Origin of the sequence: Pseudomonas sp. NPDC090755 (assembly GCF_044769005.1) — a bacterium.
GTDB lineage: Bacteria > Pseudomonadota > Gammaproteobacteria > Pseudomonadales > Pseudomonadaceae > Aquipseudomonas.
The window spans coordinates 57,360-114,200 of sequence record NZ_JBIVXC010000004.1; the positions used below are offsets into that span (position 1 = coordinate 57,360).

At 64.0% G+C, this 56,841-nt stretch carries 51 protein-coding genes (1 of these 51 cut by a window edge); 13 read left to right on the forward strand and 38 right to left on the reverse strand.

The window, feature by feature from the left end:
* Window positions 1–117: 117 nt before the first annotated feature.
* The 5 genes from ACIQUS_RS08655 to ACIQUS_RS08675 are packed head-to-tail and all read left to right on the forward strand — an operon-like array spanning window position 118 to window position 5,377.
* Complete coding sequence (locus tag ACIQUS_RS08655; RefSeq protein ID WP_403045517.1) at window positions 118–1,263, forward strand: AI-2E family transporter; 1,146 nt, start codon at window positions 118–120, stop codon at window positions 1,261–1,263.
* A 14-nt stretch (window positions 1,264–1,277) separates the two neighbouring features.
* Complete coding sequence (locus ACIQUS_RS08660; RefSeq protein ID WP_403045520.1) at window positions 1,278–2,786, forward strand: efflux transporter outer membrane subunit; 1,509 nt, start codon at window positions 1,278–1,280, stop codon at window positions 2,784–2,786.
* A gap of 17 nt (window positions 2,787–2,803) precedes the next feature.
* Entirely contained in the window at window positions 2,804–3,901 is a 1,098-nt protein-coding gene (locus ACIQUS_RS08665) for an HlyD family secretion protein (protein WP_403046108.1), read from the forward strand.
* Window positions 3,891–4,943: a DUF2955 domain-containing protein gene (locus ACIQUS_RS08670; protein WP_403045522.1), complete on the forward strand. Its 1,053-nt coding sequence runs from the start codon at window positions 3,891–3,893 to the stop codon at window positions 4,941–4,943. The genes ACIQUS_RS08665 and ACIQUS_RS08670 overlap by 11 nt, the downstream gene beginning before the upstream one ends.
* The gene (locus ACIQUS_RS08675) at window positions 4,937–5,377 is read left to right on the forward strand and encodes a potassium channel family protein (protein ID WP_403045525.1); all 441 of its coding nucleotides are present in this window, start codon (window positions 4,937–4,939) and stop codon (window positions 5,375–5,377) included. The genes ACIQUS_RS08670 and ACIQUS_RS08675 overlap by 7 nt, the downstream gene beginning before the upstream one ends.
* Window positions 5,378–5,416: 39 nt before the next feature.
* Here ACIQUS_RS08675 and ACIQUS_RS08680 read toward each other — a convergent pair whose 3' ends face one another.
* Window positions 5,417–6,208 (reverse strand): cysteine hydrolase, encoded by a 792-nt coding sequence (locus ACIQUS_RS08680; RefSeq protein ID WP_403045527.1) that lies wholly within the window; start codon window positions 6,206–6,208, stop codon window positions 5,417–5,419.
* A 150-nt stretch (window positions 6,209–6,358) separates the two neighbouring features.
* On the opposite strand from ACIQUS_RS08680, the gene ACIQUS_RS08685 reads away from it, so the two are divergent.
* Window positions 6,359–7,315 carry a GlxA family transcriptional regulator gene (locus ACIQUS_RS08685; protein ID WP_403045530.1) on the forward strand — a complete coding sequence of 319 codons (957 nt, stop codon included), beginning with the start codon at window positions 6,359–6,361 and terminating at the stop codon, window positions 7,313–7,315.
* 7 nt (window positions 7,316–7,322) lie between these two features.
* Here ACIQUS_RS08685 and ACIQUS_RS08690 read toward each other — a convergent pair whose 3' ends face one another.
* From ACIQUS_RS08690 to ACIQUS_RS08725, 8 genes are all read right to left on the reverse strand, one after another.
* Entirely contained in the window at window positions 7,323–7,904 is a 582-nt protein-coding gene (locus ACIQUS_RS08690) for a flavin reductase family protein (RefSeq protein ID WP_403045532.1), read from the reverse strand.
* Between the two features lie 255 nt (window positions 7,905–8,159).
* The gene (locus ACIQUS_RS08695) at window positions 8,160–9,806 is read right to left on the reverse strand and encodes a fatty acid--CoA ligase (protein ID WP_403045535.1); all 1,647 of its coding nucleotides are present in this window, start codon (window positions 9,804–9,806) and stop codon (window positions 8,160–8,162) included.
* A gap of 11 nt (window positions 9,807–9,817) precedes the next feature.
* Window positions 9,818–11,590, reverse strand: a complete 1,773-nt coding sequence (locus tag ACIQUS_RS08700; protein ID WP_403045537.1) for an acyl-CoA dehydrogenase C-terminal domain-containing protein — start codon at window positions 11,588–11,590, stop codon at window positions 9,818–9,820.
* Complete coding sequence (locus tag ACIQUS_RS08705; RefSeq protein WP_403045539.1) at window positions 11,583–14,078, reverse strand: RND family transporter; 2,496 nt, start codon at window positions 14,076–14,078, stop codon at window positions 11,583–11,585. The genes ACIQUS_RS08700 and ACIQUS_RS08705 overlap by 8 nt, the downstream gene beginning before the upstream one ends.
* A gap of 28 nt (window positions 14,079–14,106) precedes the next feature.
* Complete coding sequence (locus tag ACIQUS_RS08710; protein WP_403045542.1) at window positions 14,107–15,174, reverse strand: WD40/YVTN/BNR-like repeat-containing protein; 1,068 nt, start codon at window positions 15,172–15,174, stop codon at window positions 14,107–14,109.
* Between the two features lie 67 nt (window positions 15,175–15,241).
* On the reverse strand, window positions 15,242–16,600 hold the full coding sequence (locus ACIQUS_RS08715; protein WP_403045544.1) for a DUF1329 domain-containing protein: 1,359 nt from the start codon (window positions 16,598–16,600) through the stop codon (window positions 15,242–15,244).
* Window positions 16,601–16,639: 39 nt separating this feature from the next.
* Entirely contained in the window at window positions 16,640–18,595 is a 1,956-nt protein-coding gene (locus tag ACIQUS_RS08720) for a DUF1302 domain-containing protein (protein ID WP_403045547.1), read from the reverse strand.
* 85 nt (window positions 18,596–18,680) lie between these two features.
* A complete protein-coding gene (locus ACIQUS_RS08725) occupies window positions 18,681–19,247 on the reverse strand; it encodes an RBBP9/YdeN family alpha/beta hydrolase (protein ID WP_403045549.1) in 567 nt (188 codons plus the stop codon).
* A 276-nt stretch (window positions 19,248–19,523) separates the two neighbouring features.
* Between ACIQUS_RS08725 and ACIQUS_RS08730 the strand changes: the two genes are divergently transcribed.
* Window positions 19,524–20,534: an AraC family transcriptional regulator gene (locus tag ACIQUS_RS08730; RefSeq protein ID WP_403045551.1), complete on the forward strand. Its 1,011-nt coding sequence runs from the start codon at window positions 19,524–19,526 to the stop codon at window positions 20,532–20,534.
* 183 nt (window positions 20,535–20,717) lie between these two features.
* On the opposite strand, the gene ACIQUS_RS08735 is transcribed toward ACIQUS_RS08730, so the two are convergent.
* From ACIQUS_RS08735 to ACIQUS_RS08770, 8 genes are all read right to left on the reverse strand, one after another.
* Window positions 20,718–21,725 carry a YeiH family protein gene (locus tag ACIQUS_RS08735; RefSeq protein WP_403045554.1) on the reverse strand — a complete coding sequence of 336 codons (1,008 nt, stop codon included), beginning with the start codon at window positions 21,723–21,725 and terminating at the stop codon, window positions 20,718–20,720.
* Complete coding sequence (locus ACIQUS_RS08740) at window positions 21,722–22,048, reverse strand: Rieske (2Fe-2S) protein (protein ID WP_403045557.1); 327 nt, start codon at window positions 22,046–22,048, stop codon at window positions 21,722–21,724. Before ACIQUS_RS08740 ends, ACIQUS_RS08735 begins: the two co-directional genes overlap by 4 nt.
* Window positions 22,045–22,698, reverse strand: coding sequence for a DsbA family oxidoreductase (locus ACIQUS_RS08745; RefSeq protein ID WP_403045559.1), 654 nt, complete (start codon window positions 22,696–22,698; stop codon window positions 22,045–22,047). Before ACIQUS_RS08745 ends, ACIQUS_RS08740 begins: the two co-directional genes overlap by 4 nt.
* A gap of 5 nt (window positions 22,699–22,703) precedes the next feature.
* Window positions 22,704–24,011, reverse strand: coding sequence for an MFS transporter (locus ACIQUS_RS08750; protein WP_403045562.1), 1,308 nt, complete (start codon window positions 24,009–24,011; stop codon window positions 22,704–22,706).
* Window positions 24,012–24,118: 107 nt separating this feature from the next.
* The gene (locus tag ACIQUS_RS08755; protein WP_403045564.1) at window positions 24,119–25,171 is read right to left on the reverse strand and encodes a 3-keto-5-aminohexanoate cleavage protein; all 1,053 of its coding nucleotides are present in this window, start codon (window positions 25,169–25,171) and stop codon (window positions 24,119–24,121) included.
* Window positions 25,172–25,241: 70 nt separating this feature from the next.
* The gene (locus ACIQUS_RS08760; RefSeq protein WP_403045567.1) at window positions 25,242–26,090 is read right to left on the reverse strand and encodes a TauD/TfdA dioxygenase family protein; all 849 of its coding nucleotides are present in this window, start codon (window positions 26,088–26,090) and stop codon (window positions 25,242–25,244) included.
* A gap of 13 nt (window positions 26,091–26,103) precedes the next feature.
* A complete protein-coding gene (locus tag ACIQUS_RS08765; RefSeq protein WP_403045569.1) occupies window positions 26,104–27,084 on the reverse strand; it encodes a quinone oxidoreductase family protein in 981 nt (326 codons plus the stop codon).
* Window positions 27,085–27,308: 224 nt separating this feature from the next.
* Window positions 27,309–28,139 carry an oxidoreductase gene (locus ACIQUS_RS08770; RefSeq protein ID WP_403045572.1) on the reverse strand — a complete coding sequence of 277 codons (831 nt, stop codon included), beginning with the start codon at window positions 28,137–28,139 and terminating at the stop codon, window positions 27,309–27,311.
* Window positions 28,140–28,267: 128 nt separating this feature from the next.
* On the opposite strand from ACIQUS_RS08770, the gene ACIQUS_RS08775 reads away from it, so the two are divergent.
* On the forward strand, window positions 28,268–29,209 hold the full coding sequence (locus ACIQUS_RS08775; protein WP_403045575.1) for a LysR family transcriptional regulator: 942 nt from the start codon (window positions 28,268–28,270) through the stop codon (window positions 29,207–29,209).
* Here the strand turns inward: ACIQUS_RS08775 and ACIQUS_RS08780 are convergent.
* Together ACIQUS_RS08780 and ACIQUS_RS08785 are read right to left on the reverse strand one after the other, a co-directional pair.
* A complete protein-coding gene (locus tag ACIQUS_RS08780; protein WP_403045578.1) occupies window positions 29,169–31,070 on the reverse strand; it encodes a potassium transporter Kup in 1,902 nt (633 codons plus the stop codon). The genes ACIQUS_RS08775 and ACIQUS_RS08780 overlap by 41 nt on opposite strands.
* 281 nt (window positions 31,071–31,351) lie before the next feature.
* The gene (locus ACIQUS_RS08785; RefSeq protein ID WP_403045581.1) at window positions 31,352–32,230 is read right to left on the reverse strand and encodes a Dyp-type peroxidase; all 879 of its coding nucleotides are present in this window, start codon (window positions 32,228–32,230) and stop codon (window positions 31,352–31,354) included.
* Between the two features lie 175 nt (window positions 32,231–32,405).
* On the opposite strand from ACIQUS_RS08785, the gene ACIQUS_RS08790 reads away from it, so the two are divergent.
* Window positions 32,406–32,978: an HD domain-containing protein gene (locus ACIQUS_RS08790; protein WP_403045583.1), complete on the forward strand. Its 573-nt coding sequence runs from the start codon at window positions 32,406–32,408 to the stop codon at window positions 32,976–32,978.
* A gap of 2 nt (window positions 32,979–32,980) precedes the next feature.
* On the opposite strand, the gene ACIQUS_RS08795 is transcribed toward ACIQUS_RS08790, so the two are convergent.
* Window positions 32,981–33,982 carry an AraC family transcriptional regulator gene (locus ACIQUS_RS08795; protein ID WP_403045585.1) on the reverse strand — a complete coding sequence of 334 codons (1,002 nt, stop codon included), beginning with the start codon at window positions 33,980–33,982 and terminating at the stop codon, window positions 32,981–32,983.
* 140 nt (window positions 33,983–34,122) lie between these two features.
* On the opposite strand from ACIQUS_RS08795, the gene ACIQUS_RS08800 reads away from it, so the two are divergent.
* Complete coding sequence (locus ACIQUS_RS08800; RefSeq protein WP_403045588.1) at window positions 34,123–35,025, forward strand: bile acid:sodium symporter family protein; 903 nt, start codon at window positions 34,123–34,125, stop codon at window positions 35,023–35,025.
* 57 nt (window positions 35,026–35,082) lie between these two features.
* Here the strand turns inward: ACIQUS_RS08800 and ACIQUS_RS08805 are convergent, their stop codons facing one another.
* The 6 genes from ACIQUS_RS08805 to ACIQUS_RS08830 form a co-directional block, all read right to left on the reverse strand.
* Window positions 35,083–36,492, reverse strand: a complete 1,410-nt coding sequence (locus ACIQUS_RS08805; RefSeq protein ID WP_403045591.1) for a purine-cytosine permease family protein — start codon at window positions 36,490–36,492, stop codon at window positions 35,083–35,085.
* A gap of 268 nt (window positions 36,493–36,760) precedes the next feature.
* The gene (locus tag ACIQUS_RS08810; protein WP_403045594.1) at window positions 36,761–37,675 is read right to left on the reverse strand and encodes a pyridoxal-phosphate dependent enzyme; all 915 of its coding nucleotides are present in this window, start codon (window positions 37,673–37,675) and stop codon (window positions 36,761–36,763) included.
* Between the two features lie 126 nt (window positions 37,676–37,801).
* Entirely contained in the window at window positions 37,802–38,308 is a 507-nt protein-coding gene (locus tag ACIQUS_RS08815) for a sterol desaturase family protein (RefSeq protein ID WP_403045597.1), read from the reverse strand.
* Between the two features lie 54 nt (window positions 38,309–38,362).
* Window positions 38,363–39,304, reverse strand: a complete 942-nt coding sequence (locus tag ACIQUS_RS08820) for an efflux RND transporter periplasmic adaptor subunit (RefSeq protein WP_403045600.1) — start codon at window positions 39,302–39,304, stop codon at window positions 38,363–38,365.
* Window positions 39,305–39,308: 4 nt separating this feature from the next.
* Window positions 39,309–39,509, reverse strand: a complete 201-nt coding sequence (locus ACIQUS_RS08825) for a DUF1656 domain-containing protein (RefSeq protein ID WP_403045602.1) — start codon at window positions 39,507–39,509, stop codon at window positions 39,309–39,311.
* On the reverse strand, window positions 39,499–41,646 hold the full coding sequence (locus ACIQUS_RS08830; RefSeq protein ID WP_403045605.1) for an FUSC family protein: 2,148 nt from the start codon (window positions 41,644–41,646) through the stop codon (window positions 39,499–39,501). Before ACIQUS_RS08830 ends, ACIQUS_RS08825 begins: the two co-directional genes overlap by 11 nt.
* Window positions 41,647–42,052: 406 nt before the next feature.
* On the opposite strand from ACIQUS_RS08830, the gene ACIQUS_RS08835 reads away from it, so the two are divergent.
* Entirely contained in the window at window positions 42,053–42,760 is a 708-nt protein-coding gene (locus tag ACIQUS_RS08835) for an MgtC/SapB family protein (RefSeq protein ID WP_403045607.1), read from the forward strand.
* Here ACIQUS_RS08835 and ACIQUS_RS08840 read toward each other — a convergent pair.
* Window positions 42,757–42,972, reverse strand: coding sequence for a hypothetical protein (locus ACIQUS_RS08840; RefSeq protein WP_403045609.1), 216 nt, complete (start codon window positions 42,970–42,972; stop codon window positions 42,757–42,759). The genes ACIQUS_RS08835 and ACIQUS_RS08840 overlap by 4 nt on opposite strands.
* A 191-nt stretch (window positions 42,973–43,163) precedes the next feature.
* On the opposite strand from ACIQUS_RS08840, the gene ACIQUS_RS08845 reads away from it, so the two are divergent.
* Window positions 43,164–44,075 (forward strand): LysR family transcriptional regulator, encoded by a 912-nt coding sequence (locus ACIQUS_RS08845; protein WP_403045612.1) that lies wholly within the window; start codon window positions 43,164–43,166, stop codon window positions 44,073–44,075.
* A gap of 98 nt (window positions 44,076–44,173) precedes the next feature.
* On the opposite strand, the gene ACIQUS_RS08850 is transcribed toward ACIQUS_RS08845, so the two are convergent.
* The 8 genes from ACIQUS_RS08850 to ACIQUS_RS08885 all read right to left on the reverse strand — a co-directional run bounded on the left by ACIQUS_RS08850 (window position 44,174) and on the right by ACIQUS_RS08885 (window position 53,253).
* The gene (locus tag ACIQUS_RS08850; RefSeq protein WP_403045615.1) at window positions 44,174–45,214 is read right to left on the reverse strand and encodes an ABC transporter substrate-binding protein; all 1,041 of its coding nucleotides are present in this window, start codon (window positions 45,212–45,214) and stop codon (window positions 44,174–44,176) included.
* Window positions 45,215–45,267: 53 nt separating this feature from the next.
* Window positions 45,268–46,650: an aspartate aminotransferase family protein gene (locus tag ACIQUS_RS08855; RefSeq protein WP_403045618.1), complete on the reverse strand. Its 1,383-nt coding sequence runs from the start codon at window positions 46,648–46,650 to the stop codon at window positions 45,268–45,270.
* Entirely contained in the window at window positions 46,647–48,086 is a 1,440-nt protein-coding gene (locus tag ACIQUS_RS08860; RefSeq protein WP_403045620.1) for an APC family permease, read from the reverse strand. Before ACIQUS_RS08860 ends, ACIQUS_RS08855 begins: the two co-directional genes overlap by 4 nt.
* An 80-nt stretch (window positions 48,087–48,166) precedes the next feature.
* Window positions 48,167–49,660: an aldehyde dehydrogenase gene (locus ACIQUS_RS08865; RefSeq protein ID WP_403045622.1), complete on the reverse strand. Its 1,494-nt coding sequence runs from the start codon at window positions 49,658–49,660 to the stop codon at window positions 48,167–48,169.
* Window positions 49,661–49,679: 19 nt separating this feature from the next.
* Complete coding sequence (argE, locus tag ACIQUS_RS08870; protein WP_403045624.1) at window positions 49,680–50,840, reverse strand: acetylornithine deacetylase; 1,161 nt, start codon at window positions 50,838–50,840, stop codon at window positions 49,680–49,682.
* Window positions 50,833–51,507 carry a DUF1028 domain-containing protein gene (locus ACIQUS_RS08875; RefSeq protein ID WP_403045627.1) on the reverse strand — a complete coding sequence of 225 codons (675 nt, stop codon included), beginning with the start codon at window positions 51,505–51,507 and terminating at the stop codon, window positions 50,833–50,835. Before ACIQUS_RS08875 ends, argE begins: the two co-directional genes overlap by 8 nt.
* 10 nt (window positions 51,508–51,517) lie before the next feature.
* Window positions 51,518–51,928: a RidA family protein gene (locus ACIQUS_RS08880; protein ID WP_403045630.1), complete on the reverse strand. Its 411-nt coding sequence runs from the start codon at window positions 51,926–51,928 to the stop codon at window positions 51,518–51,520.
* The gene (locus ACIQUS_RS08885; RefSeq protein ID WP_403045632.1) at window positions 51,928–53,253 is read right to left on the reverse strand and encodes a flavin-containing monooxygenase; all 1,326 of its coding nucleotides are present in this window, start codon (window positions 53,251–53,253) and stop codon (window positions 51,928–51,930) included. The genes ACIQUS_RS08880 and ACIQUS_RS08885 overlap by 1 nt, the downstream gene beginning before the upstream one ends.
* A gap of 216 nt (window positions 53,254–53,469) precedes the next feature.
* On the opposite strand from ACIQUS_RS08885, the gene ACIQUS_RS08890 reads away from it, so the two are divergent.
* Window positions 53,470–53,991 carry a GNAT family N-acetyltransferase gene (locus tag ACIQUS_RS08890; RefSeq protein WP_403045634.1) on the forward strand — a complete coding sequence of 174 codons (522 nt, stop codon included), beginning with the start codon at window positions 53,470–53,472 and terminating at the stop codon, window positions 53,989–53,991.
* On the opposite strand, the gene ACIQUS_RS08895 is transcribed toward ACIQUS_RS08890, so the two are convergent.
* From ACIQUS_RS08895 to ACIQUS_RS08905, 3 genes are all read right to left on the reverse strand, one after another.
* On the reverse strand, window positions 53,976–54,947 hold the full coding sequence (locus ACIQUS_RS08895; RefSeq protein WP_403045636.1) for a DNA-binding protein: 972 nt from the start codon (window positions 54,945–54,947) through the stop codon (window positions 53,976–53,978). The genes ACIQUS_RS08890 and ACIQUS_RS08895 overlap by 16 nt on opposite strands.
* 329 nt (window positions 54,948–55,276) lie before the next feature.
* On the reverse strand, window positions 55,277–56,734 hold the full coding sequence (locus ACIQUS_RS08900; RefSeq protein ID WP_403045639.1) for a hypothetical protein: 1,458 nt from the start codon (window positions 56,732–56,734) through the stop codon (window positions 55,277–55,279).
* A gap of 52 nt (window positions 56,735–56,786) precedes the next feature.
* Window positions 56,787–56,841, reverse strand: the 3' end of a protein-coding gene (locus ACIQUS_RS08905; protein WP_403045641.1) for an HAD family hydrolase. 611 nt of this gene lie beyond the right edge of the window; only the last 55 of its 666 coding nucleotides appear in the window; its start codon lies off the right edge, out of view; it ends in the stop codon at window positions 56,787–56,789.

Consider the following 56,841-nt stretch of genomic DNA (forward strand, 5'->3'; position numbering starts at 1 on the left):
CCTGCCCGGCGCAGTTGTTCATAACTTCATTGCGTCAGCTTGGAACTTCCGGCAAATCAACGTCTATGCTGCCTAAGCGTATCCCGATCCTGGTGATGAATCGCGAGGTGCTAGAAAATGCTGCGCACGAACATTTCCGCAAGGGCGCTGTCCGGTGGGTTGCTCGATGTTTTGATTCGCGCCGGGCTGATTACGGTGCTGGTGCTGTTCTGCTTCCAGATCTTTCATCCCTTCCTCAACCTGATGCTCTGGGCAGTGATCCTGGCCATTACCCTGTACCCGCTGCACAACATGCTCAAGGGCAAGTTGGGTAACAAGGACGGTCGCACCGCTACCTTGATCGTGGTCGTCGCCCTCGCCTTGCTGATGGTACCGATTTACCTGCTGGGCACGTCGATCAGTGATTCGATCGAAGGCACCCTGGCCATGCTCAAGTCCGACAGCCTGACCATTCCGCTGCCGAGCGAAAAAATCGCCACCCTGCCCCTCATTGGCAAACCGCTCTACGCCTACTGGATGCAGTCGGCGACCGACATGAGCAGCGTGCTGATGAAGTTGATGCCTTACATCAAGACGGTCGGCTTGACCCTGCTGGGCAAGATGGCCGGTGTTGGCGTGGGCTTTCTGTTGTTCATCGGTGCGCTGATCATTGCCGGTGTACTCATGGCCTACGGCGAAAACGGCGAACGCAGCGCCATCGCCATCACTAGCCGCCTTTCCGGCCCCGAGCGCGGTCCGCGCATTACCGAACTGTGCACCTCAACCATCCGCGCGGTCGCCCAGGGCGTGGTGGGTATCGCCTTTATCCAGATGCTGCTGGTGGGGGTCGGCTTCGTGGTCATGGGGGTCCCCGGTGCCGGGATTCTGGCCATGGTCGCGTTGTTGATGGGGATCATGCAGTTGCCGGTGATTCTCGTGAGCTTGCCGGTAATCGCCTATGTCTTTGCCACTGAAGGCACCTCGCTTGCCACCATCGTGTTCGCCATCTACAGCCTGGTTGCCGGCATGGCCGACAATATCCTCAAGCCATTGATGCTGGGCCGCGGCGTCGATGTGCCTATGCCGGTGATCCTGATTGGCGCCTTGGGCGGTATGGTCAGCGGCGGTTTCATCGGCCTGTTCATCGGGCCGGTGGCACTGGCGGTCGGCTATAAACTGTTCTGGCAGTGGGTCGAGGACAAACCGCAGATCGACGTACTGGAAGAACAACCGCACGATGAGCAACCGCGACTGGATTCAGCGAACGACCAGCCACCGGTTTGAGGAGCGTGCGCTCGATGTCGTGTCCTGCTCGGATGAGCCGGCTGCTGCTGTATGGCGCCCTGGGCCTGGGCGGCTGTGTGCGCCTGGGGCCGGACTTCCAGTCACCGACCCAGGCCTGGGTCGAGCACTGGAACACTCAGTCCCTGGCGCTTGCCAGCCAGCAACGTACGCAACCCGATAGCCGGCAGTGGTGGCACGTCTTTACCGACCCGGTGCTCGATCATTTGATCGCCGAGGCAGATGCCCACAACGCCGACCTGGAAATCGCCGGCCTGCGGGTGATGGAGGCCCGCGCACAATTGGGCATTGCGTTAAGTAACCGCTACCCGCAATTCCAGCAGATCAGCGCCGACAGCTTCTACCTCAAGCGTCGCCAATGGGGCGGTGACAATCCGCAGGACAGCCATCTGTGGCAACACAGTGCAGGTTTCGACATCGGTTGGGAGCTGGATTTCTGGGGTCGGTTCAGCCGCGCCATCGAGTCTGCCGATGCGGCCTGGTTCGCAGCCCGAAGCAACTATGAAAACGTCCTGGTGCTGCTTCACGCCCAGGTGGCGCAAACCTATTACGCGCTGCGTACCGCCGAGGCGCGCCTGCTCATCGCCAGGAACAACGCCAAACTACAGAAACGCAGCTTTGAGATCACCGAACGGCTGTTCTTAAGCGGTAATAGTGCCGAACTCGATCTGCAACAGGCCAAGACCCAGTACCTGGGAACCCTGAGCAGTATCCCGGATCTCGAGGCGCAGGTCGCAAGCACACGCAATGCGTTGTCCACCTTGATCGGTCGCCCACCCGGCGCGATACCGGAACTCGATACCAACACCGGTAAAGTGCCCTTGGTGGACCGCGCCGTGCTGCAGGGCGTACCGGCAGACCTGCTGTTGCGCCGCCCGGATGTGCGTAGTGCAGAAGCGCAGGTCGCGGCCCAGTCGGCGCTGATCGGGGTCGCCGAGGCCGACCTCTACCCCTCCATCAGCCTGTTGGGCAGCATTGTCTGGTCCGCGAGCTCCCTGGACGGCACGTCCAACACCCTGGATCTGGTTGGTGGGCCGAGCCTGCGCTGGGACGTGTTCGACCATGGCCGAATCACCAACAATGTGCGCATCCAGGATGCCCGCCTGCAGCAATTGATCGTCGTCTACCAGGACAGCGTTCGCCAGGCGGCGCGTGAGGCCGACGATGCCGCGACCGGTCTGGTCAAGGCCCTGGAGCGCGACCGTATCCTCAGCGAAGCGTCGATTGCAGCCGAGCGCTCGGTATCCCTGGCCAATGCCCAGTACCGTGAAGGCTATTCGGATTTCCAGCGGGTACTCGATGCCCAGGCTGCCCTGTTCGCCCAGCAGGATAATTACCTGGTCAACCGCAACACGGCCGTCAACAGCCTGATCGCGCTGTACAAGGCCCTCGGTGGCGGTTGGTACAGCAGCCGTCCGCTGCTCGATCCGGCCACCCGCCAACAGATGCAGCAACGCACCGACTGGGGCGACCTGCTCGATGAAGCGAAGGAAGGTGTCAATTGAGTGACCGCCAACAAGAGATGGAAACAACCGTGCCGCCGCCTGCGGCCGATCCTGCAAAAAAAGCGGTGAACTGGGTGGCCGTGCTGATCCTCCTGAGCCTGGTCTGGTACCTGCTGGCCGACCGCTTTACCCCCTACACGCAACAGGCACGGGTGCAGACCTTTGTCGTTCCGGTGGCGGCGGAGGTCGCAGGCAGGGTCACCAAAGTCAATGTGCGCAACAACCAGGACGTCAAGGCCGGCGAAGTGCTGTTCGAGGTGAACCCGCAGCAATACCAGATCGCTGTCGACCGCGCGCGTGCCGACTTGCAGACCACCCGCAAGCAGATCGGCGCCAACACCGCTGGCATCGACTCCAAGCTCGCGTCCCTGAAAGCGGCCCAGGCCAACGAAGTCATGTCCCGCCAGGACCTCCAGCGCCTTGAGCGCCTGTACAGGGAAGACCCCGGGACCATCTCCCTGCGTCGGCTGGAAGTGTCCCGCTCCACCCTCGATGCAGCCGTCGCCCAGGTCGCCGCGGCGCGGGCAGAAGTCGTACGCGCCCGTGAAACCCAAGGTGGCAGCGATGAGGCAAATGCCCAGTTGCTCAGCGCCATCGCCAATCTGGCCAAGGCCGAACTGGACCTGGCCAACAGCAGCGTGCGTGCCCGCTCGGCCGGCCTGGTCACCGACCTGCGCACCGATGTCGGCCAGTTCGCCGCAGTCGGTTCGCCATTGATGACCTTGATCGCCATCCACGATGTGTGGGTCACGGCCGACATGACGGAGAACAACCTGGGCAAGGTCAAGCCCGGGACCCCGGTTCGCATCGTGCTCGATGCCCTTCCTGGCACGGTACTCGAAGGTCGTGTGCGCAGTATCGGCTATGGCGTCAGCACCGGCCAGAGCACCCCAGCCGGGACCTTGCCCACGGTGCAGAACAGCCGTGACTGGCTGCGCCCGGCCCAGCGCTTTCCAGTGATCATCGAGTTTGCGCCCGGTCAGTTGACCGACATCAGTGCCATCCGTGTCGGAGGCCAGGCCGAGGTCATGGCGTTCCCCAGCGAAGGCAACCCGCTGAACCTGCTCGGCCGGCTGTTCCTGCGCGTGATGAGCTGGATGTCGTATGCCTACTGAGCAGCAAGTCCGTGCCAGGCGAGCCCTGCGCCTGGCCACTGGCACTGCGCTGTGCCTGGCCGCAAGCTTCGGCCTGGCCCTGCCGATTCCCTTCATCGCTCCGATGCTGGCGTTGACGATGCTGGCGGCGATGAATCGACCACTGCCGTTCAAGGCCAGCCTGGGCCTGGCCGTGGTGCTGATGGTGACCACCGCCAGCGGCTTGCTGCTGATACCGCTGTTGCACCACTACGCGGCAACCGGCGTGACCGTGGTCGGTCTGTGCCTGTTTCTGGTTTTCCGTTATGGCATGAGTGGCGGCAACGCGCTGTTCGCCACGTTCATGGTGGTTGGCTTGACGATGATCAGCGCGGCCGGCGCTACCGAATTCGACCTGGCACTGCAGGTGATCGTATCGCTGGTCAAGGGCTTGCTCCTGGCCGTCACGGTGGTTTCGATCAGCCACTGGCTGTTCCCTGACCCGGTCGGCACCCAGCCGCCCGCCCCCCCACCTGCCCTGTCGGCCGATGAAATCAGCTGGCTGGCATTGCGCGCAGCGCTGGTGGTGATGCCCGCCTTCCTGTTGGCGCTGATCGATCCGGCCAGCTACATGCCGATCATCATGAAGTCGGTCAACCTCGGCCAGCAAAGCACCGCCACCAGTGCACGCACTGCCGGGCGGGAATTGCTCGGCTCGACCCTGCTCGGCGGCCTGCTGGCGATTCTCTTCTGGTTCGCCCTGGGCCTGTTTGTCAACCTGTGGATGTTCTTCCTGTGGATGCTGCTGTTCGGGCTGCTGCTGGCCCGCAAGCTCTACGGGCTGAGCCCTGGCAACTATAAGCCGGGCTTCTGGCTCAACAGCCTGACGACCATGATCATTCTGCTCGGCCAGTCGGTGCAGGACAGCGCCGCCGGCAAGGATGTCTACACCGCCTTCGCCATCCGCATGGGGCTGTTCATTCTGGTGACCCTGTATGCCTGTGCGATGGTTTATCTGCTCGATAAGCGCCGGCAACGCCGAAACGCGTCCAACCCAACCGCTGAGGAGGGTCATCCATGCTGATCAATTTTCTGGTAGGCCTGCCGGTGATCGTGCTGTGTGTCATGTTGCAGGCGTTGTTTCTGGCCCTGTGTACGCGTCGCTATGTGGCGCTGCGACGCAAGGCGAGCGCGAGCCCCTGGCGCGATGACGTGCGCTTGCTGTCGATGGTCATGGTGGTGATGCTCATCGGCAACTATGTGCAAATGGCCCTGTGGGCCCTGCTTTTCCTGCTGCTGGGAGAGTTCGAGGACTTCACCGCCTCGCTGTATTTCTCGGGAGTGACCTTCGCCACCCTGGGCTACGGTGATGTGGTCCTGAGCGACAAATGGCGCCTGCTCAGCCCCCTGGAGGCGGCCAATGGCATTCTCATGTTCGGCGTTTCCACTGCAATCATGACCGCTGCCGTCATGGACATCATCAAACAGCACGCGCCCGGCGAGCATCTAAAACGATAACGGCAGCAGCCCTGTTCTTTTGTGTGCAGTACGCAAGGTTCAACGACCTTCGAGCTTGCTCACTACCTGCTCGGTGGTCATCAGCCCGTTGGCAATGTACCGAAAGTCGACCAATGCACTCGCGTAGCCATCGCCGTCAGGCAGTTTGGGCCCGGCAACGGCATCACGCACGACCACCACTTCGAAGCCGCGCTCCAGGAACTCGCGCAGATGCGACTCTACGCACAGGTTCGAGGCCATGCCGGCCAGGATGATCTTGTCGACCCGCTGCTTGCGCAGTTGCAGCATGATGTCGTTGCTCTGTGGGCCGTAGAGTTTGTGCGGCGATGCCACGAGGGTCTTGCCGTCTTCGATGTACGCCTTGAACTGCGGCATGAAGTCGGCGCCCGAGTTACGGAACCCGTCCAGCGTCAAGGCACCCTTTCGATCAAACAGGCCGAGCTTGTGCTGGACCGTCTCGGCCGGCGCCTCGTACTGCCATTTGTGGTCGTGGGGATAATAGTAGTGCGGTGAGATCGCCACCGTCGTGCCGGACTGTTTGAACGCCGCGAACAGCCGCTGCAGATTGTCGACCAGGTGGTGCTCGGTGACGCTTTCCCCGAACACGGGCCACCCTGCCCCTTCAGGGCTCATGAAGTCGATCTGCGGATCGATCACCACCAGCGCGGTTCGGCTTGAGTCCCATTGAAAGGTCGAGGCTGGCAGCGCGGGCTTGATCGGATCGGCGTAGGGGTTTTCGGCGGCGAAGCCGATAACGGGCGCTATCAGGAGGCTTGCCAGCAAGGTGGTGCGGGCCATCAGGCGCTGGCGGGTGGTGGTGTTACGGCTCATTTGCAGGTCCTCTGGGGTGGGAGTGCCCTCAAGGTACGGTACCCGGCCACGGGCAAAAGGACGTTTGTCCCTGGATTTCGGCCATTCGTTGACCTTCCGGCTGGCAGCTGCGATTAATGAGGTTTCTGCCGGCTCCTCGGGGTTGACGCCATGTCCCGTCACGTTTGCTTTCTGGTCTACTCGGACTTCGTCCTGCTGGACCTCAGTGGCCCGCTCGAAGCCTTCTCCAACGCCAATCGTGCGCACGCCGCGAGTTACCGCTTTACCGTCGCCTCGCTATCCGGTGGCCTGGTTCGCACCTCGAGCGGGCTGTCGATAGCGACCGAGGCACTGCCGGTAGCCGCGCCGATCGACACGCTCATTATCGTCGGCTCCCCCGCAGTGCCGGCGGGTGACTGGTTGCCGCCAATGGCTGACATCATCCAGCGCATGGCCTTGCATGCACGCCGCACGGCCAGTGTCTGCACCGGTGCCTTCGTGCTGGCAGAGACCGGTCTGCTCGATGGTCGCGTCGCCACCACGCACTGGAACTACGCGCCACACTTGCAGGCGCGCTACCCTGCCCTGCGCGTGGACGGCGACAGGATCTGGACCGAGGATGGCGCGGTGTGGACGTCGGCGGGCATGTCGGCGGGCATCGACATGGCCCTGGCCATGATCGAGCGAGACCTGGGCAAGGAGGTGGTGCGTTCCGTTGCGCGCATGCTGGTTGTCTACTATCGCCGGCCCGGAGGTCAGTACCAGTTCTCCTCCTTGCTGGAACTGGATCCGGGCTCGGACCGCATCCGTACGGTGCTGAGCCATGCGCGCGATCACCTGCGTGATGACTTGTCCGTCGAGCGTCTGGCAGACGTCGCACACATGAGCGTACGCCAGTTTTCCCGTGTCTTCGCGGCATCGGTCGGGGTGACGCCGGCCAAGGCGATCGAACGCCTGCGCATCGAGGCCGCCAGGCCAATGGTCGAAGATGGGCATCACCCCTTTGAACGGGTCGCCAGGCACTGCGGATTTGGCGACGCCGATCACATGCTGCGTAGTTTTGTGCGCGTCATCGGCAGCACGCCACAAGAGCTGCGTCGCCAGGCGAAAGCGCAATCAGCAGTGTAGGCGCGGCCTATTCTTCGGCTTTTGCCTTCACCACATCGCCAATGGCATAGAAATGTCCGCCGGCAATGTAGTGCAGGCTGCGCAAGGCGGGATCGGCTTGTTCGAAGTGCCAATGCCCGTCCTTGAACACCCGGCTATCGGCCCAGGCCTGGACCACTTCACCAATGAACAGGTCGTAGGTTTGCTGGTTATGCGGCTCGGAGATCAGCCGGCACAGCAACCAGGCGGCACAGCCGTCGACAAAGGGCTGTTCATACCCCGGCATGCGCATCAGTTCGACGCCGGCGCGCTCGAGCTTATCGGGGGTGTCGGCAAGGCTGCGGGTGCCGACATCGTGCGTCAGCTGCACTTGCGCGGCGGTCGGTACCTGGATGACGAACAGACCGCTGCTTTCCACCAGGGCGCGGGTCTGGGTGGCCTTGTCCAGCACCACGGTCAGTTTGGGCGGCATGAAGTCCAGCGCACAGGCCCAGGCGGCCGCCATCACGTTGTCGACGCCGTCGTGACAGGCCGACACCAGTACGGTAGGTCCGTGGTTGAGCAAACGGTAGGCCTTGGCCAGGTCGACCGGGGCGATAAAGCTGTTCATCGAGCACCTTCTTGCCGGTGGGAGGTACTCGATTGGAAGCAGCGGGACGGGCCAGGGTCACACCCGCCCCGCTTGCGGGGTCATCGGTGGCAGCGGCTATCCCCCGTAGCCGCTGCCGAGGAACGAGGCTGCGATCGACTGCGTAGCAGGCGCAACCCGATCACCTCGTTGTACCAGGCAGACTGAAGTCGCCAGGTTCTACGGTCGCTCTGCGACCGATCGCAGCCTGGCGGCAGCGGCTACAGCGTCAGGCAATCAAGACTGAACGGCGGTTTCCCGGATCAACTTCTTGTTGATCTTGCCCACGCTGGTCTTGGGGATCTCGCTGACAAAACGCACTTGCCGCGGGATTGCCCACTTGCTCAGACGACCACTGTCGACGAATTGCTGCAGGTGCTGCGCCAGCGCCGGCTGGTCCAGGTCGCTGCCGGCTGCGCAAACCACCAGGGCCAGCGGCTGCTCGCCCCAGCGCGGGTCGGGAATCCCCACCACGGCCACCGACTCGACACCGGCGTGCTGGCTGATCAGGCTCTCCAGTTCCACCGAACTGACCCACTCGCCACCGGTCTTGATCACGTCCTTGATCCGGTCGCGAATCTGCACCACGCCGCCGGGAGTGATGCAGGCCATGTCGCCGGTGTGCAACCAGCCCCCGGCCCAGAGGGCGGCGCCCTGCTCCGGCTCCTTCAGGTAGCCCTGGGTCAGCCAGGGCGCGCGGACGACGATTTCGCCCAGGCTGTCACCATCATGGGCAACGTCTGCGCCCTGCTCGTCGACGATGCGCAGGTCCACCAGCGGAATCGGCACCCCGGCGTTGATCCGCAGCGGCAGTTGCTGGGCCATCGGCAGCGTCAGTTCCTCGGCACTGAGGTGAGTCAGGCTGAGCAGCGGGCAGGTCTCGGACATGCCGTAGCCACAGAATACCCGCACGCCCCGGGCGCTGGCCTTACTGGCCAGGCCCTGGGTCAGGGCGCTGCCGCCCAGGAGCATTTTCCAGCCGCCCATGTCGGTGCGCTGGCCCTCGTCGCATTCGAGCATCATCTGCAACAGGGTCGGCACGCAGTGGGAGAAGGTCACCTGCTCCTCGCGGAACAGGCGCACCAGCTGGTTGGGCTCGTAACGTCCCGGATAGACCTGCTTGATGCCCAGCGCCGTAGCGACATAAGGAACGCCCCAGGCATGCACATGGAACATCGGCGTGATCGGCATGTAGACATCGCCGCTACGCAGCAGCGGCTCGCCACCGCAAGCGGAGAAGGTGCCCAGTTCGTTGAGGGTGTGCAGCACCAGTTGGCGATGGGTGAAGTACACACCCTTGGGGTTGCCGGTGGTGCCGGTGGTGTAGAACAGGGTTGCGACCGAGTTTTCATCGAAGTCAGGGAAGTCGAACTGCGTGTCGGCAGCGCCGAGCAAGGCTTCGTACTCGCCTTCCAGCGCCAGGCTCGTTGCGCAGGATTCGTGCTCGCCCAGGCGGATGAAGCGCTGTACGGTCGGCAGTTGATCCTTGAGCTGCTCCATCAGCGGCAGGAAGTCGTCATGCACCAGCACCACGCGGTCTTCGGCATGGTCCATGGTGTAGCGGATCTGCTCGTTGGATAGCCGCACGTTCACCGTGTGCAGCACGGCGCCGATCATCGGCACGGCAAAGAAGCACTCCAGGGCCCGATGGCTGTCCCAGTCGAGCAAGGCCACGGTATCGCCGGGTTTCACCCCGGCCTCGACCAGCACATTGGCCAGGCGCTGGATGCGCTCGAGCAGGGTTTGGTAGGTATAGCGCAGCTTGTCGGCGTAGACGATTTCCTGGCCGGGCTGGTAGCGCACGCCCGACAGCAGCAGGCGCTTGATCAGCAGTGGGTAGCTGTAGGCCCCGGGTGCCGGGGCGATGACGCGAGTGGTGGTCATGTACGGGTCCTTCACAGTTGTTCGGCGTCGAGCAGGAAGAGGCTGTCGCTACCGGCCTTGACGCTGGCGCTCAGGGAGTGGATGCGTGGCAACAGGCGGGCAAAGTAGAAACGCGCGGTGCCCAGCTTGCTGGCATAGATCGCCCCCTCCTTGTCCAGGGCGACATCGGCCATCTGCGCCCAGAGGTAGGCGTACAGCGTGTAACCGAACACGTGCAGGTATTCCACCGACGCCGCGCCGATTTCCTGCGGGTTGCCCTGGGCACGGTCGAGCACCCAGGCGGTCAGTTCGTCCAGGTTCGCCAGCGCGCTCAGCAGCGGTGCACTGAATTCGGCGCGGTTGGCAGCCATGGACCCTGCGAAGGCGCTGATCTGCGCGGACAGCGCGGCATAGCTGCGACCGCCATCGGCGACCAGCTTGCGCCCAACCAGGTCCAGGGCCTGGATGCCGTTGGTGCCTTCGTAGATCTGGGTGATGCGCACATCACGCACCAACTGCTCCTGGCCCCATTCGCGGATGTAGCCGTGGCCGCCGAACACCTGCTGGCCATGCACGGTGGTTTCCAGGCCCATGTCGGTCAGGAACGCCTTGGCCACCGGGGTCAGCAAGGCCACTTGTGCCTCGGCCTGCTGGCGCGCTTGGGCGTCGTCGCTGTACTTGGCCAGGTCCAGTTGCAGCGCTACATAGGTGGAAAACGCCCGTCCGCCTTCGTTCAGGGCTTTCATGGTCAGCAGCATGCGGCGCACGTCCGGGTGGGCGACGATCGGGTCGGCAGCCAGCTGGGCTGCCACCGGGCCGCTCGGGGCGCGGCTCTGCAGGCGCTCGCGGGCGTATTCGATGGCGTTCTGGTAGGAACGCTCGCCCAGGGCCAGGCCCTGGATGCCAACGCCCAGGCGCTCGTAGTTCATCATGGTGAACATGGCGTTCAGGCCCTTGTTCACGTCGCCGACCAGGTAACCGACGGCGCCGTCGAAGTTCATCACGCAGGTGGCCGAGGCCTTGATGCCCATCTTGTGCTCGATGGAGCCGCAGCTCACGGCGTTGGCCACACCCAGTGCGCCGTCGTCATTGACCAGCACCTTGGGCACCAGGAACAGCGAAATACCCTTGGCGCCGGCCGGGGCGTCCGGCAGCTTGGCCAGCACCAGGTGGATGATGTTCTCGGTCAGGTCCTGCTCGCCGCCGGTGATGAAGATCTTCGTACCGCTGACCCGGTAGCTGCCGTCGGCCTGGGGTTCGGCCTTGGTGCGGATCAGGCCCAGGTCGGTGCCGGCGTGGGGTTCGGTCAGGCACATCGAGCCGGTCCAGCGGCCTTCGTACATGGGCGGCAGGTACCGGGCCTTGAGTGCCTCGCTGGCGTGGTTGAGCAGCGACAGGCAGGCGCCGGCGGTCAGCATCGGGTACAGACCGAAGGACAGGTTGGCGGCGTTGAGCATTTCCTCGACCTGGGCGCCGATGACCTTGGGCATGCCCATGCCGCCGTATTCCGGGGCACCGGCAACGCCTACCCAGCCGTCCTCGGCATAGGTGCGGTACGCCTGGGCGAAGCCATCCGGGGTAATGACCTGGCCCTGTTCCCAGCGGCAGCCCTGCTCGTCACCGCTGCGATTGAGCGGTGCGACGACCTGGGCGATCACCTTGCCGGCCTGTTCGAGTACCGCCCTGGCGGTATCGGCGTCGATCTGTTCAGCCAGCGCCGGCATCCCTGTCCACTGGGCAGGAAGGTCGAACACTTCGTTGAACAGGAAATCCATGTCACGCAGGGGTGGAAGGTAATCAGACATGATGCGAGTACTCGACTTCTTGGGTTTTGTTTTGCAGCCCGTCGACAGCGACGGGGCTGGTTGCAGGCGCCCGGACTGTGCTGTCGGGCAGAAGGAAGTGCGACAAGGCCGGAATCAGGATCAGCGCACCGAGCATGTTCCACAGGAACATGAAGGTCAGCAGGATGCCCATGTCGGCCTGGAACTTGATCGGTGACCAGGCCCAGCCCACCACACCGGCCGCCAGGGTGATGCCGACCAGGCCAACCACCCGGCCGGTGAAGGCCACGGCGTTTTCATAAGCCTGGGACAGCGACATGCCCTTGCGCTGGTAATGCAGCTGTACGCTGAGCAGGTACAGCGCATAGTCCACGCCGATCCCCACGCCCAGGGCGATCACCGGCAAGGTGGCGACCTTGACGCCGATCCCCATCGCCACCATCAGCGCCTCGCAGAGGATCGAGGTGAGCATCAGCGGCAGTACCGCCACCAGGGTGGCGCGCCAGCTACGGAAGGTGATCAGGCAGAACAGCGTGACAGCCAGGTACACCAGCAACAGCATGGTGCGGTTGGCGTCGCGGACCACGATATTGGTCGCCGCTTCGATACCGGCACTGCCGGCGGCCAGCAGGAACTGGTGCTCATCGGTGCTGTTGGCCTTGGCGAAGCGATCGGCAATGGCCACCACCTGATCCAGGGTGTCGGCCTTGTGGTCCTTGAGGTAGGCGATCACCGGCATCAGCGAGCAGTCGTTGTTGAACAGCTCCGGGGCGTTGACCGAGGCTTGCTGGGCTGCGTAGTTGAGCACGTCCTGGTTGCGCTGGATGCTGTTGAGCTTGGGGTTGCCCTCGTAGGTGCCGGCGGTGATCTGGCGTACCGCGTTGGTCAGCGACAAGGTGGTCTGCACCCCCGGGTACTGCTGCAGCTCCCAGGCCAGGCGGTCGGCGAGCACCAGGGTCTGGTAGCGCAGGCAGCCTTCCGGTGCGGTCTTGATCATCACCGCGAAGGTGTCGCTGGACAGCGCATAGTGGCCGGTGATGTAGGCGTTATCGCGGTTGTAGCGCGAGTCGGCGTGCAGCTCCGGCGCACCGCTGTCCAGGTCGCCGATCTTCAGTTGCAGGCTGACCCAGAAGCCGCCCGCGCCCATCAGCGTGGCAATCAGCACCGTCACGCTCGCCCACTTGCGGGTGGTGAAACGGTCGAGCAGGTCCCAGAGTTTGCCGAAGCCGCGATGCTCGGCCGCCCGCGAGTCGATACGCAAGGCGCGCTCGGCAGCCTTGCGACCCACGCCAACGTACGACAGCGCCACCGGCATCAGCAACAGCGAGGTGAAGATCAGCACGGCCACGCCGATACTGGCGGTGATGGCCAGGTCCTTGATCACCGGGATGTCGATCAGCATCAGCACCGCAAAGCCCACGGCATCGGCCAGCAAGGCCGTCACCCCGGCCACGAACAGGCGGCGGAAGGTATAACGCGCGGCAATCTGGCGGTGGGTGCCGCGGCCGATGTCCTGCATGATGCCGTTCATCTTTTGCGCGGCATGGGACACGCCGATGGCGAAGATCAGGAACGGCACCAGGATCGAGTAAGGATCGATGGCATAGCCCAGCCAGGCGACAATGCCCAGTTGCCACACCACCGCCGTCAACGAACACAGCACCACCAGCAAGGTGCTGCGCACGCAGCGGGTATAGAGGTAGATGATCACCAGGGTGGTGGCCACTGCCAGGGCGAAGAACAGCATCACCTGGATCAGCCCGTCGATCAGGTCGCCCATCAGCTTGGCGAAGCCGATCACGTGGATCTTGTAGGCGCCCTGCCCGCCGTTTTCGGCGCCGACGGCTTCGTACTTGGCGCGCAGTTGTTCCAGTTTGGCCGAGAACGCCTGGTAGTCGATACCGCGTCCAGTGGCCGAGTCCTGGTCCAGCAGCGGCACGATCAGCATGCTCGACTTGAAGTCACGGGCCACCAGGCTGCCAACGATGTTGGCCCGCTCGATGTTCTGGCGCAGCTGCTCGATGTCGGCGGCCGAACCCTGGTAGCTGTCGGGCATCACCGGTCCGCCCTGGAAGCCTTCTTCAGTGACTTCGGTCCAGCGTACCGCCGGGCTCCACAACGACTTCATCCAGGCCCGGTCCACGCCCTGGCTGAGGAACAGCTCGTCGTTGATCTGGCGCAGGGTCTGCAGGTAGGCCGGGTCGAAGATATCGCCCCTGGTGTTCTCCACCACCACCCGCAGCGAGTTGCCCAGGCCGCGCAGCGACTGGCGGTTCTCCAGGTAGTTCTGGATGTAGGGGTGACTCTGCGGAATCATTTTCTCGAAGCTTGGGCGCAACTCAAGGCGGGTCACGGCCATGTAGCCCAGCACCAGCGTCGCCAACAGCATGGCGAGCATGAACGGCAGCCGATGGTTGAAGACCAGGCGTTCCAGCCAGTTGCCCGAACGCGTGTCGAATTCGCCCAGGGTGCGGATCACCGGCAGGGTGTCTTGTTGGATGTTGGCCATCAGGGTTTCTCTTGTTATACGGCAGCGGTTATTCGAGGGCCTGGGTGCGCACGCCACGTTCGCCCACCAGCACCAGGTCGGTGGCGGCATCGAAGGCGACGCCGCTGACCGGGGTACGGGTGGTCAGCTTGAGCGGGCTGAAGCTTGCGCCGTCGTCGGGGCTTTTCAGCAGGTCGCCGGCCTGGCTTGCCAGCCAGAGCTGCCCGGCGCTGTCGACGCCCGACGCGGTGATGCTGATGCCAAGCCCGGTGTTGACCGGCTGCCATTGCTGGCCACCATCGTTGCTGCGAAACACATGACCGCGCAGCCCATAGGCCAGCAGCACGCCCGGCTTGCCGGTAAGGCCGAAGTAAGTACCGCTGTAGGGGGTGGTCAGCCGGGTGAAATGCTGGCCGTCGTCCGCCAGCTTGAGCAGCAAACCCTGCTCGCCGGTGATGTACAGCGCGCCATCGACACTGGCCAGGCTGGTCAGGTGCAAGGCCTGGGGGTTGTCCGTGCGCTCCAGCCACGGGGTCCAGTGCTGGCCGCCGTCGGCGGTGTACAGCAGCAGGTTGAACACGCCCACCGCGTAACCGTGCAGGGCGTCGGCGAACCAGACATCCAGCAGCGGCTTGTCGGCGCCTTCGGCTTGCAGGCGTTCGCCCTCGCCCACCAGCGCCGCCCAGCGTTCGTCGTTCGGGTTGGCCTGGGCCTGGGCGCGGTAGTGCGCCAGCACCTGCTCGCCGAGCACGCGTCCGTCCAGTTGTTTGTGCCAGTTCAGGCCGCCATCGCGGCTGTGCAGGATCACACCGTCGTTGCCGACAGCCCAACCCAGCGCCGGCGTTGGGAAACTCACGGCATTGAGGTCAGCGCTGGCAGGTACCCGGGCTTGTTGCCAGTGGCTGCCCAGGTCATCGGAATACAGAATGTGGCCACGTGTCCCCACCGCAACCAGACGCGCGCCGGCCGAGGTCACATCACGCAGGGGGCTGACGGCGGCCAGGGCGCTGGGCATGGCCGGCAAGTCCAGCACGTCCACGAAAGCGTCGGCCTGGACCGTGCCTTGCAGCACGCCCCAGGTCAGCACCAGCAGGCTCCATCGCTTGAAACAATACATACCCGATCCTCCGGATAGTTCAACCAAGGGCCCGGCATCGAAAGATGACCGGGCCCCGCATGGAGACTTAGCGAATGCCCGCCCCGGCCAGGGACTCTGGCGACCACTGGGTCTTGGACAGTGGGTCGATGTAGCGGATGCCACCGTAGGCACCGACCACGCCGTTGAGGTTGTAGGTGCCGCCGATCAGGTCGTAGATCATGAACGGGGTGGCATCCGGGGTCTGCTTGTCGTAGCTCTGGCTGAGGAAGGCGAACGAACCACGGTACAGCTGGCCACGGGCGTCATACTGGTCCGAGGCCAGAGCGATCCAGCTGTCCTCGTCGAGGTAGAAGCGGCGCTTGTGGTAGATGTGGCGCGCGCCATCCTTGAGCTTGCCCTCCACCACCCAGACGCGGTGTTTCTCCCAGCGCACGAACTGCGGTGCCAGGTGGTTGGCGGTGGTCAGCTGCTTGACGTCGGTGTTGTAGGTCAGGCGATAGGTGTTGTACGGCACCACCATTTCCTGCTTGCCCACCAGGGTCCAGTCATAGCGGTCCAGGGCGCCGTTGAAGACGAACACGTCATCGTAGGTGCCCGAGCCCGAGGTGCCCGGGTTCGGCGTGTCGTAGGCCAGGTTAGGTGCCAGCTTCACCCGACGCTGGCCCGGCAGGTACTGCCAGGCACTGCGTGGCTGCACCAGCGGGTTGGCGGCGTCACGCAGCATCATCGCCTCGCCGGCACGGCGGGCCGGCGCGGTGTAGGTGAGCTTCATCTGGTAGTAGGTGTCCTTGGCGCCGATGGTCTTGCCCATGTCCTCGTAGATCGGGTAGCTGATGTTGGCCTGGCCGGTGGTGGACAGGGTCGCCTTGCCGGCGGAGTCGACGTTCCAGGAGTCGTACTTGGCCGTCATGCTCACGCCCTGGTAGCGCAGCAGGAAGTTCCACATGGCCTCGGCACCGGTCTGCGGAATCGGGAACGGAATGCCCGGCAGCACGTTTTCGACAGCGGTGCCGCCTTCCTGGCTACGTGCGCCCATGGCGTTCTTGCGGGTGTTGTCCAGTACCGGCTGTGGCAGAGATACCGTGCGGTGGGTCGGGTAGACATCGACGCGGAAGGTCGGGAAGCGCTTGAGCAGTTCCTGGGTGGTCGCCGTCAGCTGGCCCTTGTACTGGTCAGCGTTCTTGGCATCGATGACCAGCACCGGCTTCTCGGACTCGAATGGGTCAGGACGCATGCTCGCACCGCTCTTGAAGCTCGCAGGTGGCGTCACCAGGCCGCCCTGGTAGGCGGGAATGGAGCCGTCGGCGTTGGCGGCTTTTTCGGCACCGATGCCGGTAAGGCTGGTGCCCAGGCGCGCGGCCTGATCGCTGGATACGGCCGCCTGGGCGGCGTTGAGGGCGGCCAGCGACAGGCACGTGGCCAACAGGGTCTTCACGTAGTTCATGGTTATTGTTTTCCTGTGAGGTCTGTTAAAGACGGGGGCTCAAAAGGTGGTTTTGAGGGTCAGGTAAAGCGCGCCACGGTCCTCTGTGGTGGCGCCGCCACCGGAGAAGGAGGAGTAGCCGCCGCCGAAGCAGGTGTAATCCTGCTCGCCGTCCAGGGCATTGGGGGTTGCACCGTCGGTCTGGCCGTCGTTGCAAGAATCGGTTTCACCAAAGCTGTCGACGTACTTGAGATCGACGAAGTACTGGTTGTAGATCGCAGCGCTGACGCCCACGGCGTAGTTGCCGGTGTTCTCGGCGCCGCCGCCCTGTACCGGCGACACGCCGTCCAGGCCGACGTTGATCGAGAGCGGCATGCCGAAGTCGACACCGGGCATCACCTGGTACCAGGTCGGGGTGAAGTTGACAGCGACACCCCAGTTGTCGCGGGTCGGCTTGTCGATGCCGCGGTAGCTGCTCTTGCCCTTGTACAGCGCCTCGTTGTGGCCATCGAGCTTGAGCAGGTTGCTGTAGAACAGCTCGCCCAGCAGGGTCGCCGAATCGAACAGCGGCGTGTCACCGATGGTCATCAGGCCGTTGAGGGTCCAGTGCAGGGTCTGGCCGGTGGCACTCAGGCCGTCGCCGTCCTCGGGGTTCTCGACCACTACACCACTGCTTGCCAGGCGCGGTGGCAGCAAGCCCAGGCCTGCGGCGAGGCCAGTCGGGCCCGGCGCACTGACGATCGCCGGAATACTGGCCAGCGGCATGTGGTGACGGATGTTCAGGTCGCTGCCGACGCTGATGCCGCCGACGTCCTTGGACAGGCTCAGGCCGTAGACGTCGATGTCATCGGAATAGGCAAACTGGTAGGTCGCGGTCTGCAGCGAGTTGTACAGGTTGCCCGCTGCGCGCTGGCGGTTACCCGCCGGATTGCCGAACGGGCCGTTGACCACGGTCAGGCCACGGGTATCGAGCCAGGCCTGGGGCAGGATTTCCGAGGTCTTGCGGTAGTAGAAGCCCAGGGTGCCGTCCAGCCACTCGGGCGACCACTTGGCCATCACGCCCCAGTCGCCACGCTTGTCGGGGTTCAGGTCATCGCCACGGCGGATGGTGGTCAGGGCGCCACGCACCGGGATCAGGCCCGGGGTGCCGGTATGGCCGAGCAGGAAGCTCTGGGCGCCCTCGCCCACCACGTCCGAACCGCCATAGTAGGTGCCGGCTTCCGGCAACCGGGCAGCATCCCACTCGAAGAAGTACTGGGCACCGATGGTCAGCTCCGGGTTGACCAGGAAGTTGGCCGACAGCTGGTTGCGCGGTACGAACAGTTCCTTGGCTTCGGTACCGGGGGACGCGGCCAGCTTGGCCAGGTCCAGGCCCGACTGGCCGTAGCTGAGCGAATGCACCGGGTTGAGCAGCGTTTCACCCCAGAACAGGTTGTGCTGGCCGAGCTTGCCGCTCAATTGCGAACTTTCGCCGATGTCGGTGCGCATGAACACGAAGGCATCGAGGATTTCGCCGGACGGGCCGGTGTAATAACGCTGGGCGTAGTTGCTCAGGTGCGGGTTGCCCAGGGGCACGCCGGTGCCGGCCAGGCCGTTGAGACTGGGGTTGATACCGGACTGGTCGCCGTTGCCGTTGACGAACGGGTTGGAATTGGAACCGGTGTTTTCATAGGCCTTGTCGTACCAGCTGGCGGCACTGACACGAAAGCCCATGTTCTGCTGGTAGATCACATCCAGCTCGGTCAGCAGGTCGACACGGTTGGTGATATTGGTGCCGGCCTTGCGGAAGTTGTAGTCGCCGTCGTTGTTGTTCGGCGTTGCCAACATACGTTTGTCGGCGCTTTCGGTGCGCACGCCGTAGTTGTACTTGATGGTGTTGTCCAGGCGCACGGCCCAGTCTTCACTGCCGGTATCGAATTCGAACGCCTGGGCGCCTGGCAGTGCCAGCAGGCCGAGGGCGCAGGCCAGCAGACGGCGCTGTGCATACACAGCACTGTGGGTGCGATGGTTAAGCATTAAGGTGACTCCACGTATTGTTATTGTTGTCATGGCCGCCCGTCTTCTGCGGGCGTGGGTGTTGCGTCCGTGCGCGATGGCAGGTTTAGCGGTCCAGCGTTTGGATCAAGGCTTCGGCGTCGGGCCAGGGACCGAAGCCGGCAGCCGGGTTGAGGTGGCCGACGGCGCCCAGTTTCAGCAGGTGGCTGCCCCAGCCCACGGCCATGGCCGTGACGGCTTCGAGGCTGGCCAGGTGGTCGTTGGTGCTGCCAGCAACGATGCTCGGGAACGGCAGTGGCGTGATCGGCAACGGGCTCCAGCCATTGGCCCGCAGAGTGTCGGGGCTCGGGTAGTTGGATGGCCATTGCGCGTTCAGGTCCGGTGGTGCGGCCAGCAGTGCGCCCTTGATCGGACGCTGGTAGCGCGCTGCCCAATGGGCCACCATCAACACACCGGCGCTGTGCGCTACCAGGATCACGTCGCCGTCGATCTGTTCGATTTCGCGCTGGATCGCCTCGACACGGGCGTTGCAATCCAGGCCGTTGACCTGCAACGGCGGTACTGAGCGGACCTTGGCCAGGCGTGCCTGGAGCAAGGTTTGCCAATGCTCGGCGACATGGTCGCGCAAGCCGGGGATGATCAGGACGGTAGCGGCGGTATGCAGTTTTTCCACGTCAGCACCTATGCTCAAGACAGTCCGCTCGAAGGTTCTGTCGAGCGTTTGTAGCCTCACAGTAAAGGCCGCTCCCCTGCGGCGCTTTACATTGAGCGTCAGTAGCTTTTCATTTGGTGACAGCGAAGCGGGCGGCTGTCGGCGTTTGTTGGGCCTCCCGGTTTAGACGCCCTCGGGGCGACTGGAAACAGCTTTTCATTTGATGACACAGCAGCTATAAAAGGTGAACCGCCACAGAAGCGGGTCGCCAAATGAAAACGCGTGGAAAACAATAATATGACCGCCCTTGTCCGTGCTGCGAGCCTGACCAACTACCTTGAGGTGTCCCGTCACCTGGGCCTCAACCCCCATGCCCTGCTCGCCCAGGTCGGCCTGAGCGCCAGCCTCCTGGATGATCCCAACCAGCGCATTGCCGTCTCATCGGTGGTCACCTTGCTCGAAGAGTCGGCGCGGGTCAGTGGTTGCGAAACCTTTGGCCTGCGCATGGCCGAACTGCGCCAGCTCTCGGACTTCGGCGAGATCAGCCTGCTGCTCAGCCACCAGCGCACCCTGCGCGATGCCCTGCAGGTGATCGTGCAATACCGCCACCTGCTCAACGATGCCCTGGCGATCCATATTGAAGAAGCCGGCAAGACCGTGATCATTCGTGAAGAAGTGGTCACCGAGCAGCCCCACCACGGTCGCCAGTCGATCGAGCTTGCCATTGGCGTGATGCTGCGCTTGTGCGCTGCCCTGCTCGGCGCCCACTGGCACCCGATCAGCGCCAACTTCACCCATGCGGCGCCGGCGGACCTGGCCATCCATCGGCGGATCTTCGGCTGCACGCTGGTGTTTGGCAGTGAATTCAACGGCATCGTCTGTCCGGCGGCCGACCTGGACACCGCCAACCCCCTGGCCAACGAAGCCATGGCACGCCTGGCGCAGCGTTACCTGGATACCCTGCAGGCCGGTGGCAAGCTGTCCCTGGAGCTGGAGATGCGCAAGACCATCTACCTGCTGTTGCCCATGGGCCGCGCCACCATCGAACAGGTGGCACAGACCCAGGGCATGAACGTGCGTACCTTGCAGCGGCGCCTGGAAGAATGTGGCGTGACCTTCAGCGACCTGATCAACGGCGTGCGCCGCGACCTGGTGGTCCGCTACCTGGAAAACCCCAGTTATTCGCTGGGGCGTATTGCCGATATGCTGGGCTACTCGATGCCCAGCTCCTTCACCCGCTGGTTCATCGCCCAGTTCGGTGTGCCGCCGGCAACCTGGCGGGCACAGCGCGGGATACAGCCGCGGTAATGAGCGGCCTCCTGCGATTTTGTTGGGTTTGTGGGAGCTGGCGAAGCCTGCGATCGACCGCACAGCGGTCGCCAGCCTTGATACCGCCATCGCAGGCTTCGCCAGCTCCCACGGGTACAACTGCGCACTGTAGGAGCGGGCTTGCCCCGCGATGTGATCGCATCGCGGGGCAGGCCCTGACGATTACATCCAGTGCATCAACGCAATCACCAGCAGCACCAGGAACACCGTCTCGCCCACCATCAGCGCGATCGGCTTGAAGCCCACCGTGGCCAGTTCCTTGAGTTGGGTCTTCATCCCCAGGGCGCTGATCGAGACGACCAGGCACCAGCGTGACAGGTCATTGACCCCACTCTGCACTGCCGTCGACACCCAGCCGGTGCTGTTCAGGCACGCCAGCAGGACAAACCCCACGGCAAACCAGGGCAGCAGCGGTGGCCGCTTGCCGCCGGCATCGAACCCCGCCCGACGGGTAATCATCGCCGCGCAGACGATCACCGGCAGCAGCATGGCCACGCGCATCAACTTGACTACGGTGGCGACATCGCCCGTCTCGGTGGACATGCTGTACCCCGCGCCCACCACCTGGGCCACATCGTGAATGGTCGCACCCAGGAACACCCCCGCCTGTGCCGGCGAGAACTGCATCCAGTCGGCAATCATCGGATAGATGATCATCGCCAGGGTCGACAACGCCGACACGCCGATCACGGTAAACAGCGTGGCATGTTCCTTCTGCTTGTGGTGCGGCAAGGCCGCCGCCAGCGCCAGCGCCGCCGAGGCACCGCAGATGGCCGTGGCGCCGCCGGTGAGCATGCCGAACAGGCGCTGGAAACCCAGGGCCTTGGCCGCTACCACCGACACCAGGATGGTCACCACCACCAGGGTCACCACCAGCGCCACCGGTTTCCAGCCAAGGCTGGCGATCTGCTCCAGGGTGATGCGCATGCCCAGCAGCGCCACGCCGATACGCAGCACGGTGCGTGCGGTGAACTCGATGCCGGGTTTGCAACGCCCGTCGGCAGATAGAAAGTTCAGGGCCAGGCCCAGCAACAGGGCGAACAACATCACCGGCGCGCCGTAATGCTCGCTGAGAAAGCTCGCTGCGGCCGCCGCGATCAGGCTGACCATAAAGCCTGGCGCCAGCTCCCGTACGCGGTTGTTGACGGCGGAAATGGCAATGACGGTCATTGGCCGGACTCCTCGGAATCAAAAACGATGTACAGTCGCTCGCCCTCGCACTCGACCGGGTAGCGGGCCACCTTGAGCGCGGTCGAATTGAGCAGGTAGCCGCTGGCCAGGTCGAAGCGCAGGCCATGGGCGCAGCACTGGATCACCCGCCCCTCCAGGCGCCCGCCGCACAGCGAGGCGCCCTGGTGCGGACAGCTGTCGTCGATGGCGTAGAAGGTATCGGCGACATTGAACAGGGCCAGGCTGCGCCCCTCCCATTCCAGCAGGGAACGACCTCCCCGCACCGGCACCTTGTGGTGCGGTACACAGAAGCGCTGGCTCATGCCGATACCGCCTCTTCCAGTGACTCGCGCATGGCGTGCAGCAGCACATCGACCGGCTGGGCGCCGGAGATCTCCCGGCGCTGGTTGAAGCGAAAGCACGGTACGCCATTGGCCGCGTGGGCATTGGCGCCGATGAACGGCGAGCCGTCGGCACGCAGGCAATCGGCGACCTGCGCCGGTTGCAGGCCGCAGTCGCGGGCGATGGCCATCAAGGTCGTGTGATCGCCCAGGTGCTTGCCCTGGTGGAAGTAGGCGGCGAACAACGCTTCAAGCACCGCTTCGGCCTGCCCCGGATTGCCCAGCGCGACGACGCGCTGCAGCAGACGGTGGGCATCGGCGGTGTTGGGCATGCGGCTGATGCGGGAGAAATCGATGTTTTCACCCACCGCACCGGCGGCCTGGCGCACCTGGGCCTGGCGCCGGCGTACGGCCTCCTCGCTGCCCAGGCGCTGGCGGTAGAACGCCTCGAACGGCTGCCCCTCAACCGGCATGTCCGGCAGCAATTGCACGCCTCGCCAGCGGGTGGTCACCTGCAGTTGCGGGTACTCCTCACGCAACTGCGCCAGGGCGCTTTGCAGATGCCGTTGGCCGATCAGGCACCACGGGCAGATAAAGTCGAAAAATACTTCGATCGACAGTGCGTGTTTCACGGTTTCTACTCCTGGGCCGCGCCTGCTGCACCCGCTTGCGGATCCTGCAGACGGGCCATGTCACTGTGGTAATGGCGTTTGGCAATGAAGAACACGGCTGCCGCGGCGATGCTGATCAAGGGCACCAGCTGGAAGGCGGCGTGCAGGCCGATCAAGTCGGACACCTTTCCGGTGATCAAAGGCCCTGTGGCAAGCCCCAGCAGGTTGTTGGCCAGGGTCAGGGTGGCGAAGGCCGTGCCGTGCACCGACGCGTGGGTCAGGTTGGCGACCATGGCGCTGGACGGTCCGTTGGTGCCCACGGCAATCATCATGCCCAGGCAGATCAGCACCAGTTGCGCTGTACCCGTTGGCAGGGCGAAGGCCAGCGACAACAGCAGGCAACTGCCCAGGCAGTAGCTGATGGCCAGGCTGATCTTGCGGTCCGGGCGCTTTCGACCCACGCGGTCGCAGAGCATGGCGCAGAGGATCGTGCCGATGCCGCTGCACAGCACGATGATTGCCGCCAGCACGCCGGCCTGGTCGGTGTTCATGGCGTAGTAGCGGTTCAGGTAGCTGGGCATCCACACGATGACCGTGCCACCGACGAACAGTTGCAGACCGCTGCCAATATAGGCGGCGATCACCGACCGGCTGCCGTACAGGCTGTGCAGTGGCCGGGCAACCTTGCAGGGTTGCTGGTTCGCGCGCTTGGGCGAGATCTTCGCTTCCTTGACTACCAGCGGGTACAACACCGCCAGCAGCAGGCCGAACAAGGCCATGCCGGCGAAGGCCCAACGCCAGCCCAGGTGTTGGGCCATCACGCCGCCCAGGGCCATGCCCAGCACCGAGCCGAACATCCCGCCGGCCATGAAGGCGCCGGCCAGGGTCGCACGCATGTCGCGGGGAAACACCGCGACCACCACGGCGATACCCACGCTGCCGTAGGCCGCTTCGCCGACGCCCACCAGGAAGCGGGCAATGAACATTTGCTCGTAGTTTTCCGCCAGGGCGCACCCCAGGGTGGCGAGGCTCCAGAGCACGGCCATCAGCACCAGGCTTTTGACCCGGCCGAAACGGTCGGCCAGCAGCGAAAGCGGAAAGGTCAAAAGCCCGACCATCAGGGCAACGATGCCACTGAGCAGGCCGAGCTGGCTGTCGCTCAGGGCCCATTCGCCCTTGAGCAGCGGGAATACTGCGTTCAGGACCTGCCGCGACATGTAGTCGGAAATCAGCAGGCCGAACGTCAAGGCAAAGACCATCCAGGCATAGCGCCGGGAAATGCCACGTGAAGTGTCGGTAACATCATCTGCGGCGCTGGCAATATAGGCGGCCATGCTGCCTCCTCTGGTTGTCTGGCGTAAGTCTTGTTGTTATGAAAAGCCTGACGTGCAGTGCTGCGTGTCGGCGGGTCGACAGGCCCAAGCCTGTCGACCCCGTCCGATCAGCCGCGCTGCGGAATACCCTTCTGGCCCGGCTGGCGGTTAGGTGCCATGCCGTTGGCCTTGAGGGTTTGTTCGATGCTGCTGTACTGCTCGCCGATGCGGTAGATGGCGCGTGCCTCTTTGCCGTTGGCGATCTCGCGACCCAGTTCATGGGCCACGCGCACGGTCTGCCGGATCTGCTGCACCGACGTGAAACGCTTGCCGTGCTGGTCGATGATGGTGTCTTCGTTGCCGCAACGTGGGTGCAGGCCCATGGCCAGGGCCATGGTGTTGAACGGCAGCACGTTCTTGAGCAGCGATTCGGCGGTCAAGGTGCAGCCATCCGGCGCGCGGTGGATGAAGTTGAAGAAGTTGAACGGGTTCGGGCCGTCGAAGCCGCCACCGATGCCGATCCAGGTCAAGTTCAGCGGGCCCATGTAGTCGCCGCGGCGCACGATGCGCTCGAGGGTTTCCAGGGCATGGATGCCGGTCAACTGGAAGTGCGGCTGGATGTTGCTGGCCTGCAGGCGGCGCAGGTGCTCGCGCACCCAGGCAGGGCCGGCCGGTACGGTCATTTCGCTGTAGGCGGCCTGGAACGCCGGGTTGGCCAGGGAGGTGCCTTCCAGGTATTCCGGATACAGCAGCTCCATGATGTTCATCTGCGTGGTGTTGATCGCCACGGTGACCTGGTCGGGCTTTGGGGTCAGTTCGGCGAGCATGTGGCGGGTGTCGTCGGACAGCCACTTGGCCGCTTCGCCGTCGCTTTCCGGGGCGAAGGAGATCGAACCGCCGACCTGGATGATCATCTCCGGCACGGCTTCACGCACACCGGCGATCAGCTCGTTGAATTTGGACAGGCGCTTGGAGCCCTTGCCGTCCAGCTCGCGCACGTGCAGGTGGAGCACGGTAGCGCCGGCTTCGTAGCAGTCAACTGCCTTTTGCACCTGCTCGTCCATGGTCAGCGGAATGTCTTCGGGGAAGTCCTCAGGCATCCATTCCGGGCCATAAGGGGCGACAGTGATCACCACCTTTTCCATGTTTTCCGGGTGCAACGAATCGTCGAAGAATTGCATTCTAGGGTCCTCGGTATTGTTATTGTCTTGGCCGCGCCGTCGATGGCGCGCAGGTATTGCTGGCGGATGCTCAGAAGGTGCGGTCACCCTTGATGCCGGCGCGCTCCATCTTGCGGTGGCAAGCCGGGTAGTCCATGACCGCGTAATGTTGGGTGCTGCGGTTGTCCCAGATCGCCACGCTGTTGGGTTTCCAGCGCCAGCGCACCTGGTACTCGGGCAGGTAGGCCTGGCTGATCAGGTAGCGCAACAGGTCCGAGGCGCCGGGGTTGGCGTCCTGGCCGAAGCGCACCCGCTGCGGGGTATGGAAGTTGGTGAAATGGGTGGTGAAGGCGTTGACGAACAGCACCTGCTCACCGGTTTCCGGGTGGGTGCGCACCACGGGGTGCTCGGCGTCGGGGAACTGCGCCTTGAGTGCCAGGCGTTTTTCCATCGGCATGGCCGCGCCGAAGCTGGCCTCGATACTGTGGCGGGCGCGCAGGCCTTCGATCTTGGCTTTCACATCATCCGGCAGGTTCTGGTAGGCCAGGACCATGTTGGCCCACATGGTGTCGCCGCCCACCGGCGGGCATTCGATGCAGCGCAGCACGCAGCCCATGGGCGGTGCTTCGCGCCAGGTGGCGTCGGTGTGCCAGGCATTCTCGTAGCGATCGGCCGGCTGGTCCGGGCGCTTGTAGATCTGCACCAGGCCCGGATGCTCAGGGTCGCTACCGGCCACCGGGTGGTCTTCCAGCTCGCCGAAACGGCGAGCGAAGGCCACGTGGTCGGCGCGACTGATGTCCTGGTCGCGCAGGAACAGCACACGGTGCTTGAGCAGTTGCTCACGCAGTTGGGCGAACAGGTCGTCATCGTGAACCGCGTCGGCCAGGTTGACCCCGGACACTTCGGCACCGATGGCGCAAGTCAGTTGTTCGATGTGCATGCTGTTGCCCTCTTCAGATGACGAAGATCGACGAGCCGGTGGTTTTGCGCGCTTCCAGGTCACGGTGGGCCTGGACGGCGTCCTGCAATGCATAGTGCTGGTTGATCTCGATCTTGATCCGACCGCTGCTGACGTGCTCGAACAGCTCACCGGCCAGATCGGCCTTCTCGGCCGGGTCGGCGATGAAGTCGGCCAGTGCCGGACGGGTCATCATCAGCGAACCCTTGATGGCCAGCAGTTGCGGATCGAACGGCGGGATGGTGCCGGAGGCGGTACCGACGCACACCATCAGGCCACGGCGCTTGAGCGAGTCGAGCGAAGACATGAAGGTGGTCTTGCCGACGCTGTCGAACACCACATTGGCGCCCACGCCATCGGTCAGTTCGCGCACCCGCTTGGCGACGTCCTCATGGCTGTAGTTGATGGTGTGGGTGCAACCATGGGCCCGGGCCACTTCGGCCTTGGCTTCGGTGGACACCGTACCGATCACATTCACCCCCAGCAGACGCGCCCACTGCGAAACGATCAGGCCGACGCCCCCGGCGGCAGCGTGCAGCAGCAGGGTATCGCCCGCCTTGAAGTCGTACAGGCGGCGCATCAGGTAGGCCGAGGTCAGTCCGCGCATGGTCATCGCTGCGGCGGTTTCGAAGGCAATGGTCTCCGGCAGCTTGATCAGCGCGGCGGCCGGGATCAGGCGCTCGGTGCAATAGGCCCCCAGGGTGTTGAGAAAACCGGTGTAGGTCACACGGTCGCCGACCTTCACATTTGTCACGCCCTCACCCACCGCCTCGACCACACCGGCGGCTTCCACACCCATGCCGTTGGGCATCGGGATCGGGTAGGTGCCGTTGCGAAAATAGGTGTCGGCGTAGTTCAGGCCTACGGCCACCTGGCGCAGGCGGGCCTGTCCAGGACCAGGCTCGCCGACCTCGGCGTCCTCAAAGCGCAACACTTCAGGACCACCGGTTTCGTAGAAACGTACGACTTTTGCCATGCCAGTCACTCCACTCATCCTTCAGACGCAGTGCGTCATTTATTGTTTGCTCGACTCTAAGCCCTACGCTTTGAGGGTGCTTCGCATCGGACGACACGGTGTTTTCATTTGATGACACACGCCGCGGAACAGGCTGCAGGCCAGGCGCACGCTGCCGCGAACTGACCACAGGGTAAAACCAGAAAACCGGCCATGGGCCGGTTTTCTGGTTTGCGGGGTATTGGTCAGTCCTTGAAGTCGGTCGATATCGACAGGGCGTGCCAGCGCTCCAGTTCTGCCGCCACAAAACGGTTCTTCTCGGTGATCCGCGCCACGGTGTCACTGCCCAGCGCCAGGCGCAGGGGTGGGGTTGGCATGTTGGCCAGGGCCAGCATGGCCTCGGCGAACTTGTCCGGGTCGCCCGGTTGGGCGTGGTTGGCCGATGCCGCGTAACGGCGCATGGCCCCCACCGTTTGGTCGTAGTCCGGCAGCTCCAGCGCGGTCTTGACCAGCGACTGCTCGTCAAGAAAATCGGTGCGGAAGAAGCCCGGCTCCACCACCGTGGCATGAATGCCCAGCGGCGCCAGTTCCTGGTACAAGGCTTCGCTGATGCCTTCTACCGCGAACTTGGTCGAGCCATACACGCCCCAGCCCATGTACGCCTGGTAGCCGCCGATCGACGAGATGTTGATGACGTGCCCGCTGCGTTGGCGGCGCATATGGGGCAGTACCGCACGGGTGACGTTGAGTACGCCGAACACGTTGGTGGCAAACAGACGCTCGGTTTCGCTGGCGCTGGTTTCCTCCACCGCGCCCAGCACGCCGAAGCCGGCATTGTTGACCAGTACATCGATGCGCCCGAAACGCTTGATGCCTTCGGCGACGGCCTGGTGGGCCTGGTCTTCGCGGGTGACATCCAGGCGCACCGCCAGCAGGTTGGGATGGGCCCCCAGGCGAGCCTCGATGTCTTCAGGCTTGCGCGCGCTGGCAATGACCGCATCGCCAGCCTGCAGCGCCTTTGCGGCGATCAGTGCGCCAAACCCACGGGAAGCTCCGGTAATCAGCCAAGTACGCATGCTAACGTCTCCTGTCTTCGACCCTGCACGGCGCAGGGTCTTGTCGATGTGTTGACGTCACTGTAAATCTGCCTGGTTGATGTGATAATCCCAATAATTTCACATGGGCTTGTGAGGAAAATTCACAAATGAAAGCGCCGTCCGCCGCCGACCTGTCGATCTTCCTGTGCATTGCCGAGCACCTCAATTTCAGCAAGGCGGCAATCGCGCTCGGGGTCTCGCCCTCGGCACTGAGCCATGCCCTGCGCGCTCTGGAAACCCGGCTGGACGTGCGCCTGTTCAACCGCACCACCCGCAGCGTGGCCCTGACCGAAGCCGGCAACCGCTTGTACGCGCGGCTCAAGCCGGCATTTCGCGATATCGCCGACGCCCTGGAAGACCTCAACAGCCTGCGCGACAAACCCTCGGGCACCCTGCGCATCAGCGCCGGCCGCGCTGCCGCGCAGTTGATCCTGCTGCCGCTGGCGAGCCGGTTCCTGGCGGCCTACCCGGATATCACCCTGGAAATCGTCAGCGACGATGCGCTGGTGGACATCGTCGCGGCCGGCTTCGACGCCGGCGTGCGCTTCGGCGAGCGTCTGGAGGCGGACATGATCTCCCTTGCCATCGGCCCCTACCTGCGGTCGGTCGTGGTCGCTGCACCGGCCCTCTTCACGCGCTATCGGCAACCGCAGCGACCGCAAGACCTGCGTGGCCTGCCGTGCATCCGCCATCGCTTCCCCAGCGGCGCGTTCTATCGCTGGGAGTTCGAGCGCGGTGGCATTGCCCTGGAAATCGATGTCGAAGGCCCGCTGGTACTGGGCGATGTCGGCCTGATGGTCGACCCGGCCCTGCGCGGCGTGGGCCTGGCCTACGTGTTCGAGGACATGGTCAGGGAGGAGCTGGCGGATGGCCGACTGGTGCAGGTGCTTGGCGACTGGTGCCCGTACTACCCTGGCCTGCACCTGTACTACCCCAGCCGCCGGCAGGTGCCGGCAGCGCTCAAGGCTTTTGTCGAATTCGCCCGTGAAGCACGGGACAAATCCTCTGCTACATCTCCACCTGGGTCCCCAGTTCAATCACCCGGTTGAGCGGCAGGTTGAAGTATTTGAGGTTGCTGTTGGCGTTCTTCAGCAGGAAGGCGAACAGGGCCTCGCGCCAGCGCGCCATGCCGATGCGTTTGGTCGGGATGACCGTCTCGCGGCTGAGGAAGTAGGTGGTGCCCATCGGGCTGAAATCCAGCGCCGGCACATGGCACAGCTGCAAGGCGGCCGGAACGTCGGGCTCCTCGATAAAGCCGAAATTGAGGTTGACCCGGTAGAAGCCGGTGCCGAAGTCCTGCACCTCGAAGCGCTCGCTGGCCGGTACACGCGGGCGGTCCTGGGACACCACGGTCAGCAGCACCACCCGCTCATGCAACACCTGGTTGTGCAGCAGATTGTGCAGCAGCGCATGGGGCACCGCATCGGCGCGGGCGGTGAGGAACACCGCCGTGCCCTGGACGCGGTGCGGCGGCTGCGCGGCGATGCTGGCGATGAACAACGGCAGCGGCAATGACGACTCGTCCAGACGCTCGACGATGATCTTGCGCCCGCGCTTCCAGGTGGTCATCAGGATGAACAGGGCGATACCGGCGATTACCGGGAAGGCGCCCCCCTGGAAGATCTTCGGCGCGTTGGCGGCAAAGTACAGGCTGTCGACCAGCAAAAAGCCCAGCAGCAGCGGTACCGCCAGCCAGCGCGGAGTCTTCCACAGCAGCAGTACCACCGCCGCCGACAGCAAGGTGGTGATCAGCATGGTGCCGGTCACCGCCACGCCGTAGGCGGCCGCCAGGGCACCCGACGACTCGAACCCGATCACCAGCAGCACCACACCGACCATCAGCGCCCAGTTCACCATGCTGATGTAGATCTGGCCCTGCTCCTGGCTTGAAGTGTGCTGGATGAACATGCGTGGCACATAGCCCAGCTGGATGGCCTGGCGAGTCAGGGAGAAGGCGCCGGAAATCACCGCCTGGGAGGCGATGATGGTGGCCAGGGTGGACAGCCCGACCATGGGCAGCAAGGCCCAGTTCGGCGCCAGCAGGTAGAACGGGTTGCGAACCGCTTCAGGGTTGCCCAGGATCAGCGCACCCTGGCCGAAATAGTTCAGCACCAGCCCCGGCAGCACCAGCAGGATCCAGGCTCGGGCGATGGGCTTGCGGCCGAAGTGGCCCATGTCGGCATACAGCGCCTCGGCGCCGGTCAGGGCCAGCACCACGGCGCCGAGAATGGCGACGCCGATGCCGGGGTGCACCACGAAGAACTGCACCGCCCAGGCCGGGTTGAGGGCCAGCAGCACTTCAGGGCGCTGGACGATACCATACACGCCGAGCGCGCCCAGCACGGTGAACCACAGCACCATCACCGGCCCGAACAGGATGCCGATGCGCGCCGTACCATGTTTTTGGATCAAAAACAGCGCCACCAGCACCACCACGGCGATCGGCACCACCCAGTGGCCGATGCCGTCGAAGGCCAGTTGAAGGCCTTCCACGGCCGACAGCACGGAAATCGCCGGGGTGATCATGCTGTCGCCGTAGAACAGGGCCGCACCGAACAGACCGAGCAACACCAACACCCGGCTCAGGCGCGGATACGGCGCCGCCGCGCGTCGGGCCAGGGCCGTCAGCGCCATGATCCCGCCCTCGCCCTGGTTGTCGGCGCGCAGTACGAACAGCACGTATTTGACGGTTACCACCCAGATCAGCGACCAGAACACCAGCGACAGGATGCCCAGCACCCCGTCATGGTTGGCCTGTACCCCATAGTGGCCGGCGAAGACCTCCTTGAGGGTGTACAGCGGGCTGGTGCCGATATCGCCATAGACCACACCGACGGCGGCGATGAGCAGGCTGATTGATGAGGATTTTACAGGGGGATGGGCGGTGGCGGCGGATGCGGATTGGCTCACGGTAGGACTTCTCGGGAACGGAGGGCCTGAAACATCAGGTAATACAGGGGCAGTATCCCTGTATGCGCCGCGGCCCTTCGTAAAAAGTCCGTAAAATTATTTACACCTGTGGGAGCAGGACAATCCCTGTGGGAGCTGCCGACAGGCTGCGATCGGCCGTGAAACGGCCATAAAACCAGACTGCCTCAGTATGCCTGGCCCAGCGAGGTGGCCGGATTGCGACTGCTGCGCAGTCGATCGCAGGCTTCGCCAGCTCCCACAATGATCGCAGGGCACCCGCCTTAGCCGATCAAGGCGCTCAGGTCCAGCCCATGGGCTTTGATCGGTGGGCACCAGTAGTAGCCACCGGTCAGCGGCCGGCTGAAGCGGTAAAGCGCATCGACTACGCCGTCTTCAAGCCCACTCATACGCCGCAGCTGCACTTCGAAGGCATCGAAGGAGTGACCGAACGCCAGGAACGCAAGGCCCGCGCCACGCTCGTCGGCCCAGGGCATCGAGCGCCGGACGATAAAGGCTTCGGGGTCGAAGCTCTCCTGGGCGGTGCGCTTGACGTGGGCCGAGGCCGGCGCATCGTCGAGCTCTTCGTTGTCTTCCAGACGCCGGCCGATGATGTTGTCCTGCTCGGTTTGCGGCATGGCCTTGAAACTGTCCAGGTCATGGCGCCACAGCTGGAAGGCGGCAAAGCTCGAACCACTCAGGCCCGGCACATCGCCGGCAACGATCGCCGCATCGACAGCCGCGTCTTGCACCGGGTTTTCCGTGCCGTCTTCATAGCCGGTCAGGTCATGACCGTTCTTGTGGCGGAACGCGTCGGTGGCGTCGACCAGGCGCAATGCCGGGGCCAGCAGCTTTTCCAGCGCCTGGCTCAGCAGCCACAGATCACCGCGGTCTTCGCCGCGCAGCCACAGCCACAGGTCGTGCTGGGTGCAGGGGTTGTCCACCGTGGCGTCCAGGTGTGGAAACGCGCGCAGGCCTTCGATGCTGCGATCCAGCGCCTGCACCAGCGGCGCGCCGAAACCGGCCACCACGCGGCTGCCATCGACCTGCTGCTGCAGCGCATCGAGCACGGCCGACAAGGCCGCCGGCGTGTGCAGGGTAAAGAACAGGTGACGGCCCTGGGCGGGAACGGGGGCGGCGAGTATGCCTGGCTGGAACTGCATTGGCGGTCGAATCCTTGAGTAAAACGCGAATGCTACTGCCTGGGCGCCGGAGCGACAAGGCAGTGCGACCGCCAGATTGGCCAACAAAGCGAGCAATCTGGCGCCTGCGGTGATTGGGTACGCCCTGCGCGCTGCTTATCCTCGTCCCATCGACCACCTGGCCAAGGAGCCGCCAATGACCGCACGCGCCCGCTTTACCCATATGGACGACGGCACCGTCGAAGACTGGGCCATCATTGCCCGGCACTTTCCCGATTTCGCCGCTGGCCTGCCCGAGCGCATCCTCACTCACCTGCGCCTGCTCGAAGGCGATTTTGGTGGTTTTCCGGTGGATCGCCTGACCCACTCGCTGCAAACCGCCACCCTCGCCTACAGCGCAGGCGAGGACGAAGAGTATGTGGTCTGCGCCCTGCTCCACGACATCGGCGACACCCTGGGCAGCTACAACCATGCCGATATCGGCGCGGCCATCCTCAAACCCTTCGTCAGCCCCGAGAACCACTGGATGATCGAGCATCACGGGATCTTCCAGGGTTACTACTTCTTCCACCACCTGGGCATGGACCGCCACCTGCGCGAGCAATTCAAGCAGCACCCGCAGTACCAGCGCACCATCGAGTTCTGCGCCCGCTATGACGCGGCCGCCTTCGACCCGGACGGCGAAACCCTGCCACTGGCCTTCTTCGAGCCGATGCTGCGGCGGGTGTTTGCCCAGCCGCGCCGTTCGCTGTACCTGACCGCGTGCTGAACTCAGCGACGGGCGCGATAGGCGTTCGGGGTGCAGGCGAACCAGCGCCGGAAGGCGCGAAAGAAGGTGCTGGGCGCCGAGAACCCCAGCAGGTAGGCAATTTCCTGCAGGCTCAGGGCGGGCTGCGCCAGGTACTGCTCGGCCAGGGTGCGCCGGGTGTCGTCGAGCAACTGGTGAAAGCTGCTCCCTTCTTCCTGCAGGCGACGCTGCAGGGTGCGCTCGGACAGCAGCAGGGCCTGGGCCAGCGCCTCCCGCCGCGGCTCGCCCTGGGGCAGCATCTGGTACAGCCACTGCCGCGCCTGCTGGCTGACCGGGCCGTCACCGTAGCGGCTGAGATAGTCATCGGCATAACGCTGGTGCAGCCTGGCCAGTTCGGCATTGGCGCCGGGCAGCGGTGCCTGCAGGTCTTCATGGGCAAAGCACAGGGCGTAATGCTCGGCATCGAACTGCAACGGTGCCTGGAACACGGCCCTGTACGCTGCACAGTCCAGCGGCGCCGCGCCGCGCAGGCGCACCAGCCGTGGTTGCAACGGTCGGCAGGCCAGCCAGCGGCAGAATGCCAGGAAATAGGCCAGCGAACCTTCGGCGCTCTCCCGCGTCGAGGGCAACCGGTCGCCTTGTATCGCCAGGCTCAGCTCATACCCCTGGGCCGTGGACTTCAGGGCCAGGTCCGCCGCCTCGCCGATGATCCGCTGATAGCGCACCAGGCTCTGAATGCCTTCGAGCAAGGTGTGGCTGGACATCAGCGTATAGCCAACCACATGCATGGCCGAAGGTCTGACCACCCGGGCCATGCCCAGGCCGATGGCCGGGTTGCCCGAGACCTGGGTCGCCTGTTGCCACAGGCGGGTCATGGCATCCTGGGGAAAGCGTGCCTCGGTGTCGTTCAGCGCGCTGTAGTCAAGGCCCAGCCCGGCGAACAACGGGCGGCAGTCCACGCCCTGTTGCTCCAGGGACTGGACGATGGTGCTGGCCCAATGGGAAGACGTGGTGCGTTCGGTCATCGACGGACTCTTGTTCGATCAGTGCGCCGCAGTTCTACACCAGTGCCGCCCCCACCGACAAGCGCGAGGGCGGTTGTCCCGCAACGCAAGCTGAAATCCTCGCCTACACTGGCGCACATCCCTTTTCGCGAGACCCTGACATGACTGCATCGCCATTGCTCAGCGCCTTTTTGCCCCTTGCCCTGGGTTTCATCATGCTGGGACTGGGCCTGACCCTGACCCTGGCCGACTTCGCCCGGGTGGTGAAATTCCCACGACCGGTCCTGATCGGGCTGGCCTGCCAGATCCTGCTGCTGCCCTTTATCTGCTTTTTGATCGCCAAGGGCTTTGGCCTCGCGCCAGCCCTGGCCGTGGGCCTGATGCTGCTGGCCGCGTCGCCCGGGGGTACCACCGCGAACCTGTTCAGCCACCTGGCCCATGGCGATGTGGCACTGAACGTGACCCTGACCGCGGTGAACTCGCTGATCGCGATCCTGACCATGCCACTGCTGGTGAACCTGTCGCTGGCGCACTTCATGGAGGCCGACCAGGCCATTCCCCTGCAGTTCGCCAAAGTGCTGCAGGTGTTCGCCATCGTCCTGGTGCCGGTGGCCATCGGCATGCTGATCCGCCGCCTGGCGCCGGGCTTTGCCGCACGCATGGAACGGCCGATGAAGATCGTTGCCGCGCTGTTCCTGGTCTTTACCGTGATCCTGGCGATGGTCAAGGACTGGCAGACGGTGCTCGATTACGCTCCGGTGGTGGGCGGTGCGGCGCTGCTGTTCAACCTGCTGAGCCTGGGCATCGGCTACTGGCTGCCGCGCCTGTTGCAGATCCCCAAGCGCCAGGCGATCGCCATCGGCATGGAGATCGGCATCCACAACGGCACCCTGGCCATTGCCCTGGCCCTGGCGCCGAGCTTGCTGAACAACCCGACCATGGCGATCCCGGCGGCGATCTACAGCCTGATCATGTTCTTTACCGCAGCGTGCTTTGGCTGGTGGGTGAGCCGCAGCGATGAGCCGGCGACGGTAGAAGCGGGCTTGCCCCGCGATACGATGTGACCGGCACGCCGCATCGCGGGACAAGCCCGCTCCTACGCCCGCGATGTGGTCAACAGGTCATTGCATCGCCAGCTGCGCCGACAGCTGCCGGCGACGGTACGCCGAATCGCGGCTGGCCAGCCAGTAGTACAGCGGCGAGGTCACCAGCAGGCCCACCAGCCAGGACAGATCGGCACCGTTGATATGCGCCGACACCGGCCCGACATACAGCGGCGTGTTCATGAACGGAATCTGCACCACGATGCCGATGGTGTATGCCAGCAACGCCTGCGGGTTGTAGCGTCCATAGATGCCGCCATCGACACGGAAGATCGATGCGATGTCGTACTTGCCCTTGTGGATGGCATAGAAGTCGATCAGGTTGATCGCCGTCCAGGGCACCAGCACCACCAGCAAGGCCAGCACCATGTCCACGAAGTGGCCGATAAAGTCCGCCGAGGCGAATACCGCCGCCACGCAGCAACCGGCCAGAACGATCAGCGACAGCACTGCACGGCTCTTGGCGGTAGGGATCCAGCGGTGGGCGAAGGTCTGCAGCAAGGTGATCACCGACAACACCGCGCCATACAGGTTAAGGGCGTTGTGGCTGATCACGCTGAGCAGGAACAGCACCAGCATCAACGGGCCGATGGCACCGGTGGCGAGCTTGACCGCGTCCATGGTGTCCATGCCTGCCGGGGTGGCCAGCACCGCTACCGCGCCGAACACGAACGACAGGCTCGAACCCAGGGCCGAGCCCAGGTAGGTAGCCCAGAAGGTCGACGCAACGCCGACATCCTCTGGCAGGTATCGCGAATAGTCCGAGACATAGGGTGCAAAGGCGATCTGCCAGAGCGCCGCCAGCGACACGGTGGCCAGCCAGCCCGAGAGGTTGAAGGTACCGCGGCTGAGGAAGTCGTCGGTCTGGATGTGGGTGAGGATATAGGCAAACCCCACCGCGATACCGATCCCCAGTACCCAGGTGCCGATGCGATTGAGCACATGGATGAAACGGTAGCCGATGATGCCGATGATCCCCGAACCCAGGGCACCGATGACGATGCCCACCGGCACCGGCACGCTGTCGACCACGCCATGCAGGGACTTGCCCGCCAGCACGATGTTGGAGGCAAAGAAGCCGACGTACATCACGCCGGCGATCACCACCACCAGCAAGGCCCCCAGGGAGCCGAACTGGGCGCGGCTCTGGATCATCTGCGGGATGCCCATCTGCGGCCCCTGGGCCGAGTGCAGGGCCATCAGCACCCCGCCGACCAGGTGACCGACCAGGATGGCGATGATGCCCCAGACCAGGTTCAGGCCGAACAATTGCACGCCCAGGGCGCCGGTGACGATCGGCAGCGGTGCGATATTGCCGCCGAACCACAGGGTGAACAGGTCCCTTACCTTTCCATGGCGATCCTGCGGAGGCACGTAGCCGATCGTATGCTTCTCGATGAGTGGGGCGGATGTTGCTGTACTGCTCATGACGAACTCCAAGGCAAGGATGAGTACGTGGTCGTACTTCGATAGCGCCGGCACGAAGGACGCTTTCTTGTGGGAGTGATCATGAGCAAAGGGCGAAGCGAGGAAAAATACTAAATATGTTCCTTCAGACCTTAAAAAATATTGCCCCGCAGCTGGATTGCGACTGCTGCGCAGTCGATCGCAGGCTTCGCCAGCTCCCACAGCGATTGCAAGGTATCTGTGGGAGCTGCCGCCAGGCTGCGATCGGCCGCGAAAATGCCGGGGCCTATCAGGCTGCGCGCCATTGGCGGATCTGGTCGATGCTCGCCGTGACGCCGCCACACACCACCATCAACACCTTGTCGTAGCGCTTGAGCTCGGCGCTGGCGGCATAGCCCAAGGCCAGGGCCGCGCCACACGCCGGCTCCACCAGCAAGCGGTGATCCGAGAGGAAACGTTCACAAGCGTCCAGCGCTGCCTGGTCGCTGACCACATGGCTGTACACCGGTCGCTGCTGGCTCCAGTCGAAGGCCCGCTGGCACACCTGGCGGGCGGCCAGGGAGGTTGCCACGGTGTTGACGCTGTCGAGCGCGACCAGCTGCTTTTCGCGCATGGCGGCGGCCAGTGATGCGGCGCCTGCGGTTTCTACCGCGAACACCGGCACCTGGCCCCAACCGTTACGCTCAAGGCCCTCACAGACACCGGAAAACAGCCCTCCTCCTCCCACGGACAGCACAACGGCATCTGGCTTGAAGCCGGTGGTGGCGACTTCATCGATCATCGTCGCGTGACCGGTCCAGAGCAGCGGGTCATCGAATGGATGAATGTAGGCGTCATCCTCCCCCATCAACGACAGCGCCAGGGCATTGGCTTCGTGCCAGGCCTTGCCATGGACGATTACTTCGGCCTGTTCCTGGCGTATCAGCTGCCGGGCCCGTTCGGTGGTGGTTTGCGGTACCACGACAGTGACCGCCAGGCCCAGGCAGCGGCCGGCATAGGCCACGGCGATACCGGCATTGCCGCCCGAAGACGACACGAACCGGCGCTTGCCCTGCCTGGCATAGGCTTCACACGCCGCGCCGATACCGCGCAGCTTGAACGAGCCGGAGGGCTGCAAGGCGTCAAGCTTGAGCCAGACATCCAGGCCGCTGGCCAGGCTCAGCGGTCGGGAGGCCAACAGCGGCGTTTCGATATGCAGACTCATGGGCAAACTCCAGATGAGGAATCCCTTAAGCCTACGCCCAGAGCGCCGGACAATCTTGTACGAAATCCCTGTAGCCGCTGCCGTCAGGCTGCGATCGACTGCAAAGCAGTCGCAACTCGTACACCCCTACGACCGCTTCGCGGCCGATCGCAGCCTGGCGGCAGCGGCTACAGAAGCCCGGCGGGCGCGCAGCTGGCGCTTGAGCCGATGCATCGGCGGCGCATAGAGAAATCCGAACGACACGCTGTTGTCCCGCCCCTTCAACGCATGATGGAGCAAATGCGCCTTGTACAGGCGCTTGAGGTAACGATTGCGCGGCCTTGGCTTGAACGGCCAGTGCCGGTGGACGATACCGTCATGGACGATGACGTAGATCACCCCGAACGCTGCCACGCCAGCCCCGACCCACTGCAACGGCGCATGCCCGGCCCGGCCCAAGGCCACCAGGGCAAAGGCGATCAGGGCCAGGGCCGCCAGGTACACATCATTGGTTTCCAACGCCCCCAGGTGCGGCTCGTGGTGCGAGCGATGCAGGAACCAGCCCCAGCCATGCATGATGTAGCGATGTGCCAGGTAGCCGACGCCTTCCATGGCCACCAGGGTGCAGAAAAAGACAGCAGCGTTGAGGATCATGGGGCGACGTTCGCGTGGGTTGGCAAAAACGGCGAAAAGCCTACCATCTTGCCCTTATTCGCGCACGGTCACCGTGGCCGTGGTACCGGCGCGCAGGGTGTCCTTGCCGGCATACCCCGGGTCGATCTCGATGCGCACCGGCACTCGCTGGGCCAGTTTTACCCAGGTGTAGCTGGGATTGACGTTGGCCAGCAGGCGGCTGCCCGGTGCGTTCTCGCGGTCGGTGATGGCGTAGGCGATGCTCTGCACCTTGCCTTCGAACGTCTCGCCGCTCATCAGGGCGATGTGCACCGGGCTGCCGATATGAATGCGCGGCAGCTTGGTTTCCTCGAAGTAGCCGCTGACATGGAACGAGCTGCTGTCGACCAGTGCCAGCAGCGCCACGCCGCTGCTGGCGTAGTCGCCCTGACGGGTCAGCAGGTTGGTCACGTAGCCGCTGACCGGCGCGTGGATGCGTGTACGCTCAAGGTCCAGCTCGGCCTGGGTCAGGGCCGCGACCGCCAGCTGGCTGTTGGCCAGGGCCAGGGTCAGGTCCGACTGGCCGCGCATCAGCTCGGCCTGGGCCACGGCGACATCGGTGCTGGACTTTTCCCATTCTTCGCCAGAGATGGCAAAGCCCTGCTTGAGCGTGCGCCGGCGTTGCTCCTCGCTCTGGCGCTGCTTGAGCAAGGCCTGGCTGGAAACGATCTGCGCCTGCGCCAGGCCCTCGCTGGCCCGGGCCACCTCCACGGCCCGGCGGGCATGTTCCACCGCCAGGGTGTAGCGCGCCGGGTCGATCACCAGCAGCAGGTCACCCTTGTTGACGTGCTGGTTATCCTCCACCCGCAATTCGGTGATACGGCCCGAAACATCAGCCGACAAGGTCACCACATCGGCGCGGACTCGCGCATCACGAGTCCAGGGGGCGCGGGTGTAATGCTCCCAGGCGTACCAACCCAGCACCAGCGCCAGTACCACGAATGCCAGGGTCGATGCCTGGGCCGCAAGTTTCTTCACCGCTTCAACTCCCCATGAACAAGATGATCAAGGCGCAGAGGCAGGTGTACAGCGCCCCCTCGAACAGCGCCGGGTGCCACACCCGCTGCATCACGCCAAGGCGCTGCAGTAGCCACAGCAGCACGAACAGCAACGGCAGGGCCAGCAGCAGAGCCTGGGCGATCGGCGGCAGGTAGACGCCACCGAACTCGAAATCAATGGGCAAGGGCGGGTTCTCCTTCGCCAGCGGCGTCAAGGTAGATGCTGTAGTGACGCAGGAAACCGGCGATCACCAGCAACGCCACACGAATGCGAAACAGCGAGCGCAACTGCTCGGCTGGTGCGGCGAACCGTTCGCCATGCAGGGCGTCGAGTTCTTCTCCCAGCGCTTGCAGGGTATCGAGCAAGGCAGGCAGTTGAACCTGGGTACGCCCGGCCACATAACGCCCGGTATTGCGCAACACCTGCTCCAGCCGCTCGCGGGTACTGTCTGCCACCAGGCGGTTGGCCCGGCCTTGTTCCTGCAACTGACGCAACGCTACCCCCAGGGACATGCACGCCAGGTTGACTTCGAACAGCGCGTGCGAACGGGCATCCTGTGCAGCGGGCAGCAGGCCGAGAATCAGGGTCAGGCGGTCGACCATGCGGCTCTCGAAGGCGAACTGGCGCTCATCCGAGGCCGGTCCCTTGAGCAAGGCATAGACCTGCTCACGGGTCTCGCGAAACAGCCGCTCGATGCGCAATTGCGGGTTGAACGGGAACAGCCAGGCGTACACCAGCAGCGACAGCACGCCGCCACAGACATAGGCCCCGGCGAACTCGAACCATTGGATCGCGGTGTTCTGCCAGGCGCCGATGTTCTGCGGTCCGAACAGCAAAAAGCTCGACAATCCCAGGCCCATGCCGATGCCCGCGGTCATGGGGCTGGACAGTCCCACCGCCACCACATACAGAAAAGGCACCAGCAGCAAGGCCAGCATCTCGAAATCCACCACCTGGGGAATCAGCCAGAACTGGTACAGCGCCGATACCACCAGTGCCAGGCCCAGGCCGCGCATGTAGTTCTGCGCCGCCATCAATGGGCGCGGAAAGGTCGCCATCAGCGAACAGAGGATACCGACCAGGATCACCCCTGCCCGGGCCCCGTCCCAGGCGGTCTCGATCCAGATCAAACCGGCGACGATCAAGCCGATGAACGCGCGGCTGGCGTTCATGGCCGCCAGGCGAAAATCCAGGTGCAGCGGGTTGATCAGTGGCTGACGGTACAGGCAGTCACCGGCGCGGCCTTCCTGGATAGCATCACTGAGTTCGAGCATGTCGCTCAGTTGTTCCAGCAGCCGCGCCTGCTCCCAGCGCAGCGCCCAGGCCAGGGAGCGCAGGGTGGCCGGCATGTCGTGGGCAAACTGTTCGGCCTGCAGGGCCGCCTGGTCGAAACGCCGCTGCAAGGCACTGAAATGCTTCCTGGTGCTGGCCGGCATGGCCCTGCCCTGCTCGGCCAACTGGTCGAGAAACGCCAGTTCGTCGTCGAGCAACTGCTGGATGAAGTCGGGATAGGCGCCCTGCCAGCGTTCGGCGATCATCCGCTTCTGATTGCGCAGCACCGTCAGGCGCGAAGTGAGCAGCACCAGCTGGTTGCCCAGCAACTGCACCAGGCCGTTGGCGCCGCGCAGGTGCGGCGCATCGAAGTACAGGTGCCGACGCAAGCCTTCCAGGGCGCTGATTTCCCCGAGAATCTGCATCTGCCGTTGACTGAACTGCGCGGTGCTTTCTTCACCGCGTATGGCCGCTGCCGCATGGCCGGCCATCAGCTTGATCAGGTGGTCGACCTTGGCGAAATAGCCCGTGGCAACCGCCTGGGGCCGGGCGCCGAGCAGGCTGACCACACAGACACAAGCGACCGCCAGCAGGGTTTCGGTAACCCGGGTGATGGCCAGCATCAGGGTGTTGTCCTGCTCGGGGATCGCCAGCATGGCCACCACCACCGCGGTGAAGCCGCTGAGCACAAAGGCATGGGAGCTGGTATAGCGCAGCAAGGTGCCACCCGCCGTGCACAGGGCCAGCCATAACGCCAGGGTGACCATGAATGGCAACGGCGCCTGCGGGAACAGCGCCATGATCAGCACCCCCACCGCCGCCCCCACGGTGGTGCCTACCACCTGGCCGAAACTGCGCTGCAGGGTCATGCCGCCCAGGGGCAGGCTGATGATGAACACCGCCATGATCGACCATTTCGGCTGGTCGAGGTCGAAGATGAAGGCCAGGTACAGGGTCAACAGACAGGCGATGACGGTGCGCAGGGCGAAACGAAAGGTCTCCGGCCCCGGGTGCAGTAGCATCTTGAAGTAATTGATCAGTGGCTGCATGCCGCCCCCTCGCGCTGGCGTGACTACAACCTTAGCCACAACGGTGGGCCGGCGGTAGCGGCGTGGTCACACTAGAGCGTTGCACCGATGGAACAGTGGCGAACCCGGGTGATCATGAGGCAATTGTCATGAATTTACCCTTGACCCTGCTGCCTTTGAACGTTAGTTTCCCGCCCGCATTTTTGCATGCCCACAAAGGAGTCCTGCATTGGACAGTAGCCCTGGTCGATTGCGACAGGTTCATACGGCGCGCTAGTCCGGCAGACTCACTGCCTCTGCTTCGCCGTATCCGGCGGACAGTGGTGCCTCTTTCGAGGCGTCATTCCCCTTCCCTGCTCGCAATCCATTTTTCATACCCGCACCCCAAGGTGCCGTAGCGGCCTGCGCCGCGGATAAGAGGTTTGTCATGGATTGGAAAGTATTTCTCCTGCGCGTTGCCGTCGCGCTCCTGCTGGGCGCCCTGATCGGCGCCGAACGTCAACTGCGCCAGCGCCTGACCGGCCTGCGCACCAACGCCCTGGTCAGCACCGGCGCCTGCCTGTTCGTGCTGATGACCCAGGCCGTGCCGGGCATGGCCGCCACCGATGCCTCGCGGATCGCCGCCTACGTGGTGTCGGGCATTGGCTTTCTTGGTGGTGGGGTGATCATGCGCGACGGCTTGAACGTACGCGGCCTGAACACCGCCGCCACGCTCTGGTGCACCGCCGCCATTGGCGTGCTGTGCAGCCTGGGCCTGCTGCTGGAGGCGGCATTGGGCAGTTGCGTGGTGCTGTGCGCCAACATCCTGCTGCGCGACATTGCCCAGCGCCTCAACCACCAGGACGTGCTCCCGGCCAACGAGGCCGAGCAGCGTTACGAGGTGCGCATCACCTGCCGCGCCGAAGACGAGATCCAGGTGCGCAGCCTGATGCTGCACAGTTTCGGCAGCGGTGGCCTGCGCCTGCAATCGCTGCACAGCGAGGACCTGGCCAACCCGGCCAAGCTTGAGGTTCGCGCCGAACTGCTCGGCAATCCGCAGGCGCCGACCCAGCTGGAGCGCCTGGTCAGCCGGGTCAGCCTGGAGAAAGGCGTCAGCTCCGTGCGCTGGCAAGTGCAGGAGCTGACGGCGGACTAGCGGCGTTCGTCCGACAACGGGGTTGGCTGGTCGGGCGCCGGCAGGCGGGTGTCCTGGTCCGGCGCATCGGGCAGGCGCTCGATGTCCTGGGGATGCTCGCGCCGTTGCCGGTCGCCGTTTACGTTGGGGTCGGTGACGGGATCATGCTCGCGTTGGGGTGTATTCAACGGATCTTTATAGAGTGGGTCGTCTTCGGGGCGTGGATGGCTCATGGCGGGTTTCTCCTGTGTCCGGTCCGCAGAGCGCGGGCCATGCTGTTTCGAAGCCGGCAGGCCGTTACCGGTGCCTTCGAGGCGATCAACGGCTACCCAGCAAAAGTATTCCCAGTACCCAGAAAAATCCGCTGCAGGGCATCGCGAGCGAAGGAGTATCGTGTAGCAAAATAATCAGCCAGAGGTGCACTGTGGCGTCCTATACCTTGCGTCAATTGAAGTATTTCGTCACCACGGTGGAGTGCGGCAGCGTCGCCGAAGCCTCGCGCAAGCTGTACATCGCGCAGCCGTCGATTTCAACGGCGATCAAGGGTCTGGAAGACAGCTTCGGCGTGCAGCTGTTCATCCGACATCACGCCCAGGGTGTGTCGCTGACGCCCAGTGGCGCGCGCTTCTACCGCAAGGCCCAGGAGCTGCTGCGCATGGCCCGGGAATTCGAACAGAATGCCCTGGCCGACAATGACGTGGTCTGCGGGCAGATCGACATCGGCTGCTTCGAGACCGTCGCCCCCCTCTACCTGCCGCGCCTGATCGCAGGCTTTCGTGAGCGATATCCCGGCGTCGAGATCCGCCTGCAGGACGGTGAGCAGCAGGACCTGGTGCAAGGCCTGACCGGTGGGCGCTTCGACCTTGCGATCTTCTACGATCATGACCTGGACAGCACCATCGAGACCGAGGCGCTGATGGCGCCGCAACGTCCCTATGCGTTGGTGCCGGCCGGGCATCGCTTCGCCGGACAGGCGCAGGTGTCGTTGCGCGACCTGGCCCTGGAACCGATGATCCTGCTCGATGTGCAGCCGAGCCGGACCTATTTCGTGAGTATCTTCGAGGAGCTGCAATTGACGCCCAACATCATCTTCAGCTCGCCGTCGATCGAGATGGTGCGGGGCATGGTGGGCCAGGGCTTCGGTTTTGCCCTGCTGGTGACCCGTCCGCAGCTCAACTGCACCTATGACGGCCAGGAAGTGGTGAGCGTGGAACTGGTCGAGGAGGTCACCGGCTCAGGGCTGGTGGCCGGCTGGTTGAAACGTGCGCAGCTGACCAAGCCTGCGCAGTTGTTCGTCGAGTATTGCAAGGAGCAGTTTGCTGCCTGGTTGAAATAGGGTGGCGACCGCTGCGCGGTCGATCGCAGGCTTCGCCAGCTCCCACAACACCTGTGGGAGCCGGCAGCGCCGGCGATGGCTGCACAGCAGCCCCGGGGTCAGCGTGCGGCCCAGGCGTTGAAGCGTTGCTCCAGCTCCTCGCCATGATCGACCCAGAACGCCGCATCCACCGCCCGCGCATCGGCCAGGTTGGCTTCGGCGGTCGGCAGTTGCTGCTGCACATCACCCGGCAACAAGCCCAGCGCCTGGCGATGCACCGGTCCGTAGGGAATCTCCTCGGAGAACACCTTCTGGGTCTGAGGCTGACTGGCAAAGGCGATGAAGTCTTCAGCCAGCGCCTTGTTCGGCGTGCCCTTGACCACCGCCCAGTACTCAGGGTCGTACAGGCTCTGCGGCCAGACGATACCCAGCTTCATGCCCTCCTTCTGCGCTGACGCGATACGCCCGTTATAGGCCGCACTCATCACCACATCACCGGCAATCAACCACTGCGCCGGTTGCGCACCGGCCTCCCACCACTGGATATTGCCCTTGATCTGGTCCAGCTTGGCAAAGGCCCGACTCACCCCTTCCGGGGTTGCCAACACTTTATAGAGTTCTTCGGGCTTGACCCCGTCGGCCAGCAAGGCGATTTCCAGGGTGTACTTGGCGCCCTTGCGCAGCCCGCGCTTGCCGGGGTAATCGGCCAGGTTCCAGAAGTCCGCCCAGGACGTCGGCGCCTTGGCCAGTTTGCCGTGATCGTAGGCCATGACCATCGACCACACGTAGGTCGCGACCCCGCACTCGCTCAAGGTGCCCGGCACGAACTGTGCCGGATCGCCGAAGCGCGCCGGGTCCAGGCGCTCGAACAGGCCTTCCTCGCAGCCGCGCAACAACTCGGGGCTCTCGACTTCGACCACGTCCCAACTGGTATGGCCGACATCGACCATGGCCTTGATCTTCGACAACTCGCCGTTGTACTCGCCAGCGACCACGCGTCCTGCGCCGCTGGCATTGAAGGGTTGGAAGTAGGCCTTGTCCTGGGCCTGCTTGGTGGCACCGCCAAAGGAGATGACGGTGAGGTTCTGCGGCGCGGCCTGTACGGCGCCACACAGCAGGACCAGGGCAAAGGGAACGCTGCAACGCAAGGATCTGGACATGGATCTGTTCCTCTTCAAGGCCGGCTCGCCCGCACGAGCCGGCGGACGGGAGCTTACAGGCGACCGAATTCGCGGGCGGTGCGGTCCACGGCAATACGGGTCTTGTCGACCAGTTCGTCGATGTCGGCGTGGCTGGCGACCAGGGCCGGGGCCATGATCATCCGGCCCAGGGTCGAGCGGATGATCAGGCCCTCCTCGAAGCCGATGGTGCGGCAGCGCCAGGCCATGTCGTTCTCGTTGGCAAAGCGCTTGCGGCTGGCCTTGTCTTCGGCGAACTGCAAGGCGGCGACCAGGCCGGTACCCTGGACTTCACCAATCAAGGGATGATTGTCGAAGACCTCACGCAGACAACGCTGCAGATAGGGGCCGGTCTGCTGCTTGACCTGGCTGACAATGCCTTCGTCGCGCAGCGCCTTGAGGTTGGCAATGGCCACCGCCGCCGCCACAGGGTGCCCGGAGTAGGTCAGGCCGTGGGCGAACACCCCGCCCTGCTCCACCAGCACCTGGGCCATGCGTTTGGACAGGATCAGTCCGCCCATGGGGATGTAGCCGCTGGTCAGGCCCTTGGCGATCGACAGGGTGTCGGGCTCGAAACCGAAGTGCTGGTGGGCGAACCATTCGCCGGTGCGACCGAAGCCACCGATCACCTCGTCGGCGCACAGCAGCACGTCGTACTGGCGGCAGATGCGCTGGATCTCGGGCCAGTAGCTCTCTGGCGGGAAGATCATACCGCCGGCGCCCTGGAACGGCTCGGCGACGAACGCGGCGACGTTCTCGGCGCCCAGTTCGAGGATCTTCGCTTCCAGCTGGCGAGCGGCGCGCAGGCCGAACTCGGCCGGGGTCAGGTTGCCTTCATGGGCGAACCAGTAAGGCTCGTCGATGTGCGCAACGTCCGGGATCACCCCGCCCATCTCGTGCATGAACTTCATCCCGCCCAGCGCCGTGGCGCCCAGGGTCGAGCCGTGGTAGCCGTTCCAGCGGCCGATCATGATCTTCTTCTGCGGCTTGCCGAGGATCTGCCAGTAGCGGCGCACGGTGCGGATCAGCACCTCGTTGGCCTCGGAGCCGGAGTTGGTGTATATCGCGTGGCTGTAGTGGTCGGGCAGCAGGCTGAACAACAGCTCCGACAGCTCCACCACCGCCGGGTGGGTGGTGTGGAAGAACATGTTGTAGTACGGCAGTTGCTCCAGCTGGCGGCTGGCGGCGGCGGCCAGGTCCTTGCGGCCGTAGCCGAGGTTGGTGCACCACAGGCCCGACATGCCGTCCAGGTAGCGCTTGCCGTCGTTGTCCCACAGCGCCAGGCCCTCGCCGCGCACGATCACCCGCGGACCTTCTTCGTTCAGGGCCTTCTGGTCGAGAAACGCATGGATGTGGTGCGCGGCATCCAGTGCCTGGTAGTCACCGGTGCTACGGTCGGGTTTCACTTGAGCAGTCATTGCGAGTCTCCTTGCGGGTTTTTATCGTTGGCGGTGCTCGAGGCACCCTGCAGGGGTTCGGGCTTGAACAGCGGCTTGCCCATCACGCACTTGATCCACAGCACGGCAATGATCGACACGATCAGCAGTACCAGGCCTGCGTAGGCAAAAATCGAAAAGGTCATCTCCGGGCTCGGCGACACGTTCCAGATCGCAAACAGCATGCCGGCGATGCCGAACAGCTGTGGCAGCGGGTAGAACGGTGTGCGGAACGGCCGCGCCACCTGCGGGTAGCGTCGGCGCAGGGCGATGACGTTGATGTGGGTGATGATGTAGGCCAGCAACCAGGCCAGGGCTGCAGCCAGCAGCAGCTGGTTGATGGCATCGGGATGGTCGTGCATCAGCAACAACGGCAAGCCGGTGATCGCCGAGACGAACAGCACCGCCACCCAGGGCGCACCGGTGCGCTTGCCCTGGCGCTTGAGCACGCCGAAGGCCTGGCCATTGCGGGCCATGCCCAGGAGCATGCGCGGGATGGCGGCCAGGGAGCTGTTGAGGGTGCTGCAGGTGGCGGTGATCGCCGCGGTGACCAGGAACACCTTGCCCGCCTCGCCGAACACCGTGGTGGCGAACAGGTAATGCGGCAGGCCGTTGCTGGCCAGTTCCGCCTGGGGCACGGTGAGCAGCGCACCCAGGCAATACAGGGCGATGATCACGAAGATGATGGTCAGGCCGATCATCATCGACCCCGGGATGTTGCGTTGCGGACGACGGGTTTCCTCCACCAGCGGGCAGACGAACTCGGCGCCGACGAAGCCCCACACCGCCATCGCCGTCAGGGCGATCACCCCGAGCCCCAGCGGGTTCCAGCCGCTGAGCTCGAACAGGCCCGGGTTGGGCGAGACGATATCGCTGTTCATCGCGCTCAGGCCCATGACCAGCAGCACCACCACCATGACCACCGCCAGTACCGTTTGCAGGCGAGCGAAGATGTCGATGTTGAACAGGTTGAGCACGGTGAACACCGCCAGTACCCCCAGGGCCACGGTCAGGGGCGGCAAGCTGTGCGGATAGACCTTGTCGATGATGAACTCCATCAGCAACAGCTCCGCCGACAGGGCGAACATCGCCACCACCACATAGCCGGAAAACGTGGCCAGGATCGCCGGGAATTGGCCGATGGCCACTTCCGTGTAGCTGCTCAGGCTACCGGCGCGGGGGATCATCAGGGCCAGCTCGGAGAACGAGCAGGCATAACTCAGGGCCAGCAGCCAGGCCAGCGCCAGGGGCACGAGAAAGCCCGGGCCGGCGATGCCGACGCCTTGCAGCATCAACACCATCACGCCCTGGGACACCACCAGGCCGATGGCCACGGCCAGGAGCGCGGTCAGGCCCAGTTTCTTGCTGCTGGCAGGCGGCGCCAGGGCGCCTGCGGACACGCTTGCATTGCTGTTCATCGGTTGCTCCGTTTTGTTTTTGTATTTTTTCAGAACAGATCGGGGTCCCGTGGGAGCCGGCAGCGCCGGCGATAGGGCCCTCAACCGCGCAGCTGAATCCAGGTGGTCTTCAACTGCGTGTACTTGTCGAACGAATGCAGCGACAGATCGCGACCGAAGCCCGACTGCTTGCCACCGCCAAACGGCACGGTCACATCCAGCGCGTCCACGGTGTTGACCGACACCGTCCCGGCATTGAGGCGCCGCGCCACGCGGTGGGCGCGATTGAGGTCATCGGTCCACACCGAGGCCGCCAGGCCATAGATGTGATCGTTGGCCAGGGTCACCGCCTGGTCCTCGTCATCGAACACACTGACCGCCAGCACCGGCCCGAACACTTCCTCGCGGGCCAGGGTCATGTCCGCCGTCACGCCGGTGAAAATCGTCGGCTCGATGAAGTTGCCGGAGCCGCCGATGTTCAACTGGCGGCCACCACACACCAGCTGCGCCCCCTCGGCCCGGGCCTGCTCGATGTACTGCAGGATGCGTTCGGTCTGGCGAGCATCGACGATGGCGCCGGCGCGGCTGGCCGGGTCCAGCGGGTTGCCCGGCTGCCACTGGCGCGCCTTGGCCACCAGCCGTTCGATGAACGCATCGGCGATCGAGCGCTGCACCAGCAAGCGCGAGTTGGCCGAGCAGACTTCGCCCTGGTTGAAGAAGATGCCGAAGGCGGCCTTCTCTGCCGCCAGGTCCAGGTCCTGGCAGTCGGCGAACACCAGGTTCGGGCTCTTGCCGCCGCATTCCAGCCAGACCTGCTTGAGGTTGGACTGCGCGGCGTACTGCATGAAGTACTTGCCGACCTCGGTGGAGCCGGTGAACACCAGGGCATCGACATCCATGTGCAGGCCCAGGGCGCGCCCGGCCTCCTCGCCCAGGCCTGGCACGACGTTGAGCACGCCGGCCGGGATGCCCGCTTCCAGTGCCAGTTCGGCCAGGCGCAGGGCCGAGAACGGCGACTGCTCGGCCGGCTTGAGCACCACGCTGTTGCCGGCGGCCAGGGCCGGGGCCAGCTTCCAGGCGGCCATGTCCAGCGGGAAGTTCCACGGCACCACGGCGCCGATCACCCCCAGCGGTTCGCGGGTGATGGTCGCCAGGGCATTGCGCGCAGTCGGCGCCACCTGGTCATACAGCTTGTCGAGGCTTTCGCCGTACCAGGCAAACACATGGGCGGCACCCGGCACGTCGATGGTCCAGGCGTCCATGACCGGCTTGCCCATGCTAAGTGAATCGAGCAAGGCCAGTTCGTCGCGGTGGGCCAGCATCAGTTGCGACAGGCGCAACAACACCGCCTTGCGCTCACCGGGTGCCATCTTCGCCCACGGGCCTTGCTCGAACGCCCGGCGCGCACTGCTCACCGCCCGGTCGACATCGACCGGGCCGCAGGCGCTCACCTGGGCCAGTACCTGCTGGGTGGCCGGGTTGACAACGTCCAGCCGAGCGCCGTTCTGCGCCTGGCAAGGCTCGCCTTCGATAAAGGCCGTGTCGATCAACCGTTGCTGTTGGGCAAGGCGTGTCCAGTCATTGAAATCCTTCACCGCTGACTCCTTATTGTTATTAATCGTTGCAGAGGTACTCGGCCAACCGGTCCATCAGGCGGTCGCACGCAGCCATTTGCGCGACGCTGACGAATTCATCCGGTTTGTGCCCCTGGTCCATGCTGCCGGGGCCGCAGACCACGGCCGGGATCCCGGCCTGGTCGAACAATCCGCCTTCAGTGCCAAAGGCCACGGTGCTGAAGGCGTCGCTGCCGCACAGCCGCGCCACCAGCTGCGCCGCTTCGCTTTGCGGTGCCGTGGCCAGGCCCGGGTAGGCCGACAGTGGTTCGAAGCTGATCGAGGTGTCGGCCTTGACCGCGCGCATGGCCGGCAGCAGGGTCTGTTCGGCGTAGCTGTGCAGCTCGTCCAGCACCGCCTGGGGTTCGAAGGCCGGCAAGGCGCGGACCTCGAAGTCGAAACGGCAGTTCTCTGGAACAATGTTCAAGGCAGTGCCGCCCTGGATCACCCCGACCTGCACTGTGGAATACGCCGGGTCGAAGCGTGGGTCGTGGTGTTCCGGTGCTGCCAGGCGCTCGCCGATCTCGCCGAGGCGACCGATCAACCGCGCCGCCTGCTCGATGGCATTGACCCCGTAAGGGGCGTAGGCCGAATGGCACGGCGCGCCGTGCACATGGCAACGCATGGCCAGCTTGCCCTTGTGGCCGAGCACCGGCTTGAGCTCGGTGGGCTCACCGATCAGGCACAGCGCAGGCCTCTCGATGCGTTGCGGCAACACTTCAAGCAGGCTGCGCACGCCCAGGCAACCGACTTCCTCGTCATAGGAGAAGGCCAGGTGCACCGGCCGGCGCAGCGGGCGCTGCACGAACATCGGCACGGCGGCCAGCACCGAGGCCAGGTAGCCTTTCATGTCGGCCGCGCCACGGCCGAACAGCTTGCCGTCGCGCTCACTCATCACGAACGGCTCGACCGTCCAGGCCTGGCCATCCACGGGCACTACATCGGTGTGGCCCGACAGCACCACCCCACCGGCCACCGCCGGACCAATGCTGGCCAGCAGGTTGGCCTTGCTGCGCTCGGCGTTGTAGATCAACTCGCAGCTGACCCCGTGGCCTTGCAGGTAGTCGCGCACGAACTCGATCAGCTCAAGGTTCGAGTCACGGCTGACCGTGGCAAAGCCGATGAGCCTGGCCAGCAGGGCGCGGCTGCGCAGCTCACTCATCGCCCGGCACTCCGTAGCTGGGCGCCAGGGTCGGATTGAGGGCGCGGGTCAGGTAGTCCTGCAGCTGCGGTTCATAGGCCTGCCAGAGCTTGCCCAGTTCGCCGATGGGGTTCTCGTCGGCCCAGTCCACCCGCAGGTCGACGATCGGCCAGACCAGATCGCCGACCACCGACAGCGCCGCCGAGTGCACCGCGCCCGCCTCACCGCCGGCGTCTTGCCCGGCTTGCAATGACGTGAGCAGGCGTTCTGCCAGGCAGCCTTCACTGTTTTCGAAGGCCTCGACCATGCGCTCGATCACCGCGCTGCTGGCCAGCAAGTTGCCGGCGGCTACGCATTGCTCACCGGCCAGCGCGTTGTGCACGCCCAGGGCGTGGTTGCCGCTGAACACCGCGGTGCGCCCCTGGGCATCGACCACTGCCACCTGGCGGTACTGGCTGTAGCCGTTGCGGGTCAGGGCATGGTCCAGCGCCTGGTGCGGCGCCAGGCCTTCGCCCAGGCCATCGAGCACCTGCGGCCCAAGGGCCGGCAGGGTGATGTTCTGGCTCGACACCGCCCCTACCCCGCTACGCAGCCAAGGGCAGCGGGCACCGACAGCGATGCTCGATGAACTGATGGCGATACCCAACTGGCCGGTTTCAGCACAGCGGCCGACGATGGAAAAGGTCATGGCACACTCCTTATTCGGGGATGACCGCAATCACGTCGATTTCCATCAGCCACTGCGGCTGGCCCAGGGCGCTGACCACCAACCCGGTGGAAATCGGGAACACGCCCTTGAGCCACTTGCCGACCTCCTGGTACACCGGTTCGCGGTAGCGCGGGTCGATCAGGTAGGTGGTGGTCTTGACGACATGGCTCAGGTCGCTGCCGGCCTCTTCGAGCAGTTGCTTGACGTTGCGCATGGCTTGCTCGGCCTGCGCCCGTGGATCACCCAGGCCCACCAGCTGGCCATTGAAATCGGTGCCGACCTGGCCACGCACATACACGGTGTTGCCGGCGCGGACCGCCTGGCACAGGTCGTTGTCCAGCGACTGGTTCGGGTAGGTGTCTTTGGTGTTGAACATGCGGATACGGGTATGAGTAGGCATCAGCGGGCTCCCATGAGGCTGGCGGCTTGAAGGTGCGATTCGGTGGTGTTGCGCTCGGCCTGGCGTTGCGAGGCGTCGCGGTAGTTGAAGTAGGTACGCTGCTTCACGATGTGGTCGGCGATGTGCTTGGCGTCGTGCCAGACACCCCAGATAAAGGCCGAGCCGCGGCGTGACAGCCAGGGCAGGCCGACGAAGTAGATGCCCGGTTCGCTCGACACGCCGCGCTGGTGCTTGGGCTTGCCGTTGTCCTTGAAGGCATCGACCTTGAGCCAGCTGTAGTCGACCGAGTAGCCGGTGGCCCAGATGATCGAGGTGATGCCAGCCTTGGCCAGGTCCAGTTCGAGGAGCGGCTGGGTCAGGCACTGCGGGTCCGGCAGCATGATCCGTGCTTCAGGCTCCAGCGGCAGGTCCAGGCCGTTGCGCTCGATATAGGCATCGGCGGAATCGAGCAGCGCCAGGTAGTTCTCGTCGCCGCGGGCGATGTTCTCGGCCAGGTTATCGGCAAAGCGCACCACGCCGTTGTCGAACGACTGGGTCAGGCCGACCAGGGTCATGCCCTGGTGGGCGAGCTTGCGAAAATCGACGGTGTGGCCGCCACGGGCACCGCTGACGGCGATGGTCACGTGCTCCTTGCCCGGTTGCATGGTTTCAGCGTCCCACTCGCCCAGCACCCCCAGCCACCAGCAGAAATCGCGGTTGCGGTAGGCCCGTGGCGGACGGTCATGGGCGCCGACCGAGAGGTAGACTTTTTTGCCGGCGCGTTGCAGTTCATCGGCGATCTGCACGCCGGAAGAGCCTGCGCCCACCACCAGCACGGCGCCTTCGGGCATCTGCTGCGGGTTGCGGTACTGGGCCGAGTGGATCTGCAGTACCCGGTCGTCCTGCGGGGCGATCGGCGGGATCACCGGGCGCTGGAACGGGCCGGTGGCGACCACCACCTGACGGGCTTCGATCACGCCGTCGCTGGTTTCGACGGTAAAGCCCGGGCGCTCGCTGTTGCGCACCACGTTGCGCACTTCCACACCGGTACGGATCGGCGCGTTGAATTTGCGCGCATAGGCTTCGAAGTACTCGGCAACCTGGTCCTTGGCGGCGAAGGCATCGGGATCGAGGCCGTCGAACTCCAACCCCGGGAAGCGGTCATGCCAAGCCGGGCCGTTGGCGACCAGCGAATCCCAGCGTCCGGTGCGCCAGGCCTCGGCAATACGGTTGCGTTCCAGCACCAGGTGCGGCACGCCGAGTCGGCTCAGGTGTTCGCTCATGGCCACACCGGCTTGACCGGCGCCAACGACGAGCGTGTCTATTTCTGTCTTGTTGATTGTCATCTCTGCGCCCTACTGAGTTTGCCCACGCTGGAAGCCGTGGGTGGGTGTAGGCCGCATTCTGTGCAAAGGCGGGAAAGCGCGAAATTATGATTTTTGTGGTTGCTACAGAGTAAAAAACTTGGGGGTCGGGAAAAGGCCCTGGCGCCTGGGCCGGCGCTTGACGAACCCTGCCAGGGGCGCCTTCAATAGCCTCGATTTTCGACCCGGATACCTGCCATGACCTTCACCTTGCGCCCTGCCCGCCCCGACGATGCCGAACGGCTCCCGGCAATCGAGCAGTCTGCCGCACAAGCCTTCCTCGCCTGCCCGGGCCTTGAGTGGATCGCCCGCGACAGCGGGCTGAGTGCCCGGCAGCACCAGACGTACATTGCCCAGGGTTGGGAGTGGCTGGTGGTCGATGAGCAGGATCGGCCCTGGGGGTTTATCTGCGGCCAGGACTGCGGCGAGCATTGGCACATCGTCGAGCTGTCGGTGCATCGGGCGCAGCAAGGCCAGGGGCTGGGCCGACAGCTGATCCAGCGGGTCGGCGACTGGGCGCGCGAACAGGGTTATGCCGGCCTGACCCTGACCACCTTCGCCACGGTGCCGTGGAATGCGCCCTTCTATGCGCGGCTAGGGTTCGAGGCATTGGGCGAGCACCAGCTCGGTGATTTCCTGCAACGGCAACTGGCGGCTGAACAGGCTCACGGCCTGAGCGGCCGGTGCGCCATGCGCCTTGAGTTTCAGCCGTTGTCCTGAGCCTGCGCAGCGGCCTTCTCGGCTTGGCGCAGTTGCGCCTCCAGCTTGCCGATCAGTTGCAGTTGCTGGCGCAACTCGGTCACCCGTTCGGCCAGGCTCAGGGCCAGGTTCTGGTTCTGCTTTTCAAGCTCGGTGCGCGAGCCGGTCAATTGCGCAAGGTCCACTTCCAGCCCCTGGATCTGCGCCTGACGTCGGTCGCCCTGGGTCTTGAGCGTGCGCTTTTCGTCCTTGAGCGTGCGGATCTGCACCAGCAGGCCTTCGTTGTCGCGGTTCAGGCGGGTCAGCTCGTCCTGCTTGACGATCAGGGTCTGCTGCATCTGCCGCACTTCAACCTGCAACTGTTGCACCTGCCCTTCATGACGACGCTGCTCCTGATCGCGCTGTTCGCGGCTGGCATTGCGGTAGTGCTCCAGGGCGTCGCGGGCATGCTGGTGTTTTTCTTCCAGCGAAGCGATCTGCTCATCCTTGTCGGCCAGGCGCAGGTTCAACTCGCCCACCGCCTGGTTGAGGGTGGCGTTGCGGGTTTGCTCGGTCTGCAAGGTGCTGCGGGTAGTCGCCAGTTGCTCTGACGCCTGGGCCAACGCCGCGGCCTGGATCTGCAACTGCTGTTGCGCAGCCGCCAGGGCCTGCTGGCTGATCGTAAGCTGCGCCTGGAGGGTTTGCAGCTGCGCCTCGAATACCTGTCGCGCCGCGGCGACCTCCTCTTCGCCCTCCTCTTTCAACTGCTGTGCCAGTTGCGCCACCAGGTGCCCCAGCGCGTCGGTGAGCTTTACGCCCTCTGGCGCAGCGGCAGGCTGGCTTGCATCCAGCTCCTTGAGGTAGCGATGGATAGTGGTTTTCGAGCCGGTATTGCCCAGTTCGATACGTACTGCATCGATGCTCGGGTGGATACCGCGGGCCAGCAGCGCCTGCCGCGCTTTCTGCACTACCGCCTTGTTGATACCGCCCCGGGCCATGGTTGCTCCTACTATTTCATATTGTGGTACGTACTATGTATTTACATGGTACATCAACAGGCAAAATGACACCTGAAAAATCATTTCATCAGATGGAATAATCACGGGTTATCGCATGTGAAGGGTGAAAAGCGGCAGGACGGGACCCTGGGCTGTACAGTTGCAATCGATCGCGTTCATCCAGAACGATCACTGCGCTTCCACAATTGCGAATGGAAGACGTCAACGTCCAGGAGCGCCATGCCACCCGGCACAGAGGGCGCCACAGGCGTGATCGAGGTCAATGACAAGAAGGTGTCGAGCTCAAGTGTGTGGGTCGCCACGTCGCTCTAATGCAAAGCGGGTTTTTCGTGGACAGGAAACGCTAGAACAAAGACTCTGACGCTTCGATCTTCGGCCATCATCTGATCCCCGATACCATCGGCGTCGGGGACGTCAGGAACGTAAGAAGGGCCGGTCACCAAGGGAACTATCTCAGGAGCGTTCGGGGATTCTGGACGCCCTGGTGCAACACCAACATCCAGACAGCGTTTGACCGCATCCACCCGCGCACGGGCAAGGCCGCTGTTTGACTCAAATCTTTCTCGAAGTCTGCGAGACAACGGTTTACGGTCGGTGCTCCCGACCAGGAAAACAACAGACTGCAATCCCCGCTTTTGCGCGTCATCGATTGCACTGTTGACGTGCGCTATCTTTTCCTTGTTCGTGTTCTCGGCACAATTGAATGATTCAACACCTTGGCCAAACCCACTGAATTTTACCGAAGACAGCATGTTGGCCTGAAATGGGCCGGGGTTACTGATTCGCTTTTCAAAACTCACTTCGCCCTCGATCTTCTCCGCGAGCCTGGCCTCGACGCTATCTGCGATCTTCGCTTCGAAATTTGAATTGAAGTTGATAGGGATTGACAGATGCGGTAGAAGGCTCGTTGTCGCAGCCCCCAGCACGACAAGAATGCTCCCTACGGTTTTATGTTCCCGGTAAAGGAGAAATCCGCCGAGCGCCACAATGGCAAGACCGCTGAATACCTCAAGCCAGAAAACAGCGTTCCTGTCAGGCATTCCATAGACGCCTGATGGAGCCGCCTCAGTGATTTCGGCTGGCGATGACTTCGTGTGCGCAGGTAGCCCGTTGGATGATGTAGATCCAAAAAAAATTGTAATAGCGTCCCTCCCTTCGGCGGGTCGGTAACAATATGGTGTTTCCTTTCCTGAAGCATCGTATTTTTCGCCACAACTTATCAACTGCACGACAGAAAAGAGGCCGGCCGCCAAAAAAAGAAATATGAATATTACAATTATGAATGGCAGCCACCATTTATGCCTGCCTTTTTTTATATCGCCCCATACTCCCGGCCAGCCATGCTCTTCATTGACACTAATAGAGTCATATTTATTTGGCGCTCGCGAGTGAAGGCGTTGCGCTATTCCAAAAAATACTGACTTTCCTCCTTTTGTACGATATGAGACGTTTTCACCAAATAAATACTCTCCTTCCGCATCAATCATTACATCTTGCGCGACTTCATAGAGTAGACGATTACGACAATCAAGAATCAGGAATGCGGCAGCCAGCATGACGGCAACTAAGCAGATGATGCCCGCAAGCACGTAGTTTCCAACGTTGAACGTACTGACGACTCCGCTGGCCAAGATACTCAATCCGACCAGCATGTAGTTAAACATCTTGGTGCGCTGTTCTGCATGGAAACTAAACCACTTCCACGCGTAATCAAAGCGCATTTTATCAATGTCAGTGGGCGTCTTCTCGCGTTTCGATAAAGGCATTGTTTAGCCCTCTCGCCTCTTGACTGACGCTCACCTTAGACCCTGGTGTGCGTTAAAGGAGCAGATCGGCGATGTCGGACACACGATCAGCAGTGGTCAGTTCCTTG

Coding starts and splice junctions, on each gene's coding strand:
- argE (WP_403045624.1), bottom strand. CDS start 50,840: ATGAGTGAGCTGCGCAGCCGCGCCCTGCTGGCCAGGCTCATCGGCTTT.
- ACIQUS_RS08810 (WP_403045594.1), bottom strand. CDS start 37,675: ATGAGTCTGCATATCGAAACGCCGCTGTTGGCCTCCCGACCGCTGAGC.
- ACIQUS_RS08805 (WP_403045591.1), bottom strand. CDS start 36,492: ATGAGCAGTACAGCAACATCCGCCCCACTCATCGAGAAGCATACGATC.
- ACIQUS_RS08790 (WP_403045583.1), top strand. CDS start 32,406: ATGACCGCACGCGCCCGCTTTACCCATATGGACGACGGCACCGTCGAA.
- ACIQUS_RS08895 (WP_403045636.1), bottom strand. CDS start 54,947: ATGGCCCGGGGCGGTATCAACAAGGCGGTAGTGCAGAAAGCGCGGCAG.
- ACIQUS_RS08710 (WP_403045542.1), bottom strand. CDS start 15,174: ATGTATTGTTTCAAGCGATGGAGCCTGCTGGTGCTGACCTGGGGCGTG.
- ACIQUS_RS08860 (WP_403045620.1), bottom strand. CDS start 48,086: ATGAACAGCAATGCAAGCGTGTCCGCAGGCGCCCTGGCGCCGCCTGCC.
- ACIQUS_RS08760 (WP_403045567.1), bottom strand. CDS start 26,090: ATGCACATCGAACAACTGACTTGCGCCATCGGTGCCGAAGTGTCCGGG.
- ACIQUS_RS08730 (WP_403045551.1), top strand. CDS start 19,524: ATGACCGCCCTTGTCCGTGCTGCGAGCCTGACCAACTACCTTGAGGTG.
- ACIQUS_RS08775 (WP_403045575.1), top strand. CDS start 28,268: ATGAAAGCGCCGTCCGCCGCCGACCTGTCGATCTTCCTGTGCATTGCC.
- ACIQUS_RS08835 (WP_403045607.1), top strand. CDS start 42,053: ATGGATTGGAAAGTATTTCTCCTGCGCGTTGCCGTCGCGCTCCTGCTG.
- ACIQUS_RS08740 (WP_403045557.1), bottom strand. CDS start 22,048: ATGAGCCAGCGCTTCTGTGTACCGCACCACAAGGTGCCGGTGCGGGGA.
- ACIQUS_RS08695 (WP_403045535.1), bottom strand. CDS start 9,806: ATGACCACCACTCGCGTCATCGCCCCGGCACCCGGGGCCTACAGCTAC.
- ACIQUS_RS08855 (WP_403045618.1), bottom strand. CDS start 46,650: ATGACTGCTCAAGTGAAACCCGACCGTAGCACCGGTGACTACCAGGCA.
- ACIQUS_RS08890 (WP_403045634.1), top strand. CDS start 53,470: ATGACCTTCACCTTGCGCCCTGCCCGCCCCGACGATGCCGAACGGCTC.
- ACIQUS_RS08735 (WP_403045554.1), bottom strand. CDS start 21,725: ATGACCGTCATTGCCATTTCCGCCGTCAACAACCGCGTACGGGAGCTG.
- ACIQUS_RS08770 (WP_403045572.1), bottom strand. CDS start 28,139: ATGCGTACTTGGCTGATTACCGGAGCTTCCCGTGGGTTTGGCGCACTG.
- ACIQUS_RS08815 (WP_403045597.1), bottom strand. CDS start 38,308: ATGATCCTCAACGCTGCTGTCTTTTTCTGCACCCTGGTGGCCATGGAA.
- ACIQUS_RS08690 (WP_403045532.1), bottom strand. CDS start 7,904: ATGAACAGCTTTATCGCCCCGGTCGACCTGGCCAAGGCCTACCGTTTG.
- ACIQUS_RS08700 (WP_403045537.1), bottom strand. CDS start 11,590: ATGTCTGATTACCTTCCACCCCTGCGTGACATGGATTTCCTGTTCAAC.
- ACIQUS_RS08750 (WP_403045562.1), bottom strand. CDS start 24,011: ATGGCCGCCTATATTGCCAGCGCCGCAGATGATGTTACCGACACTTCA.
- ACIQUS_RS08795 (WP_403045585.1), bottom strand. CDS start 33,982: ATGACCGAACGCACCACGTCTTCCCATTGGGCCAGCACCATCGTCCAG.
- ACIQUS_RS08755 (WP_403045564.1), bottom strand. CDS start 25,171: ATGCAATTCTTCGACGATTCGTTGCACCCGGAAAACATGGAAAAGGTG.
- ACIQUS_RS08675 (WP_403045525.1), top strand. CDS start 4,937: ATGCTGATCAATTTTCTGGTAGGCCTGCCGGTGATCGTGCTGTGTGTC.
- ACIQUS_RS08900 (WP_403045639.1), bottom strand. CDS start 56,734: ATGCCTTTATCGAAACGCGAGAAGACGCCCACTGACATTGATAAAATG.
- ACIQUS_RS08840 (WP_403045609.1), bottom strand. CDS start 42,972: ATGAGCCATCCACGCCCCGAAGACGACCCACTCTATAAAGATCCGTTG.
- ACIQUS_RS08655 (WP_403045517.1), top strand. CDS start 118: ATGCTGCGCACGAACATTTCCGCAAGGGCGCTGTCCGGTGGGTTGCTC.
- ACIQUS_RS08680 (WP_403045527.1), bottom strand. CDS start 6,208: ATGAGCCGTAACACCACCACCCGCCAGCGCCTGATGGCCCGCACCACC.
- ACIQUS_RS08850 (WP_403045615.1), bottom strand. CDS start 45,214: ATGTCCAGATCCTTGCGTTGCAGCGTTCCCTTTGCCCTGGTCCTGCTG.
- ACIQUS_RS08875 (WP_403045627.1), bottom strand. CDS start 51,507: ATGACCTTTTCCATCGTCGGCCGCTGTGCTGAAACCGGCCAGTTGGGT.
- ACIQUS_RS08670 (WP_403045522.1), top strand. CDS start 3,891: ATGCCTACTGAGCAGCAAGTCCGTGCCAGGCGAGCCCTGCGCCTGGCC.
- ACIQUS_RS08880 (WP_403045630.1), bottom strand. CDS start 51,928: ATGCCTACTCATACCCGTATCCGCATGTTCAACACCAAAGACACCTAC.
- ACIQUS_RS08830 (WP_403045605.1), bottom strand. CDS start 41,646: ATGCAGCCACTGATCAATTACTTCAAGATGCTACTGCACCCGGGGCCG.
- ACIQUS_RS08665 (WP_403046108.1), top strand. CDS start 2,804: ATGGAAACAACCGTGCCGCCGCCTGCGGCCGATCCTGCAAAAAAAGCG.
- ACIQUS_RS08685 (WP_403045530.1), top strand. CDS start 6,359: ATGTCCCGTCACGTTTGCTTTCTGGTCTACTCGGACTTCGTCCTGCTG.
- ACIQUS_RS08885 (WP_403045632.1), bottom strand. CDS start 53,253: ATGACAATCAACAAGACAGAAATAGACACGCTCGTCGTTGGCGCCGGT.
- ACIQUS_RS08715 (WP_403045544.1), bottom strand. CDS start 16,600: ATGAACTACGTGAAGACCCTGTTGGCCACGTGCCTGTCGCTGGCCGCC.
- ACIQUS_RS08660 (WP_403045520.1), top strand. CDS start 1,278: ATGTCGTGTCCTGCTCGGATGAGCCGGCTGCTGCTGTATGGCGCCCTG.
- ACIQUS_RS08800 (WP_403045588.1), top strand. CDS start 34,123: ATGACTGCATCGCCATTGCTCAGCGCCTTTTTGCCCCTTGCCCTGGGT.
- ACIQUS_RS08705 (WP_403045539.1), bottom strand. CDS start 14,078: ATGGCCAACATCCAACAAGACACCCTGCCGGTGATCCGCACCCTGGGC.
- ACIQUS_RS08720 (WP_403045547.1), bottom strand. CDS start 18,595: ATGCTTAACCATCGCACCCACAGTGCTGTGTATGCACAGCGCCGTCTG.
- ACIQUS_RS08785 (WP_403045581.1), bottom strand. CDS start 32,230: ATGCAGTTCCAGCCAGGCATACTCGCCGCCCCCGTTCCCGCCCAGGGC.
- ACIQUS_RS08765 (WP_403045569.1), bottom strand. CDS start 27,084: ATGGCAAAAGTCGTACGTTTCTACGAAACCGGTGGTCCTGAAGTGTTG.